The organism is Sphingopyxis sp. LC81 (assembly GCF_000756375.1).
Classification (GTDB): Bacteria; Pseudomonadota; Alphaproteobacteria; order Sphingomonadales; family Sphingomonadaceae; genus Sphingopyxis.
The window spans coordinates 1-45,288 of record NZ_JNFD01000029.1; the positions used below are offsets into that span (position 1 = coordinate 1).

The window sequence follows — 45,288 nt, forward strand, 5'->3', positions numbered from 1 at the left end:
CAGGGTCGGAGACTTGGAGGAAACAACCGCCGGGGCGACGGCGGCGGCGCAGCGGGTGCGACGGGCTGCGGCTTCGGTTCGATCGGCTTGAAGCGGGCGGGCTCGGCGGCGATGATTTCGGGTTTCACCGGTTCGAGCGGCTTCGCGGGCTTCGCCGGTTCGACGACGGTCGGGGGCGCGACGTCTTCGGGCTTCGCGCGTCCGAACAGCCACCACAGCAGCACGACGGCAACGACGAGGCCGACGACCGCGATAATCCAGTTTTCCTGAAGCCAGGCCATGATTGTCTCCCTATGTTGCGGATAGCCTATGCGGCCGTACGGGCTTGGTCGACTTATATTTATTCGTCATTCCCGCTTTCCCGGAAATGACGAGGTGGCGTGCTTGGGTCAGGATCTACTAATTGCATGTTCGAGGCGTCGAAATGGCGAAGATATCGGGTTCGGGTGGCCGCCGCGGGTAGCATCGCTACCCGCAAGGTCGCACGGGCCTGAGATCGAAGCCATTTCGGCGTCCCTTCGGGATTTGACCGATTTTGTCCATTGCTTCGTCGGCAAGTCTGGAAATATCGACATATTCCTGCGCCTTGCCTTCTCGCACTGAACAAAATCGCTTCAAACCTCGAACGTGCAATTAGTAGATACTGACCCTAGTCGGCTTCGCGCGCGACCTCGCGCCAGCCGATATCGCGGCGGCAGAAGCCGGTCTTGAAATCGAGCTTGTCGACGGCGGCATAGGCGCGCGCCTGCGCCGCGGTCACGGTGCGCCCCGTCGCGGTGACGTTGAGCACGCGCCCGCCCGCGGCGACGATCTGGGCACCCTCGCGCGCCGTGCCGGCGTGGAAGACGCGCCCGCCGCCCGCTTCGGCGTCGGCGATGCCGTGGATCGCGCCGCCCTTTTCGGGGGTGGCGGGGTAGCCGTTCGCCGCCATCACGACGGTCAGCGCATAATCGCTGGCGAAAGCGGGCGGCGCCGCATCAGCGAGCGCGCCGGTCGAGGCGGCGTGGAGCAGCGCGGCGAGGTCGCCGGCATAGCGCATCATCAGCACCTGGCATTCGGGATCGCCGAAGCGGGCGTTATATTCGATCAGCTTCGGCCCGGCATCGGTGAGCATGAGGCCCGCGAACAGTACGCCAACATAAGGCGTGCCCTCGGCCGCGAGCGTCGCCACCGTCGGACGGATGATGCGGTCCATCACCTGGGCTTCGAGATCGGGGGTGAGCACGGGGGCGGGGCTGTACGCGCCCATGCCGCCGGTGTTCGGCCCGACGTCGCCGTCGCCGACGCGCTTGTGATCCTGCGCGCTGCCGAACGCGATCACGTCGGTGCCGTCGGAGAGCGCGAAGAAGCTCGCCTCCTCGCCGGTCATAAATTCCTCGATCACCACCTCGGCGCCCGCGCCGCCGAACGCGCCGTCGAACATGTCCTCGATCGCGGCTTCCGCCTCTTGGATTGTTTCGGCGATGATCACGCCCTTGCCGGCGGCGAGGCCGTCGGCCTTGATGACGACGGGGATTGTAAAGCCTTCGAGTACGGCATGCGCTTCCTCGGCGCTGGTGCAGCGGACATAGGCGGCGGTCGGGATACCGGCGCGCGCGCAGAGATCCTTGGTGAAGCCCTTCGACCCTTCGAGCCGCGCCGCGGCGGCGCCGGGGCCGAAGACCGCGACGCCTAGGTCGCGCAGCCGGTCGGCGAGGCCCGCGACGAGCGGGGCTTCGGGGCCGACGACGACGAAATCGATCGCATGCGCCTTTACGAAGGCGATCAGGCCATCGAGATCATCGGCGGTGATGGCGACGCATTCGGCGTGCGCCTCGATCCCCGGATTGCCCGGCGCGGCATAGAGCTTGGCGCAGCTTGGCGATTGTGCCAACTGCCAGCTGAGCGCATGTTCGCGGCCCCCCGATCCGACCAGCAGGATATTCATGTCAGTCCCTTTTCCCGATACGGCGTCCGACGATGGCACCGAAGCGCGGCTGTTAGCCGAGGCGGCGCCCGGCGACAATGCACCGGCGCTGTCGGTCAGCCAGTTATCGGCGGCGATCAAGCGCACCGTCGAGGACGGCTTCGCGCGCGTGCGCGTGCGAGGAGAATTGTCGGGGGCGAAACGCGCGGCGTCGGGGCATTTTTATGCGGCGCTGAAGGACGATAATGCGCTGATCGACATGGTGATGTGGAAGGGGCAGGCGGGGCGGCTCGCGTTCCGGCCCGAGGACGGGATCGAGGTGATCGCGACGGGGAAGCTCACTACCTATCCGGGGCGGTCGAAATATCAGCTCGTCGTCGATACGCTCGAGGTCGCGGGGGAGGGCGCGCTGATGCTGCTCTTCGAGAAATTGAAGGCACGGCTTGGCGCCGAAGGGCTGTTCGACCGGACACGCAAATATGACCGGCTGCCGTATCTGCCGCGCACGATCGGGGTCGTGACTTCGCCGACCGGCGCGGTGATCCGCGATATTCTCCACCGGCTGGCCGATCGCTGCCCGACGCATGTCATCGTCTGGCCGGTGCTGGTGCAGGGCGATGGCGCGGCGGCGCAGGTCGCGAACGCGATCCGCGGATTCGATGCGATCGCGCCCGGAGGACCGGTGCCGCGTCCTGATCTGGTCATCGTCGCGCGCGGCGGCGGGTCGATCGAGGATCTGTGGGCGTTCAACGAGGAAGTCGTCGTGCGCGCGATCGCCGATTGCCGCATCCCGACGATCAGCGCGGTGGGGCACGAAACCGACGTGACGCTCGCCGACTATGCCGCCGACGTGCGCGCGCCGACCCCGACCGCGGCCGCCGAAATGGCGGTTCCGGTGCGCGCCGAGCTCATGTCGCAGCTCGCGACGTGGAACGGCCGGATCATCGGTGCGGCGAACCGGCATCAGGCGCTGGCGGGCGAGCGGCTGACCGCGCTCGCGCGGCACCTGCCGAAGCGCGATGCGCTCTATGCGCCGCAGCGCCAGCGGCTCGACGATGCGGGCGACCGGCTCGACCGCAGCCAGCGCCACCGGCTGGCGGTGATTTCGGAGCGGCTCGCGACGCGCGGCGCCGCGCTGCGTCCCGCGTTGCTCGCGCGGCGCTGGGACCGCGACCGCGCGCTGCTCGAAGGGCTGGGGCGGTTGCTCGACAGCCTCGACCCGCGCGCGCTGCTGTCGCGCGGTTATGCGATGGTGCGCGATGCGGGTGGTGCGATCGTCACGACCGCCGCCAAGGCGCAGGACGCGGGGCACCTCCGGCTGCAATTCGCCGACGGCGACGTTCCGGTGCAGGTCAGTGGGAGTGACGCGCCACCGCCCACGGCGCCTAAACCCGCGCGCAAGGCGCCGCCCGCGGAGCCCAAGCGGGGGCAGGGCGAGCTTTTCTGAGATGGGCGGGGGTGGCCGCGCGGCGCGATGCTGCTATGGTCGCGGCAACAGTTTACCGCCGAATGGATAGAGAATCATGTTGATCGCCAGCCGCAACCGCCTTGCCCGCCTGCAGTACGGACCGAACGGGTTTCGTGTCCTCGCGCCCGGCGACCATGTGCTGTGCGCGGTGAGCGGCGCGCCGATCGGGCTCGACGAGCTGCGCTATTGGTCGGTCGCGCGGCAGGAACCCTATGCCAGTGCCGAGATATCGGTGCAGGCCGAACTGGACGCCGCGCGCAAGGCATGAGGGGCGGGGCCGACGGGCTGCGGCACGGGGCGGCGTTGGCGCTCATGATCGTTGCCGCCGGCTGCGTTCCGGCCGCCGAAACCGAAACCAGGCCCGCGCCGCGGCCCGCCGTGCAGCCCGTCGCCACACCGCCATCTCCGCCCGCGCCGCCGCGCGCGCCGGTGCGCGCAGGCTTCACACTCGCCGGACTTGCCGAACAGGGTGCGGTAATGATCGGGCAGGCGCCCAGCGACACACGTGCGCTCAGCCTCGACGGCAAGGCGATTCCGCTCGCCGGCGACGGCCGCTTCCTGATCGCGTTCGACCGCGATGCCGGGGCAAGCGCGCGGCTGGTCGCGACGCTCGGCGATGGACGCGAGGTCGAGCGCATCATCGCGGTCGCGGCGGGCCGCTGGCGGCTCGAACATATCAACGCGCCCTATCGCGGCAGCGCGGCGAGCGACGCCGATTTCGAGCGCCGCCGCCCCGCCGAACTCGCTGAGATCGCCGCGGCGCGGAACATGCAGGTCGATTCGGATGGCTGGCGGCAGACATTCCGCTGGCCGGTGACGGGGCGCCTGTCGGGATTCTTCGGATCGCAGCGCGTCTATCAGGGCAAGCCGGGTAGCTATCACAGCGGCACCGACGTCGCGGTGCCGGCCGGAACGCCCTTCGTCGCGCCCGCCGACGGGGTCGTCGTGCTCGCCGCGAGCGCACCGTTCACGCTCGAAGGTAATCTGCTGATCGTCGATCATGGCATGGGGCTGTCGAGTGCCTTCCTCCATTGCCAGCGGCTCGACGTGAAGGCCGGCGACCGAGTCGTGCAAGGGCAGCGGCTGGGCACCGTGGGGCGAACCGGGCGCGCGACGGGGCCGCATATGCACTGGGGGCTGAAATGGCGGGGCGCACGGCTCGACCCCGGAAAGCTGGCGGGACCGATCGGCGGCTGAGCCGGGCTGGGTGCCCCGCGAATTCGTAACCAGTGAAACAATATGTCGCGGAATGCCGCGCTGCAGCATATAGTATTTCGCGGATTCCCGCGTTTGTTGCAAATACGTCACAATGGCTCGCGAAACGGCCGATTGCGCCGGGAATTCGCTTTACTCGACATGAACGAAGTTACATCCCGCACGCTATCGGGGCATCTGTGCGCGTCGGCTTTGGCCTGCCGCGGGGGCGTCCGGGTAATTCAATCCACCAGTAGCAAGGGACTGCACTGTGAAGAAAACCCAATATTCCAAGCTGAGACTAGGCGCCGCGCCGCTCGTATTGAGTGTCGCCCTGGTTTCGGCTCCTGCCTTTGCGCAGGACGCCGCCGAAGAGACTGCCACGCAGTCGGAAATCGTCGTCACCGGCTCGCTGATCCGCAACCCGAACCTCGAACAGTCGACCCCGGTCAACGTGACGACCTCGGACACGATCGAACTGAAGCAGTCGAACGTCGCCGAAGAAGTCCTGCGCGAACTGCCCGGCGTCGTCCCGAACATGGGTTCGGCCGTCAACAACGGCAACACCGGCGGCTCGTACGTCGATCTTCGCGGCCTCGGTTCGGTCCGCAACATCGTCCTGTTGAACGGCAACCGCGTCGCTCCGTCGGACGTGAACGGCCGCGTCGACCTTAACAACATCCCGCTGGCCCTGATCGAGCGCGTCGACGCGCTGACCGGCGCCGCCGTGACCACCTATGGTGCCGACGCCATCACCGGCGTTGTCAACTTCATCACCAAGCGCGATTTCGCAGGTCTGGAAGTCACCGCTTCGCAGCAGCTCACCGAACAGGGTGACGGCAACGTCTTCCGCGTCGACGCCACCATTGGCGCGAACTTCGACGACGGCCGCGGTAACGCCGTGCTGAGCATCGGCTATCAGCAGGCTGACCCCGTCTATCAGGGCGCACGTTCCTTCTCGAACAACACGCTCGACAGCTATTCGGACACCTTCCTGGGTTCGGGCACCTCGGTTCCGTCGCGTTTCGCCGGCACCCGCCCGCTCACTGGCGGCGTCCCGAACACAACGCCGGAGTCGATCTTCACCGGCCGTAACCCCGATGGCACACCGATCTATGTCGCCAACCCGGGCGGCGCCGCCAACGGTGGCCTGCGCCAGGTCAACGCCGCTGGCCAGGGCGTCGGCACTTTTGCCACCTACAACTTCAACCCGTTCAACATCTTCCAGACGCCGTTCGAGCGCTATAACATCTATGGCCAGGCGAACTATGAAGTGTCGGACGCGATCGAAGTCTATGCGCGCGGCATGTTCTCGAAGAACAAGGTTTCGACGATCATCGCGCCGTCGGGCTCGTTCGGCGGTACGGTGCCGATCAATCTGAACAACCCGTATCTGCCCGCCGCGCTGCGCAACCAGTTCTGCGCGTTTGACGTGAACCCGCGTCCGGACATCTACACGCCGCGCTTCACTCAGGCTCAGTGCGACGCCGGTGCGGCGGCGACCGGCCCGGGTTCTGCCGGCTACCAGGTGCTTGGCGCTGGCGGCTTTGTCGCATTCGACGTCAACAATGACGGTGTGCTCGCGGCTGGCGAGGGTTACAACCCGAACCCCGGCGTCACGCTGAACCGTCGTACGCCGGAAGTTGGTCCGCGTATCAGCGACTATCAGACGACCTTCTTCGACTATCGCGTCGGCGCCCGTGGCGGTATCACCGACACGATCGACTGGAACATCGAAGGCGCCTATGGCGAATCCGAAAATATCCAGACGATCCAGAACTACACGCTGCAATCGCGCTTCCGCGACGCGTCGCTGGCCAACAACACCACGACCTGTCAGAGCGGCAACGCGGGCTGCGTTCCGGTCAATATCTTTGGCCCCGAAGGCTCCATCACCCCGGCGATGGTCGACTATCTGACGGAAAACAGCACGTCGACCAACCGCACCTCGCTGTCGCAGGTTCGCGCGATCGTCTCGGGCGACGTCGGCTTCGCTTCGCCGATGGCGGTGCAGCCGATCGGCTTCGCGCTGGGCGGCGAATTCCGCCGCTACACCGCGCAGCAGTCTTCGGATCTTCTCGCCAAGACCCCGGGTGAACTCGGCGGCGCTGGCGGTGCGGCTCCCGACATCGACGGCGAGTATCACGTTTATGAAGCTTATGCCGAAATCGTCGCGCCGCTGGTCGAAGACAAGCCCTTCTTCGAAAGCCTGACCCTCGAAGCCGGCATCCGTTATTCGGATTACAGCATCAAGGGCGCCGGTGGTTACAACACCACCACCTGGAAAGCCGGCGGCAGCTGGGAACCGGGTGCGGGCTTCAAAATCCGTGGTAACTACAGCCGCGCTGTCCGCGCTCCGAACATCGGCGAACTGTTCACGCCGACCTCGGTTGGCCTGACCAACCTGGGCGTCGATCCCTGCGCCGGCGCCGCTCCGGTTGGCAACGCCAGCCTGCGCGCGGTCTGTCTTGCTCAGGGCGCTCCGGTGGGTTCGATCGGCTCGATCACCAACCCGACCGCGGCTCAGGCGAACATCACCACCGGTGGTAACCTGAACCTGAAGCCCGAAAAGGCGAACACCTGGACCATCGGTGCCGTGTTCCAGCCGGACTTCCTGCCGCGCTTCAACCTGTCGGTCGATTACTACAACATCAAGATCACCGACGTTTTGGGTGTGCCGCTTCCGGGCGACATCATCGCGGCCTGTTTCGACAACCTCGACGCCACCAGCGCGGCTTGTACGTCGATCCGTCGTAACCCGATCACCGGCGGCCTCGATGGCGATCCGGCGATCACCCCGGGCCTGTTCGGCACCACGAACAACCAGGGCCGTCTGTTCACCGACGGTATCGACCTGTTGATGAACTATAACGCCGATCTGGGCTTCGCCAGCCTCGACTGGTCGTTCGTCGGTAACTGGACGCGCAGCTCGAAGTTCAAGGCGAACGCTGCCGATCCGGATTCGCTGAACCGCGAATGCGTCGGCTTCTACAGCGTGAACTGCTCGTTCACGGGTTCGATCCAGCCCGAGTTCCAGGCCTCGAACCGCTTCACGCTTGGCTTCGACAAGGTCGACCTGTCGCTGCTGTGGCGTTGGCAGGACAGCGTTTCGTTCGAACCTGCTCAGCTGCAGGACGATATCGACGCGGCGATCGCGGCTGGCACCAGCGCGACGACCGGCTGCCCCGATCCGACGGGCACCGATCCGAACGGCTGCGTCGTCGATCCGAAGTTCCGCAAGATCAAGTCGGCACATTATTTCGACTTGACCGGCCGCTTCTCGGTCAGCGAAAACCTGACGGTGACGATGACCGTGCAGAACCTGCTCGACAAGAAGCCGCCGATCGTTGGCAACACGATCGGTTCGACCACCTACAACAGCGGCAATACCTTCCCGTCGTCGTACGACGCGCTGGGCCGCCGTTATGCGGTGTCGGCGAAGCTGAAGTTCTAGTCACTTCACGCTTCGGCAAGAATTGGGGGCGGGCAGCAATGTCCGCCCCTTTTTCTATGGTGCAAGAGGGTCGGGTTGATGGCGGTTTTGGGGTGGGAAGCGGACGCTCAATTTTCGCCGAAGCGATCATTCCTTATCGCCGAGGTTTTGTCCCTCAAAAGTTGATAACGGCGTTCGACGTCAATCATATGCGCCACTTCCAAGGGGCGCTCGCAATCGAACTCTTTGAGGATCGCAACCATAGTGCCAAAGTCGCCGTCGCGACGCGCTTGCGACCATTCGTCAATCCGTTCTGAATCCAGAATGCGGCCCCAAATACCTTCGTCATCTTGAGCGTCGGAATCCCAGTTCGCGTGGATGAGGGGACGCTCCCAATCAGCATCGCGGCGCCACGCGTTTGAGATTCGCCCATCTTTCGTCCAAAACTCAAGCACGCGAATTTCGAGTGATGTCATGCAATAACCCCCGCTGCAGCGCGCGCCCATTTCGGCGCACGCAAATGGCGGGTCACCCACATTGAGGCGGTTTTCGAAAGAGATTACATCCCGAAGGGAAGCGAAGGATGGAGGTTGCGAGCCAATCGCAACGTCATAGCGAGTTCGACATTCCCGGCATTCAGTATGAACCAACGCAATTTCGAACGATCCGACCATAGCTGGATCGAACGCGCCATAGCGAGGCACACCGTTGAACCACCAAGTGGGGCGGCCTGAAATCTGTGCGATTATGTCGTCGTATCGAAAGTGCATTCATTACTGATGCTCTTTCGGGGTTAGTATCCTGTGAATGCTAAACGTCCGCAATCGGTCGTTAGCTGTCGAAAACGGCGGTAAAGGAGATCGACCGCCAACCCGGCGGGATCAGCGCGTCAAAAGCGGTGCGGGCGGCGCGAGCGGGATGCCCGCCTGATCGGCGACGGCTTCAGCCCAGCCGACGACCTGCGCGATCTCTTCGCCATAGGCGGTTTCGGCGGCGGCCAGATCGCGCTGCCGCTCACCCACGGCAAAGGGCATCCCCGATTTGCTGTTGCGGCCGAGCGCGGGATGATCGGCGGTCGCGGTGCTGCCGTCGGCGAGGCCGAAATGACCCATCGCCGCCGCGACGGCCGCGACCGGGTCGCGCGTCAGTATCTCGCTGTCGAGCGACGCGATCCGGTCGGGCGCCCAGTCGAGCAGCGCCGCGAAGGCCTGTTGCTGCGCCAGCCAGCCGACCGCCGCGACCTGCAGGTCCGACTGGCGGAAATAATCGCGCGCTTCGAAACCCAGCTGGACGAAGCCGTCGGCGAGATAGCCCTCGAGCAATTCGCGGCACCAGAGCCGGCACCACATGCCCTTGCGCGCCACCGACAACAGGAAAGCGCGCAGCGGCGCGTGGAGGAGGATCGCGCGCGCCTGTGGCCGCAGCATCAGAGCGCCGCGCGCCAGCGGGTTGAAGATGTTCGACGGTTTGACGACGACCGCCTCGCCCCGGGTGAAGCCGCGGCCGAGCATCGTCAGCGCATCGTCCATCACCCGTGCATGATCGCGCGGGCTCGCGCCGCGGCGGCGCCAGCCGACCATGTCGTTGAGCAAAACCGGCTCGGAGAGGCTGGTCGCGAGGCCGGGCCGGTCGAGCGCCTGCGCGAGCATCGTCGAGGCGCAATAGGCCGAATGGAACAGGAAATGCAGCGGTGCGCGCGCGCCTGCTGCCGCATCGCGGCAGTCCGTCCGTCGCAATATGACGGGTGCGCTTTCCTCGCCCAGATGCAAATCGGTCAGGAAGGGAACATCGGCGCGCGCGGTGCGTGCAACCCGGCGAAAATGAAAGGCATCGTGGCCCGGATCATATCGGTGCGCGAGCCATTCGGCATCATCGACGATGGCGGTCATGGGGGGCGCTGCGGTCATCAATCGACCTTGCCGATTGGTCCCGCCGATGGCAAGCATGGCCATGACCAGCTCACCTCCACCCGCCTCTGCCACCGAGGCCAATCGGCACGGGATCGCCGCGCTGCAGGCCGGCGATGCCGCCGCCGCCGCCAGCCATTTCACCGCCGCAATCGCGGGCGATCCGCATTCGGGCGCCCTGCAACGCAACCTCGCCTCCGCGTGGCGCGCGCTCGGCGACGGGGACCGCGAACTTGCGGCCCTCGATGCCGCGTTGGCGATCGATCGCCGCGACCTGATGGCGTGGATCCGCAAGGGCGAGCGGCACGAGGCGCGGGGCGAAAAGGGCGCCGCGCTGGCGGCGTGGAGCGCGGCGATCGCGCTGGGGGGGCAGATGGGCCCGGTGCCGCCGCCGCTCGAGGCGCTTCTGGCGCACGGGCAGGCCTTCGTCACGGGTGCGACCGACACCATGTACGCCGCCGCGTCGGACGCATTCGGGGCGATACGCGGCGAATTGTCGGAGGCCGAAACGCGGCGCGGCGACGCCTTCATCGCGGGCGCGCTCGGCCGCCGCCGCATCTATCAGAATGAATGCGCGGGCATCTACTACCCCTTCCTGCCCGCCGACGAGTTTTTCGACCGCGATCATTTTGCATGGCTGACCGAAATCGAAACGCAAACGAGCGCGATCCGGGCCGAACTGCAGGCGTTGCTGGCCGATCCAGGGGAAGCGCTGCGGCCTTATGTGCGGATGGAGGCGGGAACGCCCGCATCGATCTGGTCGGATCTCGACAACCGGCTCGACTGGGGCGCGTGTTTCCTGTGGGAATATGGTGAGCCGAACCAGCCGGTGCTCGACCGCTGCCCCGCCACCGCCGCTGCGCTCGCCGCCATCCCCGGCGCGCGCATCCCGGGCCGCGCGCCGAGCGCTTTCTTTTCGATGCTGAAGCCGCGCACGCGAATCCCGCCGCATACTGGTGTCACCAACACGCGCGCGATCGTCCATCTGCCGCTGATCGTGCCGCCGGGGTGCGGTTTTCGCGTCGGCGGCGAAACGCGCATATGGGAAGAGGGCCGGGCCTTCGCATTCGACGATACGATCGAGCATGAGGCGTGGAACGACAGCGACGATCTGCGCGCGGTGCTGATTTTCGACGTGTGGAACCCGCATTTGAGCGCCCGTGAACGCGATCTCCTGGTGCGATATTTCGCCTCGGCCGACGCATCGGGCTATGCCGTTCCGCGTTGATTCGTCGTCCGTCGCCCGGTGTTGGCCGCTGGCCGAAATTCAGCTTTGAGAAAGGCCTGATAGCAAATATGATACCGCGCAGGAGGCTGCGGGTAAGGCTCGCGGTAGGAGGATTTTGATGAACCGGATTTTGCCTGCTTTTGTGGCGGTCGCCTTGTTGGGCGCACCAGCTGCCATTGCCGCCGAAGCCGCGGCTGGCGCCGATCGCGCCCCGCCGTCCAAGGCGCCCTCGGCGATGACGCCGACCGAGATCAAGGCCTATAATGAAGGGCTGCCCCAGACCCATCCCTATTATATCAAATGCCGCAAGATGCTCGAGATTGGTTCGCTCGTGAAGAAGAACCGCACCTGTTACACGAACGAAAAATGGAAAGAAGTGTCGCACAAGGGTAATCTGAACGCCCGCGATACGGCCGAAGCCATGACCAGCAAGGCGGGCAACTCGAACTGATAGCCTGTCTGCCGATCCCGATGGGAGGTATAAGATGCGCAATATAGCAAGTCTGGCGATTCTGATTGCTCTGTCCGGGGCTTCCGCCGCTGCGGCCAATGAGGCCGAGGTGCCGCTGGCCCGAACAGCGTCCGAGATGTCGGGCGCGGAAATCGACGCCTATAACCAAAGCCGCGCGACGACCGACCCCGATTATATCCGGTGTCGCCGGATCGAGCAGGTCGGCTCGCTGGTCAAGAAATTGCGCGTCTGCCACACCAACGCCGAATGGCGGCGGGTCACCGACAAAGGCAATCAGGATGCCCGCGATTCGATGGAAACGCTCGCGCGCGGATGGAGCAACTCGCAGGAACCCGCGGGCAGTATCGTGCCGGCCATCCGGCCCCAATAACGGGTCTGCGCAATGCTGCACATGCTGACCATGCTGGCGTTCGTCGCCGCTTCGGTCACCCCGGCGCCGGCGGCCGATCCCGCTGCCGGCCGCTCGGCTCCGGATCGTCCGCCGTCGATGATGACGAGCAGCGAGATCAAGGCGCATAACCAGGGGCTGGCGGCGACCCACCCCTATTATGTCAAATGCCGCAAGGTCGAGGAAATCGGCTCGCTCGTGAAGAAGGCGCGCGTCTGTCACACGAACGAACAGTGGAAACAGCTGTGGGTGCAGGGCAATCAGGATTCGCGCGATACCATGGACGCCTATTCGAGCAAGGCGGGCGATTGCCGCGCGACGGGCACCTGTTGAGCGGCGGATCGGGATAGGGAAAGGGCGGCATTTCTGCCGCCCTCTTTAGTTTACGCCGAAGTCAGTTTCAGCGCCCCGTCGCCTTCGTCGACCTTGATCGCCTGTCCGTCCCTGACCTCGCCCTTCAGGATCAGGTCGGCGAGCGGGTCCTGCAGATATTTCTGGACCGCGCGCTTCAGCGGCCGCGCGCCATACACCGGATCATAACCGACGCGCCCGAGCCACGCACGCGCGGCATCGGTGAGGTCGAGCGTGACCTTGCGATCGGCGAGCAGTTTCTGGACGCGCGCGACCTGGATGTCGACGATCCCGCCCATATGCTGCTGCGCGAGCCGGTTGAAGAGCACGATCTCGTCGAGCCGGTTCAAAAACTCGGGCCGGAAATGCGCGCGCACGACCTCCATCACCGCGGGCTCGGCCTGTTCGACCGGCGCGTCGTCGGGGAGCGCGGCGATCGCCTGGCTGCCGAGGTTCGAGGTCAGGATGATCAGCGTGTTGGTGAAATCGACCGTGCGCCCCTGCCCGTCGGTGAGGCGCCCGTCGTCGAGCACCTGCAGCAGGATGTTGAACACGTCCGCATGGGCTTTCTCGACCTCGTCGAACAGCACGACCTGATAGGGGCGGCGGCGCACCGCCTCGGTGAGCGTGCCGCCCTCCTCATAGCCGACATAGCCCGGCGGCGCGCCGACGAGCCGCGCGACGCTGTGCTTTTCCATGAATTCGGACATGTCGATGCGGACCATCGCATTGTCGTCGTCGAACAGGAATCGCGCGAGCGCCTTGGTGAGCTCGGTCTTGCCAACGCCCGTGGGGCCGAGGAACAGGAACGAGCCGAGCGGGCGGTTCGGATCCTGCAGCCCGGCGCGCGCACGGCGGACCGCGGTCGAGACGGCGCGCACGGCCTCGTCCTGCCCGATGACACGCCGGGTCAGCGTGGTTTCCATCGACAGCAGTTTCTCGCGCTCGCCTTCCATCATGCGGTCGACGGGGATGCCGGTCCATTTGCTGACCACCGCGGCGATATCGTCAGCGGTGACTTCCTCGCGGAGCATTGCATTGCCCGCGGCGGCTTCGGCGTCCGCGAGCTTTTTTTCGAGCCCGGGGATCGTGCCGTAACTGAGCTCGCCCGCCTTCGCGAGGTCGCCGGCGCGCTGCGCCTGATCGAGCGCCGAACGCGCGGCGTCGAGCTCTTCCTTGATCTTCGCCTCGGCGTGGATCTTGTCCTTTTCGGCCTGCCATTTCTGGGTGAGGCCCGCCGACTGCTGCTCGAGGTTCGCGAGTTCGGCCTGCAGGTTCGCGAGCCGGTCCTTCGATGCGGCGTCGCTTTCCTTGCCGAGCGCCGATTCCTCGATCTTCATCTGGATGATGCGGCGGTCGAGCGTCTCGATTTCCTCGGGCTTCGATTCGACTTCCATGCGGATGCGGCTCGCGGCCTCGTCCATCAGGTCGATCGCCTTGTCGGGCAGGAAGCGGTCGGAAATATAGCGGTTCGACAAGGTCGCCGCGGCAACGATCGCGCCGTCGGTGATGCGCACGCCGTGGTGCAGCTCATATTTTTCCTTGAGCCCGCGCAGGATCGAAATCGAATCCTCGACCGTCGGCTCGCCGACGAACACCGGCTGGAAACGCCGCTGGAGCGCGGGGTCTTTCTCGACATGCTTGCGATATTCGTCGAGCGTCGTCGCGCCGATGCAATGAAGCTCGCCGCGCGCGAGCGCAGGCTTGAGCAGATTCGACGCGTCCATCGCGCCTTCGCCTTTTCCGGCACCGACCAGCGTGTGCATTTCGTCGATGAACAGGATGATCTCGCCCTCGGCGGCCTTCACATCGTCGAGCACGCCCTTGAGCCGCTCCTCGAACTCGCCGCGATATTTGGCGCCCGCGATCAGCGCGCCCATGTCGAGCGAGAGCAGCCGGCGGTCCTTCAAACTGTCAGGCACGTCGCCATTGGTGATGCGGAGCGCCAGCCCTTCGGCGATCGCGGTCTTGCCGACGCCGGGCTCGCCGATCAGCACCGGGTTGTTCTTGGTGCGGCGCGCGAGGATCTGGATCGTGCGGCGAATTTCCTCGTCGCGGCCGATCACCGGATCGAGCTTGCCCTCGCGCGCGACTTCGGTGAGGTCGCGGGCGAATTTCTTGAGCGCTTCATAGCGGTCTTCGGCCGAGGCGGTATCGGCCGAGCGCCCGCCGCGCAGGTCGTTGATCGCGGTGTTGAGCGCCTCGGCCTTCACGCCCGCGTCGGCGAACGCCTTGCCGACCGGGGTGGTCGGCGCGAGCACCATCGCGAGCAGCAGTCGCTCGACGGTGACATAGCCGTCACCCGCCTTGGACGCGACCTGTTCGGCCTGGTCGAGCAGGCGCACGGCGTCATTGTCGAGACCGGGGGTTTGCTGTGCGCCCGATCCCGACACCGCGGGGACCTTGGCGAGCAGCGCGTCGATGCCGGCGACCGCGCGCTTCGCGTCGCCGCCGCTCTTCGCGATCAGGCCCGCGGCCATGCCTTCATTGTCTTCGAGCAGCGCTTTCGCGATATGCTCGGGCGAAATCCGTTGATGGTTCATGCGGATCGCGATCGTCTGCGCCGCCTGCAGGAAGCCCTTGGCGCGGTCGGTAAATTTTTCGAGGTTCATTCTGGATAAGCCCCTTTCTTGGCGAGCAAGATAGTGTTGCTTTTTGGCAACACAAGAGCCCTCATATTGTTCCTGCCAAAACCACGTGTCCCCGCGCAGGCGGGGATCCATCTCCAGCCGGTTCAATCTGGCGCCGACCGGAGATGGGCCCCTGCCTTCGCAGGGGCACGGGCGTTTTATTCCCCGCTACGCGCCAATTGATCGAGCAGGCGGACGCCGAAACCCGTCATCCCCTTGGGAACCAGCGAGCTTGCCTTGTCGGCCTGATTGACCCCGGCGATGTCGAGATGCGCCCACGGCGTCGCCTCGTCGACGAAGAAGCCGATGACATGCGCGCCGAGGCTCGCGCCCGGTCCCTGACTCGGGGCGATGTTGCGGATGTCGGCGATGTCGGATTTGAGCTTTTCGGCGTAATTTTTGTGGAGCGGCATCCGCCACAATAACTCGCCGCTCGCGGTGCCGGCGGCGAGCAGCGCGGCGGCGAGCTTTTCGTCGCGCGCGAACAGCCCGGCATATTGGTCGTCGAGTGCGCCGACGATCGACCCGGTGAGCGTCGCGATATTGACGATCGCGCGCGGCTTGTACGTCTGCGCGATATATTCATTGGCGTCGGCGAGCACGAGGCGGCCCTCGGCGTCGGCGTTGAGCATCTCGATCGTCTTGCCCGACAGGGTGCGCGTGACGTCGCCGGGGCGCTGGGCATTGCCGTCGGGCATATTTTCGGCCAGCGCGGCGACCGCGACGACATGCACCGGCGCGCGCGATTTCGCGAGCGACAGCGCGGCGCCAATGACCGAGGCGGCGCCCGACATGTCGCCTTTCATGTCCCACATGCCTGCGCCGGGTTTCAAGGAAATTCCGCCCGAATCGAAGGTGATGCCCTTGCCGATGAAGGCTGTCGGCGCCGCAGGAGCCCCCGCGCCGCGATAGCGCACCGCGAGCAGCCGCGACCCGCGCGGGCTGCCCTGACCGACGCCGACGAGCGTGCCCATGCCGAGCTTGCGCATCGCCGCCTCGTCGAGCACTTCGATGCTGACACCCGGTGTATTGCCGAACGCCTCGCGGACACGCGCGACGAAGCTCTCGGGATAGATGACGTTCGCGGGTTCGTTGGCGAGATCGCGCGACAGGCGCACGCCGTCGGCGAGCGGCTTCCAGCGGCCGGTGAAGGCGGCCTCGGCGGCGGCGGGGTTTGCGCCCACGAGCGTCACCGCGCCCGTCGGCGGCGCCTTTTTGTCGACGGTCTTGTACCGGTCGAAGCGATATTGGCCGAGCGCGAAGCCATAGGCGACGTCGGCGGCCGACGTGTCGCCGAAGGCGCCGGCAATCGCCACCGGCTGGGCTTCGCTTTTCAGCTCCTGCGCCGCCTTGCCGCCGGCTTCGGCGAGCGCGAGCGACGACGGGGTCGCGCCCGCGCCGACGAGCAGGATGCGCGGATGCGCCCCGATGCCGCGCAAGGACAGCGTCGAACCCGCCTTGCCGTCGAAGCTTGCCGCGGCAATCGCCGCGGTGACGGCTTGGCGTTCGCCGCTGCCAAGCGCGATCCCGTCGAGCGGCGGCAGCGTGGCATCGCTCATCACGACGACGAGCGCGGCGCCCGCCGGGGCGTTGGTCGCAAAGCCGATGGCGCGTTCGGCGCTGTTCGCGGCGGTCGCGGGCGCAACGCCCGACCCGGTAATGGTCTGCGCCAGCGCGGCGGGCGCGAGCGCGAGCGACAGGCAGGCGGAAAGGAGCAGGCTTTTCATGCGCATTTTTCGATAATCCCCGTTGTTCAATGACCTGGGTCTTGCATAGCGGCACACCGCTTGCCCGCAAATCCGGCTCGACGAACGACAGTCGCTTGCCATCGGACGACATGCCCGTCACATAGCCCTGCGGGCGACGCGCCGAAGAGGACCAGAGATGCTGCGACGGATTTTGCTGGGATTCTTGGCTCTGCTGGTGCTCACCGCCGCCTCGCTCGCGCTCTGGGAGCCGCTGACCACCGAAACGCCCGCCGCGCCCGCGTTCAAGCCCACCGACGTTCGCATTGCGCGCGACAAATTCGGCGTGCCGCATATCTTCGGCAAGACCGACGCCGACGTCGCTTACGGGGTTGCCTATGCCCACGCCGAGGATGATTTCTCGACCTTGCAGGAAGTGCTCGCGATGACGCGCGGCCGGGCGGGGGCGATGCTCGGCGAGGATGGCGCCAAGATCGATTATGCCGAGGCGCTGCTCGGCGTCCGTGCGACCACCGCGCGCGACTGGCCGCGGCTGCCCGCCGACGTGAGGGCGCTGTTCACGGCCTATGCCGCGGGGCTCAACCATTATGCGGAGAAGCATCCCGATGAGGTGCGCCTGTCGGGGCTGTTCCCTGCGACCGGCGAGGATGTCGTCGCGGGTTTCGTGCTGCGCTCGCCCTTCTTCTTCGGGCTCGATTCGGTGCTGGGGTCGCTCGTCGAGGACAAGGAGGTCGGGCGCGAAGGTGGCCCCGCGCTCGATCGGGCGGGCAAGCTGGTCCCGCGCGAGCTGACCCCGGTCGGGACCGATCCCGCCGATAGTTTGACGCCGGTCGGCCGTGATCCGGCCGACAATGGATCGAACGGCATCGCGGTCGCGCCCGCGCGCTCGACCGATGGTGCGACGCGGCTCGTGTCGAATTCGCACCAGCCGTGGACCGGCGGCGTCGCCTGGTACGAACTCGTCGTCCATTCGGAGGAAGGCTGGGATTTCGCGGGCGCGAACTTCCCCGGGTCGCCCTATCCCTTCCTCGGCCATAATAAATATCTCGGCTGGACCAACACGGTGAACCGGCCCGATTTGATCGACGTCTACAAGCTGGTGCTCGACGACGGCGGCGAAAATTATCGCTTCGACGGTGCGTGGCGGCCGCTCGAAAAGACGCGCCTCTGGTTGAAGGTGAAGGTCGGCCCGTTCGTGCTGCCCGTCCCGCGCACCATCTGGCGCTCGGTTCACGGGCCGGTGGTGAAGAATGAAAAGGGCGCCTTCGCGATCCGTTATGCGGGCATCGACCAGGCGAATATGGTCACCCAATATTATCGGCTGAACAAGGCGAAGAGCTTCGCCGAATGGCGCGCCGCGATGGCAAGGCAGGGCGTGCCCGCGACCAATTTCATCTACGCCGATGCCAAGGGCAATATCGGGCTTTTCTATAATGCGATGTTCCCCGACCGGCAGCCTGGGTTCAACTGGCGCGGGATATTGCCCGGCGACACGTCGGCGGATCTGTGGACGAAAACGCTGCCGTTCGACCGCGTGCCGGCACTGGTCAACCCGCGCTCGGGCTATGTGATGAACGCGAACAACACGCCGTGGGTGGCGGCGGGGCCGGGCGACGAGCTCGACGCCGCGGCCTTTTCGCCGCTGCTCGGGATCGAGGACGATATGACCAACCGCGCCACGCGGCTGATCGAGCTGTTCGAGGCGTCGGGGCAGATCGACGCGGCGCGGCTGAAGGCGATCAAATATGACACGGCCTATGCGAAGACGGGCTATGCGAAGGCGTGGATGGACCGGCTGCTCGCGCTCGACACAAAGGGCGATCCGGCGCTTCGCGAGGCGCAGAACCTGCTCCGCCGCTGGGACTGGAACCTCGACGGCAAGGGGAAGGGCGACGCGCTGGCGCTGATGGTGCTTCGCCCCGCGAACGGCAGCCATTACCAGCGCCGCGCCGCGCCCGATCCGCGCACGGTGCTGAAAGAGACGGTCGCGCATCTGCAGGAGCATTTCGACGGGCTCGATCCGAAGCTCGGGACCGTCTTGCGACTGCGGCACGGTGAGGGCGCGAACCGCATCGACCTGCCGCTCGACGGCGGCAACGACACGGTGCGCGCCTCGACCCTGTGGGACGCCGAACCCGACGGGCGGCTGAAGGTGCGCCACGGCGACAGCTTCATCATGTTCGTGACATGGGATGCCGAGGGCCGCGTCCGGTCGGAATCGATCCAGCCCTTCGGGTCGGCGACGACGCGGCCGGGCAGCCCGCATTATAACGACCAGGCGCCGCTGTTCGTGGCGCACAAGCTGAAGCCCGTGCTGTTCGATCCGGCGGCGCTGAAGGCGAGCGGCGCGCGCTTCTATCGGCCTTGAAAGCCGGGAAACGCTGTCCTAAACCATTGATACAGTGCCGTCCGGCATCCGGTCGCACGCGGGCATAGAGCCTGCGCCCGAACAAGAGGATTTTCATGCCCCGTTTTCATCGTTTCGCCCTCGCCCTGGCGGTGACCACGTCGCTTGTCGCTGCTGGCCCGGCGCTCGCCAAGGCGAAGGCCGCGAACCCCGCACCGATCGCCGACCTCGTGAAGGCGGTCGATATTCCTTATCAGGCATTCACGCTCGACAACGGCCTGCGCGTGATCGTGCACGAGGACCGCAAGGCGCCCGTCGTGGCGGTGTCGGTGTGGTATCGCGTCGGGTCGAAGCATGAGCCGAAGGGCAAGACGGGCTTTGCGCATCTGTTCGAACATCTGATGTTCAACGGCTCCGAAAATGCGCCCGGCGATTTCTTCGAGCCGCTGCAACAGGTCGGCGCGACCGACAGCAACGGCACGACCAACGTCGACCGCACCAATTATTTTGAAACCGTACCGACGGGCGCGCTCGACCGCGCATTGTTCCTCGAAAGCGACCGCATGGGGCACCTGCTCGGCGCGGTGACGCAGGAAAAGCTCGATAACCAGCGCGGCGTCGTCCAGAACGAAAAGCGCCAGGGCGACAACAATCCCTATGGCTTGCTGCGCTACGAGATTTTCGAGAATCTCTTCCCGACCGGCCACCCCTATCACCACAGCACGATCGGTTCGATGGGCGACCTGAATTCGGCGAGCCTCGGCGACGTGAAGAAGTGGTTCACCGACAATTACGGCCCGAACAATGCGGTGCTGGTGCTCGCGGGCGACGTGAATGTCGCCACTGCGAAAGCCAAGGTGCAGGAATGGTTCGGCGACATCCCCCGCGGCCCCGAAATCGCGGCGCCCAAGACGTCGATCCCGACGCTGCCCGCGCCGCTGGCGAAAGAGGTCAAGGACCTCGTCCCGACGACGCGCATCTATCGCATGTGGGCGATCCCCGGGCTCAACGATCCCGAGGCGGTGCCGTTGCAGATGGCGATGGGCGTGCTCGGCGGCCTGTCGTCGTCGCGGCTCGACAATGCGCTCGTGCGCAAGGATCCGGTCGCGGTGAGCGTTTCGGCGGTCGCGCAGCCGTTCGAGGATGCCGGCATCCTGCTGGTACAGGCCGATGTGAAATCGGGCGTCGACCCCCAACTCGTCGCATCGCGGCTCGACGCCGAAATCGCGAGCTTCCTCGCCAGCGGGCCGACCGCGGACGAGCTGCAGCGGACCGCGGCCAGCTATCTGGCGGGCACGATCTCCGGGCTCGAATCGGTCGGCGGTTTCGGCGGCAAGGCGGTGACGCTGGCCGAGGGAGCGCTCTATTCGAACAATCCGGCCTATTATAAGGTCGAGCTCGAGCGGATGGCGAAGGCGACCCCCGAGCAGGTCAAGGCGGTGGCCAATAAATGGCTGTCGCGCCCGGCCTTCTCGCTGACCTATACCCCCGGCGAGCGCACCGAAGGCGGCGAGAATCGCGGCGGCGCGGTGACGGGCGGCAAGGTGACCGCACCGGTGCAGCCCGACCGTTACTGGAACGAGGCGCTCGGCGATGTCGGCCCCGATACGGGCGGTGTTTTGTCGTTCGCCGACCGCTCGCAGCTGCCCGTGGTCGCCGACCTCAAGGCGCTCGATTTTCCGGCGATCGAACGCACCAAGCTGAAAAACGGCGTCGAGGTCGTTTTCGCGCGGCGCACGACGGTGCCGACGGTCAATGTCGCGGTGAGCTTCGACGCCGGCTATGCCGCCGATCCGCACAGCGCGCTGGGCACCCAGTCCCTGATGCTCAGCCTGATGGACGAGGGCACCACGAGCCTCGATTCGATCGCCTTTGCCGAGGCGAAGGAGCGGCTCGGCGCGCAGATCGACGCGACCGCCAATGCCGACGAAACGGTGTTCAGCCTGTTCGCGCTGAAACCCAACCTCGGCGCCTCGCTCAGCCTGCTCGCCGACTATATCCGCAACCCGGCGTTCGACGCCAAGGAACTCGAGCGCGTTCGTGCGCAGCAGCTCAACCGGCTGAAGGCCGAACTCAATAATCCGAACGCGATCGCGTCGCGCATATTGACGCCGGTGCTGTACGGCGCCGACCATCCCTATGGCATCCCGCCGTCGGGCCTGGGCAATGCGAAATCGGTCGCGGCGGTGACGCGGGACCAGCTTGCGGCCTTCCATACGGCGTGGATTCGTCCCGACAATGCGCGCATCTTCGTGGTCGGCGACACGACGCTCGCCGAAGTGAAGAAACAGCTCGATACGACGCTCGGCCAGTGGCAGGCGCCCGCGACCGCGAAGCCCACTAAGCATTTCGAGATCGCGATCCCGGCGCCGAAACCGCGCATCCTGCTGTTCGACCGGCCGAAGTCGCCGCAGTCGGTGATCCTCGCCGGCAAGGTGCTGGGCGCCAAGGGCGGCGACGAGCTGGAGGTGCTCCGCTCGGCGAACGATATTTTCGGCGGCAATTTCCTGTCGCGCTTCAACACCAATTTGCGCGAGACCAAGGGCTGGTCCTATGGCGTGCGCAGCCGCATTTCGGGCGATCAGGACCGGTTGACCTGGGTCGCCGCGGCGCCGGTGCAGGCCGATCGCACGGGCGATTCGATCAAGGAGCTGCAAAGCGACCTCAAAAGCTTCCTCGGCGACAAGGGCGTGACGAAGGAAGAGCTGGAACGCACGATCAACGGCAGCGTCCGCGAACTGCCCGGCAGCTTCGAAACTTCGGGCGACGTGCTCGGCGGAATCCGGCAGATCGTCAAATTCTCGCGCCCCGACAATTATTACGAGACGCTGCCTGCAACCTATGAAGCGATGACCGCCGCCGAAATCGACGCGGCGGCGCGAAAGGCGCTCAGTGTTGACGGTCTGGTCTATGTCGTCGTCGGCGATGCCGCGGTGGTAAAACCGCAGCTTGACGGATTGGGTCTGCCGGTGGAAACGGTGTCCCTCGATAACTAACATCAGTTTCAGTAAGGAGAGCCCATATGTCCCAAGTCGATGGCAGCTATGATTGCGTAACCAAGTCGCCGATGGGCGACCAGAAGTCGGTTTTCACCGTGAATAGCGACGGCGGCGGCTTCACCGGCCAGAACGCCGGCGCGATGGGTTCGCTCGACGTCGAAAATGGCAAGGTCGACGGCAACAAGCTGACCTGGACCATGAACATGAAGGTGCCGATGCCGATGACGCTCGAATGCGAAGCGACGATCGACGGCGACGCGCTGACCGGCACGATCAAGGCCGGTGCGTTCGGTTCGATGGCGATGACCGGCACCCGCCAGGGCTGAGCCACGTCCCACGAAAAGCGAAGGGCCGTCTCGCCGAGGCGGCCCTTTTGCGTTGCATAGCAATGCCCTTTGCCTTTGTGGGGCATTGGGGGACTATCCAAAGCGGCGGCATGGGCGCATAGGCTGCCGCCATGCACAAGCCGGCCCAATCCCCCCAACGGAGCCTGCCGGGCGACCGTGAGATGGTGGTCATGATGGCGATGGTCATGGCGCTCAATGCGCTCGCCATCGATTCGATGCTGCCCGCGCTGCCCGCGATCGGTCAGGCGCTGGGCGTCACGGTCGCGAATGATCGTCAGCATATCATCTCGATCTATCTGCTCGGCATCGGCTTCGGTTCGCTGCTGTACGGCCCGCTGTCGGACCGGTTCGGGCGCAAGGGCGTGCTCGTCCCCGCGCTGTTCGCCTATCTCGCGCTCGCGATCGGGTGCGGGCTGGCGACGAGTTTCGCGATGCTGCTCGTGCTGCGTTTCGTCCACGGGCTGGTCAGTGCTGCGCTCGGCGTCATCGTCGTCGCGGTGATCCGCGACCTGTTCGCGGGCGATGCGATGGCGAAACGGCTGTCGCTGATCTTCCTCGTCTTCATGATCGTGCCGATCATCGCGCCGACGATCGGCGCCGGGATCGCCGCGGTGGCGGGCTGGCGCGCGATCTTCGTCGTGCTGGCGGTGATGTCGATCGTGATGCTGTTCTGGCTGCGCCGCCTTCCCGAGACGCTCGACCCCGCCGACGTGCGGCCGCTCGATCTCAAGACGATGGTCGCCGGCTGGGCGACGGTCACACGGCATCGCCGCGCGGCGGGCTATATGATCGCGTCGGGGATGATGCAGGGCGCGCTCTATGGCTATCTCAACAGCAGCGAGCAGATCATCGCCGAAGTGTTCGGCGCGCAGGCGATGTTCCCGCTGATCTTCGCGTGCGTCGCGGTCGGCATTGCGATCGCCAATTTCTCCAACGCCGCGATCGTCGAGCGGTTCGGTGCGCGGCGCGTATCGCAGGCGGCGGTCTTCGCCTTCATGGCGACCTCGATCCTGCAGATCGTCGCGGCGCTGAGCGGGGTCGAGACGCTGTGGATGTTCACCGCGTTGATGATGGTCAATGTCGGCCTCGTCGGCTTTATCGGCAGCAACTTCGGGTCGATCGCGATGGAGGATTTCGGCCATATGGCCGGGGTCGCGTCGTCGTATCAGAGCTTTGCCAAGACTTTGCTCGCGGCGACCGTCGGCGCGACGATCGGCCAGCAATATGATGGCACGACGCTGCCGCTCGCCTATGCCTTCCTGATCAGCGCGGTGATCGGCCTCGCGCTCGTCTTCTGGGCCGAGCGCGGCAAGCTGTTCACGCGGCCGGGAACGGCGCCGAAAAGCCCTTATTGACGGCCATGTCGGCTTGAGGTCGATGACCGCCCGCTTAGGGGCGGGGCGCGGACGTTTCCGGCTTCGTCATCCCGGGCTTGACCCGGGACCCGCCTTCCTTCTTTCCAGCATCGCCGAAGACAAGGCAGGCCCCGGATCAAGTCCGGGGTGACGATGAAAGAGGGTCAGCTTCCGGTCGCTTTCGGACGCCTCTCTCCCGTGGGGACGGCCTCGCGACCGCCCCCAATCACCTCACGCGCCGAACGCGCCGTCGATCGTATGCATCGCGCCGGTGACGAAGCCCGCCTCGGGGCCCGCGAGCCAGGCCACCATGCCCGCGACCTCTTCGGGCCGCCCATGGCGCTTGATCGCCATGAAGCTGTGCATCAGCTCGCGCATCGGCCCGTCCTCGGGGTTGGCATCGGTGTCGATCGGACCCGGCTGCACGATGTTGATCGTGATCCCGCGCGGGCCGAAGTCGCGCGCCAGTCCGCGTGCCATGCCCTGCAACGCCGACTTGCTCAGCGCATAGGAGGCCATGCCGGGCACTGGCATGCGGTCGCCGTTGACCGACCCGATCACGATGATGCGGCCGCCTTCGGGCATCTGCCGCGCCGCCTCGACCGACGCATGATAGGGGGCGTTGACGTTGACGCGGATCAGCCGGTCGACCTCGTCGGGATCGAGGTCGAGCGCGTCGCCGAACAGCGCGAAGCCGGCGTTGACGACCAAAATGTCGAGCGGACCGCTCTCGCGCACCCGCGCGATCACCGCGTCGCGGTCGCCGCTGTCGGTCGGCACCGCGGTGGTGGCGGTCTCGGTCGCCAGCTGCTCGGCCTCCCCGCGCGAGCCGTTGTAGGTGAAGACGACCTTGGCGCCGTCGGCGGCGAAGCGGCGCACGATCGCCGCCCCGATCCCGCGGCTGCCACCGAGGACGAGAACGGATTTTCCTTGGAATTCGGACATTGGGAGATTCCTTGCTTATTAATATAGGGAGCACTACATAAAATCGCGAAAGCCATCGTCAAGGTATTTTGTAACAGTGACTACAAATAAACCCCGATCGCGCGGCCGCCCGCGGCGCTTCGATCCCGACGCCGCTGTCGTAACCGCGCAGCAGCTTTTCCACGCGCGCGGCTATGACGCGGTCAGCGTCGCCGACGTCACCGATGCGCTCGGCATCAATCCGCCCAGCTTCTACGCCGCCTTCGGCAGCAAGGCCGGCCTCTATCAACGCGTGCTCGACCATTGGACCGGCACCGCGGCCATCCCGCTCGCCGACATCCTGCGTCCTGACGTGCCTGTCGCCAAGGCTCTTGCGGCGATGCTGGAGGAAGCCGCGCGCCGCTATGCATCCGACCCGGCGGCGGGCGGCTGTCTCGTGCTCGAAGGTACGCGCTGCAACGACGAGGGCGCGCGCGAAGCCGCACGCGCGCTTAACCTCGGCGCCGAGGCGTTTATCCGCGACTATATCGCGGCCCGCCATCCCGAAGCCGCCGATGAAGTGGCCGATTTCGTCAGCACGACGATGTCCGGGCTTTCGGCGAAAGCGCGCGGCGGGCACGACTTGCCCCGCCTCCTTGCCACCGCCCGGCTCGCGGGCAGCGCGCTCGCGAAAACTCTGCCTGCCTGATCCCGCTTGTCGGATGCCCCCTTGCGAAGGCGCGCGGACGCGGCATAGTCCGCCTCCATGCGCAACCTAACCGCTCCGCTCGCCCTCGCCGCCGCCTTGCTCGCCGCCGCGCCCGTCCACGCCAAGCCCGCCGATACCGAGGCGGCGAAAAAGATATTGAAGGACAGCATCGCGATCCCGACCGTCGAGGGCCGCGGACAGGTGCCCAAGCTCGCCGCCTATTATGCCAGCGTGCTGAAAGCCGCGGGCTATGCCGACGCTGACATTGAGATCACGCCGATCGGTGAGACCGCGACCTTCGCCGCAACGCTGCACGGGACGACCAAGCAGAAGCCGATCGTGCTGCTCGGCCATATGGATGTCGTCGAGGCCGATCCCAAGGACTGGACACGCGACCCCTTCGTGCCGGTCGAGGAGAATGGCTATATTTTCGGCCGCGGGTCGGAGGACAATAAGTTCGACGTCTCGATGATGGTCGCGACGATGGCGCAGCTCAAGAAGGACGGCTTCAAGCCGAAGCGTTCGATCATTCTTTTGTTGTCGGGCGACGAGGAAACCTCGATGACCACGACGCGCGCGCTCGCCGCGAAATATAAGGGCGCCGAATTCGCGCTCAACGGCGACGGTGGTGGCGGGACGATCGGCGAGGACGGCAAACCCAAATATTACGGGCTGCAGGCGGGCGAGAAGACCTATGCCGACTTCACGCTCGAAGTGACCAACCCCGGCGGGCACAGCTCGCGTCCCACGGGCAGCAATGCGATCGTCCAGCTGTCGGCGGCGCTCGCCAAGGTCGGCGCCTATCGCTTCACGCCGCAGCAGAATGAGCTGACCAAGGTCGGCATGCCGATCGTCGCCGACCAGGTCGGCGGCGATATCGGCGCGGCGCTGAAGGCCTTCGCGGCGAACCCGGCCGACGCCAAGGCGATCGCCGCGATCCGCGCCGAGCCCGAATATGTCGGCCAGATCGGCACCACCTGCGTCCCGACGCTGGTCAAGGGCGGTCACGCCGAAAATGCGCTTCCCCAAAGGGCGACGGCGAACATCAACTGCCGCATCTTTCCCGGGGTGCCGGTCGAAACGGTGCGCGCCGAGCTCGAAAAGGCCATCGCCGACCCCGCGATCAAGGTGAACACCGATCCCGACGCGAGCGCGAGCGATGCTTCGCCGCTGCGCCCCGACGTCGTGGCGGCGGTGACGAAGGCGGTGCGCGCGCGCGCGCCGGGGCTGCCGATCATCCCGTCGATGAGCGCGGGCGCGACCGACAGCTATCATTTCCGCATTCAGGGCGTCCCGAGCTACGGCGTCGCGGGCCTCTTTTCGAAGGCGAGCGACAGCTACGCGCACGGGCTCAACGAGCGCGTGCCCGTGGACGCGATCACCCCGGCGCTCGCGCATTGGGACAGCCTGCTGCGCGACCTGTCGAAATAGAAGGCGGCGCTACGCCGACAAGCCGAACTCCGGCGCCGCGCGTAACCGCGCGGCGTCGCGCAGTGGCGGTACGCCGAAGGTCCGGCTGTAATCACGGTTGAACTGTGATGGGCTTTCGTACCCGACCTGAAAGCCCGCGCTCGCCGCGTCCATCGCCTCCGACACCATCAGCCGCCGCGCTTCTAGCAGGCGCAGCCGGGTGCGGTACTGCAGTGGGCTGAAGCGCGTAACGCTCTTGAAATGCTCATGGAAGGACGACGGGCTCATCCCCGCCAGCCCCGCCAGATGGTCGACGCTGAACGCGCCGGCATAATGCTCCTTGATCCAGGCCACCGCGCGGCTGATCTGGTGCAGCCGCGTGTCGGCGGTGGCGATATGGCGCAGCATCGCGCCCTGCGATCCGGTCAGCAGCCGGTACAATATCTCGCGTTCGACCAGCGGCGCCAGCGCAGCAATGTCGTCCGGCGTATCGAGCAGCCGCAGCAGGCGGAGCGCGGCGTCGAGCAGGCCCGCGTCGGTATCGCCGACCGCGATCGACGGGGCATGGTCGCTGCGCGGCACGCGCGCATCGTGCGCCAGCAGCAGTTCGCTAAGCACCGCGACGTCGAGGTCCAGCTTCAGGCACAGATAGGGATTCTCGATGCTGGCATCGACGATCATGCCGCTCACCGGCAGGTCGACCGACACCACCAGAAACTGCGCGCTGTCGTAGATGAAGCTGGCGTCGCCCAGCAGCACCCGCTTGCGCCCGCTGACTGCCAGGCAGAGCGACGGTTCGTACACGACCGGCATCGGGTTGCTCGGTTCGGAGCTGCGGACAAGCGAAACGCGTGGCAGCGCGCAGGCGTGAATCCCCTCGGTGGGCCGGTGTCGAAGCAACAGTGACTGCATTTCCTCAAGTGTCGTCATTGCGACGGTCTTGCAGTCTTGCCGTGCCCGGACAAGCGCAAAGCGCGGCGTCCGGAGTATCGTGCAATCATCGCGGAGGTGCGTTCTACCGCTTCCTGTCCGAAACGGTCCAAAACGGGTCAGCGGACGGCACAGGGCCGCCCGGCTTCGATGGAGACGATCATGACCCCCACCACCGACAAAGTCATCCTGATCACCGGCGCGAGCAGCGGCATCGGCGCCGCGACCGCGCGCGAGCTCGCCGCCACCGGCGCGAAACTTATTCTCGGCGCCCGCCGTACCGATCGGCTCGAAGCGCTCGCCGCAGAGATCGCCGCCGCGGGCGGCGCAGCCGAGTTTCGTGCGCTCGACGTCACCAGCCGCGACGACATGCAGGCGTTCGTCGATCACGCGGTCACTCGCTTCGGCCGCGTCGATGTGCTCGTGAACAATGCCGGCATCATGCCGCTGTCGCCGCTCGCCGCGCTCGAAACGCAGAATTGGGATGCGATGATTGACGTCAACATCCGTGGTGTCCTGAACGGCATTGCGGCCGCGCTCCCCCGTTTCATCGCGCAGCGTTCGGGCCATTTCATCAATGTCGCCTCGCTCGGCGCGCATTATGTCGTGCCCACCGGCGCGGTCTATTGCGCCACCAAATTTGCGGTCTGGGCGATCACCGACGGCATCCGGCAGGAGCATCAGGACGTCCGCGCGACGATCATTTCGCCCGGTGTTGTCGAATCCGAACTCGGCCATGACATCACCGATCCCGACAGTGCGGCGGCCATGGCCGAATTTCGCAGCATTGCCATCACGCCCGACGCGATCGCCCGCGCGATCCGTTTCGCGGTCGAACAGCCCGAGGATGTCGACGTCAGCGAGATCATCGTCCGCCCGGTGAAGGGCAGCTTTTGATACCCCGTTGGCGGCGTTGCTAATCGAGCAGCGCCGCCACGGCCTTTTCGACCATCGCCGCCGCCGCTTCGGCCCCGAAGCTGGCGGCGTCGAGCGACAGTTCGAGCCACAGCCCGTCGACCATCGCGGTGAGCATGATCGCCAGCCGATCGGCGTCAGCTGCGCCACACGCGATCAGCAATTCGCAAAGCCGGGCGCGATAGCCCGCGTAACTTGTCGCGTGGATTGCCGCCATGCGCGTGTCGCTGCGCGCGAGTGCCCAAAAGGCGGTCCAGGCGCCGAGCAGTTCGGGATCGGTCACCGGCGGGCGAAAGCTGGCGGTCAGATAGGCGTTGAGCCGCTCACGCGGGTTGGCACCGGCGCCGTCCACCGCGCCCGCGAAAATTGCGTCCATCCGGTCGCTTGTCGCCTCGTAAGTTGCCGCCACCAGATCGTCGATGCCGCCGAAATAATGGCGCAGCAGCCCCGGCGACACCCCCGCCTTCGCGCAGATCGCGCGGACGTTCGTTCCCGCCAGCCCCTGTTCGGCGAGCACCGCCGCGGTCGCCTCGATCAGGTCCGCCCGGCGGGCATCGGCGCTTTCGCGCGTAAAGGCTTGGCGAACGGCGGTCATCTTGTTATACATATGTACAACAAGGAACGAGACATGGCAACTGCACCCCTTCGCGATTCGAATCTCGACCCGCTCGACGGTTGGTCGCTGCCCGCCTGGACGTACAGCGATCCCGATTTCTATGCCGCTGAAATGGAGCGGATATTCCGTCCGAGCTGGCAGGTCGTCTGCCACGACAGCGACATTCCGAACGTCGGCGACTGGCACAGCATCGACTATTGCGGAGAGAGCGTGATTCTGGTGCGCGGCACCGATCGCGATGTGCGCGCCTTCACCAATGTCTGCCGCCATCGCGGCTCGCGGCTTGTCGACGGCGCGGTCGGCTGCGCGAAAAAGCTCGTCTGCCCCTACCATGCCTGGACCTACGAACTCGACGGCCGGCTGACCGGCGTGCCCGATTCGGCGAGCTATCCGACGCTCGACAAGGGCAAGGCGGGGCTCGTCCCCGTCGGGCTCGAACAATGGCGCGGTTTCTGGTTCGTCCGTCTCGAAGACGATGGCGGCCCGTCGGTCGCGAGCATGATGGCGCCCTATGAGGCGCAGGTCGCGCCCTACCGCTTCGAGGAACTCGGCGCGCTCGGCCGCGTCACGCTGCGTCCGCGCGACGTGAACTGGAAAAATGTCGGCGACAATTATTCGGACGGCCTCCACATCCCCGTCGCGCATCCCGGCCTCACGCGCCTGTTCGGCAAAAGCTATGGTGTCGAGGCCGAGGACAATGTCGACCGCATGTGGGGCGATTTGATCGATCGGCCGTCGGTGAACTGGTCCGAGCGCATGTATCAACGCTTGTTGCCGCCGGTGCCGCATCTTCCGCAAGCGAACCAGCGCCACTGGCTCTATTTCAAGCTTTGGCCGAACGTCGCGTTCGACATCTATCCCGACCAGGTCGATTTCATGCAGTGGCTCCCGACCGGGCCGACGACGTGCCTGATCCGCGAGATTTCCTACGTGCTCCCCGACGAGCGCCGCGAAATGAAGGCCGCGCGCTATCTGAACTGGCGCATCAACCGCCAGGTCAACGCCGAGGACACCGAGCTGATCACGCGCGTCCAGCAGGGGATGCAGTCGAAAAGCTTCACCATGGGCCCGCTCAGCGACAAGGAAGTGTGCCTCAAGCATTTCTGCTCGCGGATGCGCGACCTGATCCCCGAGGCGCGGTTGGAGTGCGCGCCCGCGCCGGGCTGGAGCCGATAAATCCCCCTCCCGCTTGCGGGAGGGGCTAGGGGAGGGTCTGTTTCCCTTCCGGTCAATTGTCAGCGGGACAGGCCCTCCCCCGGGGCCCTCCCGCAAGCGGGAGGGGAGAATGAAGAGCGACCTTCCAGTCATCATCGTCGGCGGCGGTCCCGCGGGTATGGTCGCGGGCCTGTTGCTCGCGCGCGCCGGGGTTTCCATCACCATTCTCGAAAAGCACGCCGACTTCCTCCGCGATTTCCGCGGCGACACCGTGCACCCCTCGACGCTCGAGCTGTTCCACGAAATCGGGCTGCTCGAAGAGCTGCTGAAAGAGCCGCACGCCGCGATCGACACGATGATGCTCAACCTGCTCGGCGGGCGCTATACGATCGCGACGATGAAGCATCTGCCCGTCGCGGCGCGCTTCGTCGCGATGATGCCGCAATGGGATCTGCTCGATTTCATTGCCGGGCAGGGCCGAAAATATCCGACCTTCGATCTGCGCATGTCGACCGAGGCGACCGGGCTGACCTATGATGCCGCAAACCGCGTCAGCGGGGTAACGCTCGCGACCGGAGAGGCTTTGCCCGCCCGGCTCGTCATCGCTGCCGACGGGCGCCGTTCGGTGCTCCGCGACGCGGCCGAACTGCCGCTCGAGGACCTCGGCGCGCCGATGGACGTGCTGTGGTTCCGCATTCCCGTTCCCGCAGGAATGGATATGTCCGAAGTTGCGCTCGGCACGATCGACAAGGGCGGCATGGTCGTCGCCATCCCGCGCGGCGATTATTGGCAATGTGCGCAGATCATCGAAAAGGGCGGCTTTGCCCCGATCGAGGCGCGCGGCATCGCGGCGTTTCGCGACCGGATCGTCGATATTGCGCCTGGCCTCGCTGCCGGAATCGATGCGATCCGGAGTTTCGACGACGTCAAACTGCTCTCGGTCGCGCTCGACCGGCTGACGCGCTGGTCGCGTCCCGGCCTGCTCGCGATCGGCGATGCCGCGCACGCGATGTCGCCCGTCGGCGGCGTCGGGATCAACCTTGCGGTGCAGGATGCCGTCGCGGCGGCGAACATCCTCGCCGCGCCGCTCGCGGCTGGCGCCGATCCCGATCCGCTGCTCGCCAGGGTGCAGGAACGCCGCTGGAAACCGACGACGCGGATGCAGGGGCTCCAGCGTTTCGCACACCAGAATATCATCGAACCGATGCTCCGAGGCGAAATCACGCGCGTTCCGTTCGCCGTCCGCCTGCTCAACCATATTCCGCTGCTGCGCCGGATTCCCGGCCGCGTTCTCGGCCTCGGCTTCGGCCGCCAGCATGTCCAATCCCCGCTTGCGAAAGACTTCCAATGACCAAAGCCTATGACGCCCTGATTATCGGCGCCGGCCACAACGGCCTCGTCTGCGCCTTCTATCTCGCCAAGGCGGGGCTGAAGGTGCGCATCGTCGAGGCGCGCGACGTCGTCGGCGGCGCCGCGGTGACCGAGGAGTTCGCACCGGGTTTCCGCAATTCGGTCGCAAGCTACACGGTCAGCCTCCTCCAGCCGAAAGTCATCGCTGACATGAAGCTCGCCGATCATGGTTACCGCGTGATCGAGCGGCCGATCAGCAATTTCCTGCCGCAGGAGGATGGTGGCTATCTGAAGCTCGGCGGCGGGCTTGAGCGCACGCAAAAGGAATTTGCGCGCTTCTCGGCGCATGACGCCGCGCGTCTGCCCGAATATTATGACATGCTCGAGGGGGTGGCCGACGTGCTGCGCGACCTCGCATTGAAATCGCCGCCCAACGTCGGCGACGGCTTCAAGACACTGCTCGACGCGGCGCGGCAGGGTCGTGGTCTCACCAAACTCAGCCTGTCGCAGCAGCGCGACGTGCTCGAACTCTTCACCAAATCGGCGCGCACCTTCCTCGACAGCTGGTTCGAAAGCGAGGCGGTCAAGGCGGCCTTCGGCTTTGACGCGGTCGTCGGAAATTACGCCAGCCCCGATACGCCGGGCAGCGCCTACGTCCTGCTCCACCACGTCTTCGGCGAGGTGAATGGCAAGAAGGGTGCGTGGGGCCACAGCGTCGGCGGCATGGGCGCGATCACGCAGATGATGGCGAAGGTCTGCACCCAGCTCGGCGTCGAGATCAGCCTCGAAAGCCCGGTCGACAAGGTTCTCGTCGACGGCGGCAAGGCGGTCGGCGTCAAGCTGGTCAGCGGCGAGGAAATCGCCGCGGCGCGCGTGATCGCGAACGTTGGGCCCAAGCTGCTCTACGAACGGATGTTCGACGAAGGCGATATCGCGCCCGAGTTCCGGCGCCGGATCAAGGCGTTCAAGGCGGGCAGCGGCACCTTCCGCATGAACGTTGCACTCAGCGAGCTGCCGAAATTCACCTGTCTGCCCGAACCGGGCGAGCATCATCAGTCGGGCATCATCATCGCCCCGACGCTCGACTATATGGACAAAGCTTTCCTCGACGCGAAGCAATATGGCTGGTCGAAGAAGCCGATCGTCGAAATGCTCATCCCCTCGACCGTCGACGACAGCCTTGCGCCGCCGGGCCAGCATGTCGCCAGCCTCTTCTGCCAGCAATTCGCGCCCGAACTTCCGGACGGGCGCGACTGGGATGCCGAGGAGGACAAGGCCGCCGATACGATCATCGATACGGTCGAGGCTTATGCTCCCGGATTCCGCGCCTCGATCGTCGGGCGCCAGATCCTCAGCCCCAAAGGGCTCGAACGCAAATTCGGGCTGGTCGGCGGCGACATCATGCACGGCAATATGAGCCTCGACCAGTTGTGGTCGGCGCGCCCCGTGCTCGGCAACGGCGCCTATCGCGGGCCGGTAAAAGGGCTCTATATGTGCGGTGCGGGGACGCATCCGGGCGGCGGTGTCACCGGCGCGCCGGGGCATAATGCCGCCGCAGTCATCCTACGCGACCGGGGCCTCTTCGCTCCCCGATGGCGTTGAGCCGCGCGTCCACCAGTAAAGCGGCAGCCCCGCCGCCATCAGGATCAGGCTCATCGCGCTGACGTTCAGCCCGGCACCCCAGAGCGTCCAGACCGAATAGGCGAGGCCGATCAGCGCAACCGGTATCGCGACGCGCAGCCGCAGCGCCGCGGCGGCGCAGGAGAGGTAGAGCCACAGCGTTACCGAGGTCGACAGGATCGCCATGAAGGTGAACATCTCGGCGGTCGATTTGTTGCTGTTCAGGACGACGCACGCCGTCGCGAGGGTGCTTGCGATCAGCAGTGCGGCAACGGGCGTGCCGTGACGGTTGGTGCGCGCGAACCACGCGGGAAACAGGCCCTGGCGCGCGAGCGTTGCCGGCAGTTCGGCCTGGATCAGCGTGAAGCCGTTCAAGGCCCCGATCGCGCTGATCGCGGCGAAGGCGGCGATGAACAACGCCGGCCCGTGCCCCCAATAGGTTTCGGCGAACAGGGCGAACGGCGCGTCGGACGTGGCGACCGCGTCCGCGGGCAACATCAGCGCGACCGCCGAACAGACGATCAGATAAAGGATGCCCGTCGCCAGCGTGCCGATGATCGTCGCACGCGGGATGGTGACGACCGGGTCCTTGACCTTGTCGGTCGCGACGCTTGCCGATTCGAAACCGAGCAGCGCCCATAAGGTGAGGATCGCCGATCCGCTGACCGCCGTCAGCGACAGTCCCTCGGCCGGAAAGGGCGTCGTGACGACGGGGGTCTCGCTACCGAACGCGATCGGTATCAGGACGATCACGGTCAGCAGCGGGATCAGCTTGATGAGCAGGGTCACGATCTGGAAGCGCCCCGCCGCCCGCGCACCGCGCCAGTTGATCGCGGTGACGATCCAGATCAGCGCGAGCGTCGAGAGCGCCATATGGTCGCCGAGCGCGGGCGCGAAGAGGCTGAGGAAGCTGACCGCGGCGACCGCGAGCGTGACATTGGCGGTCCACACCGACACCCAATAGGCCCAGCCGATCATGAAACTGGGAATGCGCCCAAAGGCGAGCTGGACGAAGGCGGTCGGCCCGCTCGCCTGCGGAAAGGCGACGGTCAGCCGCGCGAGAACCACCGCGAGCGCGAGCGCCCCGGCGATCGTGATCGCCCACCCCGCGACCCCGTTCCAGCCGAACGGCGCGAGGCTGGCGGGGAGCAGGAACACCCCCGATCCGATCATATTGCCCATGACGAGCGCGACGCACATCGAAAGGCCGAGCTTTTGGGCGGGCCTGACGCCTGCGGTCATCATCTCTGCCATGCGAAGCCGGTTCCCATCCTCTATCCCCGGTCGCGATCGAGCCGGGCGATACCGTCCGATCGGGGTCTGTTCGTCCATCCCCCGCGTGGGGGATAGAGCCGAGGGGACGGCGCGATGGCCTCGCGCCGTCCCCTCAATGGGCCGCTCAGAAGTCCTTGCTCACTTTGACCCCGATCAGGCGCGGGCGGATGACATTGTCGTAAAAGACCCCGCCGCCCGGGGTAAGGCCATCGCCGTCGCCGCACACCGTCTCGCCGCACTGGACCGCGCTGTTGATCACGCCGCGGCTGTCGAACAGGTTGGTCGCATAGATTTCGGCGTCCCAGCCTTTGCCCTTCACGCCAATGCTGAAATCGGCGGTCGTATAGGCTTTGAAATTGCCGACGATGTCATTTTCGAGCGTGCGAAGGTCGGACCGCCTTTTTCCGATATGGTTGACCGCGAACTGGACATGGCCATCCATCCCGCCGATCGGGAATTCATAGCGCGCGACGGCATTGCCCTTGAATTTCGCGGTGACCGGAAGGCGCGATCCCGACGGCGCGAGCAGGCTGTTGCCCGGCGTCGTGCAATCGAAATCGGCATTGGCGATCGCGCAGAAATCGCGGCGGATCGTCGCGTCATTATAGCTCGCACCCATGCCGAGCGAGAAACCGCCCGAGCGGTAACTGACGTCGGCCTCGATCCCGCGGATACGCGCGATGCCCGCGTTGCGGACTTCGCTGAGCCCATTGGCGCCGAGGAAGGAGAGCTGGATATTCTTCCAATCCTGCTGATAGGCCGCGCCGTTGAAACGAACCGGGCCAAAGCTGGTCTTCCACCCGAGCTCGTAATTGTCGAGCGTGTCGGAGCCATAGGGCGGCAAAGAACCACGCCGGTTGATGCCGCCGGGACGGAAGCCGCGCGACCAGGTCGCGTACATCATCACATCGTCGGTGAACTTGTACGTCAGGTTCAGCTTGTGGATGAAGTCGGTCTTCTTCGTCCGTTTGTCGAGGTTGGTGCACGGCGATCCGTCGACGACCGCCGGCCCCTGGCACGCATAGACCGGATTGCTGCTGTAACCCGGGTTGTTATAGCCGAAGAAGCCGACGAGGCTGTTGTCGAATTTGTAAAGGCGACCGCCGCCGGTCAGCGTCAATTTGTCGGTGATATCGAAGCTGAGCTCGCCGAACGCCGCATAGTCGCGGTCGACGCGCTGCTGCTTGGTCAGCCAGATATTGTCGACGGTGCCCGGCACCTGCAGATCGTCGGACAGATTGTCGATGATATAATGCTGCTCGATATTGTGCGACTGGCGCTGATAAAACAGCCCGCCGATGAAGCGGATGCGCGCGTCGGCGGGCGAGGCGACGCGGATTTCGCCGAAGTTCCGGCGATAGCGGTCGATGCCCTGGATATACTGGTTCGGGCTGATCTGGTCGCCGGCATTGTCGTAAAGATAAACCGCCGACCCAAAGAGCGCGTCGTAGAAATAGGCATAGTCCGAATAGTCGCTGTCGGTCAGCGTCTTGCGGCGGAGGTGCCCGCCGGTCACCGTCAGGTCCCAATTGCCGATCTTGCCCTCGATCGTCAGCGCCGCCTGTATCCACTTATCGTCGCTGCGTTCGGGATTATATTGCACCGTCTGCAGGCTGCGCGTCACCGCGGACGAGCGTTCCTGCGCAAAGCTGCCGTTCGCTTTCTGGATCTGTCCCATCAAGGTCGGGCGGATCGTCCAGTCGTCGTCGAGTTCGATGCCGAGCGCGAGGCGCGCGCCATAGGTGTCGACGGTGTTATAATCCTTTTCGACCAGATCGGCGTTGTTCTGCGTGATGTCGTCGCCGGGCAGGTTGATGACCGTGTCATTCTCGCCGTCGCCATCGGTATCGGTGTTCTGGCTGATCGGATAGACGCGCGTCCCTGCGATATTGTCGATATAGCCGGCGTCGTGGCGATACCAGCCGACGAGGCGCAGCGCCGCGCGATCGCTGATCCGGGCGTTGATGAAGCCCTCGGCCACGCCGCCGATGCCGCCGCGCGTCACGCTGTTGAGTTCGAGCCCCACCGAGCCATAGGTGCCGCTGGTGTCGGGCTTGTTGGTCACCAGCTTGATCGTGCCCGCCATCGAACTCGCGCCATAAAGCGTGCCCTGCGGCCCCGCGAGCGCTTCGACGCGCGCGAGGTCATAAGCGTGGATGTCGAGCGCGCCCTGGATGGTCGTGATCGGCATTTCGTCGAGGTAGGTGCCGACGGTCGGCAGCGAGGTCGAATGGTTGGCGTTTTCGCCCGACGCGACGCCGCGGAAATAGACCTGGCTGAACCCCGGCGCGAGCGTCTGGATCGTCACCGACGGCAGGAATTTGACGACGTCCTGGAATTCCTTGACCTGCAGCTCGTCGAGCCGTTCGGTCCCGATCGCGGTGATCGCGAGCGGCACGTCCTGCAGATTTTCTTCGCGCTTCGACGCGGTGACGACGATGTCGCGGTCGTCGTTGGTGTTGCTTTGCTGGGCCAGCGCGGTTCCCGACGTGCACAAGATCGTGCTGCCGAGCAGGAACGCGCCGCTTTTGGTCAATACTGCCGATAGTTTCCGCATGGAATCCCCCTCACATGACAGCCATGTGACGGAGCATGACGCACCGCCGCGCAAGCGCAAGCATTGTTGGCGGGGCGGTGCGGTCGTTGGTCGAAAATGTCGTCCGCTGTTGCTCAAAGGCAACGTTTTGTCGTGCGGGCCCTAACCGAAATCGGCGGGAATGGCGGGATAGGCGCCGAGGACGGGGCCGAGCGCCTGCTTCAGCGGATCGAGCCATTTTTCATAGGGTTGCCATTGCCCGACGCCGTCGCGATTGATCGGTTTGCGCACCTGTTCGCTCGACGCCGTGCGCACCGCGCGCGCGTTGGTGTGGAACGCCATGCAGGCGGCTTCGAAAGGCTGGTTCAGAAAGGCGAGCAGCGCACGCACTTCGGTTTCGGGGTCGTCGAGCAGCGCCTCGTGGATCACGCGGTGGACGTGGCCGGGCTGGACCGCGTCGATATGCGCCATCAGGCGGACATAGTCGCGGTAATAGCCGCCGACGTCGGCGAGCCCGTAGCTGAACGCCTGCCCCTTCGCATAATGCTGGCGAAAGTTCGAAAAACAGCAGTCGAGCGGGTGCCGCCGCGCGTCGACGATCTTCGCATTCGGCAGGATCAGGCGGATGAAGGCGGTGTAGAGCCAGTTGTTCGGCAGCTTGTCGATATAGAAGCGCTTGCCGGTCTTGCGCTGCACCGCGGTGCGCTGGAGGAAGGCCGCGCCGAGGTCTGCGAGCTGCGCGTTCGGCGTCTCGGCCAGCGCCTCGATCCAGCGGCGCCCATCGTCGTGCTTCTCACGGCCGAGGCCGAGCGCGAGCGCGGGGATATCGGGCAGCTCCATCGTGCCCTCGATCGCCGAATGGCTCGCGAGAATCTGTTCGATCAGCGTCGATCCGGCGCGCGGCATGCCGAGGATGAAGATCGGGTCGGGTGCGGGATCGCCCGCGTCGGCGCGCGCGGCGAAGAATTCGGGGGTGCAGGCGGCGATGATCGCATCGACCGCGGCGCTCGTTTCGGCGGCGCGATAGCCGAGCTGGGCGGAGCGGATCGCGTTGCCCGCGGCATAATGGCGAAACGCCGGGTCATGTTCGGCGGCATCGTCATACGCCTTGCCGAGCGCGAAATGCAGGTGCAGCCGGTCGTCGCCGCGCGCGTCGCCGTCGGGTTCGGCCGCAACCAGCGCAGCCTCCATCGCGGCGCGGTCCTCCGCGTCGAAGCGGATCGTCTTGAGGTTCGCGAGGCTCCACCAGATTTCGCCAAGCCCCGGATCGGCGGCCAGCGCGCGGCGATAGGCGGCGATGCTGTCGTCCTGCCGCCCGACGGTCTTGAGCATATGGCCATAGCTCATCCACAATTTGGCGTGATCGGGAAAGCGGCGCGTCAGTTCCTCGTAAAGCGCGAGCGCCTCGTCATAGCCGCCGATGCGGCCGAGCGCGGCGGCGCGGAGGTTCGCATGCGCGGGATTGTCGGGATCGTCGCCGAGGACGGCATCGAGCGTCTCGGCCGCATCGGCGAAGCGGTTCTGCTTGTAATAGACGGTCGCGAGATTGGCGCGCGCGGCGCCGAAACCGGGCGCAAGCTGCAGCGCGCGCGACAGCAGCTTCTCGGCATCGTCATATCGTCCGATACGCCCCGCGACCTCGGCGAGCATGCGGATCGCCGCGACATCGGTCGCATCTTCGCGGAGGCGCTGGCGCAGCGCCCCCTCGGCGTCGGGCAGCCGGTCCTCGGCGAGCGCGAGCGCGGCAGCGACCATCGCTTCGTCATGGATCGTCGCCCCGACCGCCGCGAGCGACGCGGCCTGCGCTTCCGCCTCGCGGTTCAGGGCGCGAAAGGCATGCGCGGCGAGGCGATGCGCCGCCGCCGACGTCGGGATCGCCTCGATGATCGCCTGCGCCTGCGCCAGCGCGGCACCGGGTTCGCCGCCCAGCAGGCGGCGGGCGTTGGCGAGCGCTTCATCGTGCGAGACGGTCGCCATGGTCGCGCCCCTCAGCTTTTCGCCGCGCGGGCTTTCGCGACGGCCTGCTTCAAAGCGTCGTAACCGATCTGACCCTGGAACAGCTGGTTGCCGACGATCCACGTCGGCGTGGCGTTGAGCTGCAACTGGGTCGCGATCGCGAGGTTGCTGTCGAGCTCGCGCTGGAACAGCGCCTCGTTCGCGGTTGCGTCGGCGGTGCCGTCGGTGACGACGCCGACCTTTTCAGCCGCGGCGGCGATCGCGGCCTTGTCGAGCGAAGACGCCGCGAACATCGCGTGGTGGAAGGCGTCATATTTGCCCTGCCGCGCCGCGGCGAGCGCCATGATCGCGGCATCGCGGCTTTGCGGTGCGATGATCGGCAGTTCGCGGAACACGACCTTCAGGCGCTTGTCCTCGCGGATCAGCCGGTCGACGTCGGGCACGCTCGCGCGGCAGAAACCGCACGCATAATCGGTGAACACCACCAGCGTCACATCGCCGTCGGCATTGCCCGCCCAGGCACCGGCATAAGGTTTTTCGAGCGCCGGGCGAATCGTGTCGATCGCCTTGGCGATTTCGCCATTGCGCTGCGCTTCGAGCGCCTCGGGAATGATCTGCGGGTTCGCCTTGATATAATCGGCGACAATGGTCTCAACCTCGCTCTTGCTCATCCCGCCGCCGAAGCGGCCGCCGAGCCAGAAGACGCTGGCGAGGAGCAATATGCCGCCGAGCGCCAAACCCCATGTGCGCGTTGAAACGCCGTCCATTTCCGTCCCCTTCACCTGCGGCAAGCTTTGCGCCGGGATCGCCCCGGTCTTTGCGGCATTTTTCACCGGCGACGCAATCGGCGAACGATCGTCGCCGTCCATCGCGTTCGCCGAATTGGCCGGCGCGGGCTTCGCTACTGCCGGAATTGCGGCGTCGCCCGCAAAGAGCGGCAGGTCGGGTGCGGCAGGCGCGTTCGCCTGCGCGGCGGCGGCTTCCTCGCGCGCGAGCAATTGTTCGAGCCCCGAGGGCGGCGGCGCCAGTTCCTCGCGCGGTGCGGGACGCAGCTTGCTTGCGGCATCGCCGATGCCGTCGCGAAGGCTTTCGCCGCCCGCCTTGGCGATGTCGACAACGCCCGCCTTGGTCTTGCCCGCGACTTCGCCGAGTCCGCGCCCGGCCTCGCTCGACAGCTTCCGGGCCTTGTCGCCGAGCGCCATCTTCTCCCACGCCTCGCCGCTCGCCTTGGCTGCGGCGCGGCCCGCCTGCGCCGATCCGCGCCCCGCCGCGCGTGCGGCGCGCATGGTGAGGGCACCGGTCTTTGCCGCGAGTTCGCGTGAGCGGCGCGGAATTTCCATCGCTTCGACGCGCGCGGGAATGTCGGCGCGGTCGCCGACGCGGATCGTCCAGTCGGCAAAGGCTTCGGCGCCGTCACGGATACGATCCCACAGGTTGGCCGCGCCGGCCTTGATCGCCTCGGGCTTCACCAGCGGATCGCGCGGTTTTTCGGGGGCGCTGTATCGCGTCAGGTCAATGCCGACGGGGGGCTCGTCCTTTGGCTTCGCCAATCCTTCGCCCGGCGCCGGCGCGCCGCCTGTCGGCGTCGGCGCGGGGTCGCGCAGCCAGGGCTGGTAATAATCGTCTTTTCTGTCAGTCACTTATCGCCCTCGAGCATCACGGAAATGCGACGCGTCGCCCCTGTCTTCACCCGAAACTAACGCCGTTTGCGCTCGCGTTCCACCTCGGCGCGAGCCACCAACGAAATATCCTGTGCACGGATCCAGTCGGGCGAGCCTTGGGGCAAACCCTGCATCGCCATTTCGGCATTACGCAGCGCGAGCCCCGACTGTCCACCCTCAAGACTGTAGCGTTCGGCCGAGGCGAGCGCGGCGCGCGCCTGATCGCCTTTGTTCGCATAGACGATACCGAGCTGATACCAGGCGAACGGGTTCTGGTTGTCGAGCGCGACGGCGGTTTTCAGCACCTCTTCGGCCTCGGCATAATTCGCCGGATCCTCGGTCGCGATCAGCGCATGGCCCAGCGTCGCGCTGATCAGCGGCTGCGACCGCGACAGGCTGACCGCCTTGCGCAGCGCGGGGATCGCTTCCTTGGGGCGGCCCGATTCGAGCAGCACCTGGCCCTCGAGTTCGAGGAAATAGGGATCGCTCGGGCTTGTCGCGAGCAGCCCTTCAACCTCGGTCAGCGCCTTTTGCGGATAGGCGCTTTTGTGCCAGGCATAGGCGCGGGCATAGCGCGCCGGAATGCTGCGGTTGCTTTCGGGGAATTTGCGCAGCGTCCGCTCGGGCTCGGCCATATAGCCCGACAGTTTCGCCTTGATGCGCTGGAAGCGCGCCTCGATTTTCGGATCGGCGGGCTTTTGCCATGCCGGATCGATGACATAGACTTCGCGCAGCGCCTGGATGCGATCGCCCGACATCGGGTGGGTGCGGCCGTAAGCCTGATCGTCGTCCTGCTTGACCCCGTAGCGGAATTCGAGGTTCTGCAGTTTCTTGAAAAAGGCGAGGCTGCCGCGGCCGCTGATCCCGGCCGTCGACAGATATTGCGCGCCCGCGGCGTCGGCGGTCGATTCCTGCACGCGCGAAAAGGCAAGGAACTTGCCGAGCGCGGCCTGCTGGCCCGCCATCATCACGCCCATGCCGGCCTCACCCGCGCCCGCCGCGATCGCCGCGGCGCCGAGCAACAGGCTGAGCAGCGAGATGCCCGTCGCGGTCTTGGCGCCTTCGTTGACGCGGATTGCGTGCCCGCCCATGACATGGCCGAGTTCGTGCGCGAGCACGCCCTGCACCTCTTCGGCGCTGTCGGCGGCCTCGATCAGCCCGCTGAACACATAGATGTCCTGGCTGCCGGCGACGAAGGCGTTGATGCTGCGGTCGCCGAGCAGATGCACGCGCACCTGCCCGGGTTTGAGCCCCGCGGCGACGAGCAGCGGGTCCATCATGTCCTGGAACAAAGCTTCGGTTTCGGCGTCGCGCAAGATCGACTGTGCCGCCGCCGGGCGCAGCGCGATGGCGAACATCGCAAGCAATGTCAGCGCGATACGGAAAAGGGAGCGCAGCCTGTGCGCCCCGAACGCGGGCTGCGGCGGGAAAGCGGGCATCCCCGCCTCTCTTGCGCCGCGCGCCTGAACCCCGAGTGAAGCCATGCGGGCTTATTGGGGGTCCGTGCGCGCGGACGCAAGGTCAGCTTGCTATTTCTGCGACAGGTAGCCGCCGATCGGGCGTCACCCGATCGGCTTGGACGATCAGTTGCCGAACGTGCGCTGCCACCAGCCGCGGCGCGGTTCGCCGTCGGGGCCCTCGCCCTCGCCGTCGGCCGCAACCGGTTCGACTTCGCCCGCGGTCGCGGGTTCGGCTGCTGCCTCGGCGGCAACGGCCTTTTTCGCGCGGCTCGCACGCTTCTTCGGTGCGGGCTTGGCGGGTTCGGCTTCTGCTTCAGCCGGAGCTTCGGCGGCGGGTACTTCGACCGCGGGCGCTTCGACGACCGGTGCCTCGGCGGCTTCCGCAGCCTCGGCTTCGGCGGCCGCGGCGGCCTTGGTCTTGCGCGGCGCGCGCTTGCGCTTCGGCTTTTCCTCGGCGACCGGCGCTTCTTCGGCAACCGGTTCGACGGCTTCGACCGTCTCTACCGGTGCGGTTTCCGCTTCGACCACGGCCTCATCGGCGGTCTCCACCGCATCGGCCTTCTTGCGGCCGCGTCCACCGCGGCGGCGGCGCGGCTTGGCTTCGGCTTCCTCGGCGTCCGCCTCGGGAGCGGCCTCGACGGGTTCGGCCGGCGCGGCTTCGCCTTCGTCGGCCTCGGCGCGGTCGCCTTCGCGATCCTCGCCGCCTTCGACACCTTCGGCGATTTCATTGCCCTCGTCGTCGCGGCGGCCGCGGCGGCCACGGCGGCGGCGGCGGCGGCGCTTGCGGCCTTCGCCGTCGGCATCGCCTTCCTCGCGGTCGCGCGCGCCTTCTTCGCGGTCACGCGAACGTGCAGGACGCTCTTCGGCCGCCTCTTCTTCGGCTTCTTCTTCCTCGTCCTCGGGATAATCGTCGTCGTCATCCTCGATCGGCGCGATCGGGGCGAAGCTGCGGCGCGCGATCGGCGGCGGGCCGCTGACCTCGACCGCCATGCGCGCGCCCTCGGTCTCGCCGTCGGGCAGGATTTCGACGGTGACGCCGTAAAGTTCCTCGATTTCGCGCAGTTCGCGGCGCTTTTCGTTCAGGAGGTAGAAGGTCGCTTCCTGGCTCGCGCGCAGGGTGATCTTGTTGCCCTTGCCGCGTGCGGCTTCCTCTTCGATCAGGCGCAGCGCGCTGAGGCCCGCCGACGAGGCGGTGCGGACGAGGCCGGTGCCTTCGCAATGCGGGCACGGACGCGTCGAGGCTTCGAGCACGCCGGTGCGCAGGCGCTGGCGGCTCATCTCCATCAGGCCAAAGCCCGAGATGCGGCCGACCTGGATGCGCGCGCGGTCGTTCTTCAGCGCGTCCTTCATCGCGCGCTCGACCTTACGGACGTTCGAGCCATGATCCATGTCGATGAAGTCGATCACGACCAGTCCGGCCATGTCGCGCAGCCGCAGCTGGCGGGCGATTTCGGCCGCTGCCTCAAGGTTGGTGCTGAGCGCGGTCTGCTCGATATTATGCTCGCGCGTCGACCGGCCCGAGTTGATGTCGATCGACACCAAAGCCTCGGTCGGGTTGATCACCAGATAACCGCCCGATTTCAGCTGGACGACGGGATTGAGCATCCCGGCGAGCTGATCCTCGACACCGTAGCGCTGATAGAGCGAGACCGGATCGGCATATTGCTTCACGCGCCGCGCGTGGCTCGGCATCAGCAGCTTCATGAACTGCTTGGCGGCCTTGTAGCCGTCGTCGCCCTCGACGAGCACTTCCTCGATGTCTTTATGATAGATGTCGCGGATCGCGCGCTTCACCAGGTCGCTGTCCGAATGGATCAGCGCCGGTGCCGAGCTGCCGAGCGTATTTTCGCGAATCTCGTCCCACAGGCGCGCGAGATAGTCGAAGTCGCGCTTGATCTCGACCTTGGTGCGGCTCATCCCCGCGGTGCGGACGATGCAGCCCATCGTCGGCGGCAGCGCGAGCTCGTCGATCATCGCCTTCAATTTGCGGCGATCGGCGCCGTTCGAAATCTTGCGGCTGATCCCGCCACCATGCATCGTGTTCGGCATCAGCACGCAATAGCGGCCGGCGAGCGACAGATAGGTGGTGAGCGCGGCGCCCTTGTTGCCGCGTTCTTCCTTGACGACCTGGACCAGCATCACCTGACGGCGACGGATGACGTCCTGGATCTTGTAGCGGCGGCGCAGCGACATGCGGTTTTCGCCGTCCTCGTCGTCGCCCCGGCGGCTGCGGCCACGGCCGCCCTTGCGGTTGTTGCCGCGTCCGCGCCCACGACCCCGGCGATCGCCGCGGCCTTCCTTGCCTTCTTCCGATCCTTCGGCGCCCTCTTCGGCGTCGCCATTCTCGGCATCGCCATTGTCGTCGCGGTCATCATGGTCGTCATGCTCGTCGCGGTCGTCGTCGCGATCGGCGCGGCTGTCGCCATTGTCGTCCTCGTCGTGATATTCGACGTCGGCGACATCGCCTTCGAGCTCGTCGAGGTCTTCCTCGGCGCGCTGCGCGGCGGCTGCGGCGTGCTCGGCCTCTTCGCGCAGCAGCGCGTCGCGGTCTTCTTTCGGAATCTGGTAATAATCGGGATGGATTTCGCTGAACGCGAGGAAGCCGTGGCGATTGCCGCCATATTCGACGAACGCCGCCTGCAGCGACGGTTCGACGCGGGTAACCTTGGCCAGATAGATATTGCCCTTGAGCTGCTTGTGCTCGGCGGACTCGAAATCAAACTCCTCGATTCGGTTTCCCTTGGTGACGGCGACCCGGGTTTCTTCCCGGTGCCGCGCGTCGATCAACATGCGCGTGGTCATTAGATACACTCCAAGCGCGCCTTAGCGCGCCATCAAAAAATCCCGCGAACCTGCCCGAGGGCGGGCCGCGGCGGATACGGGTGAAAAGAAAAAAGACGTTATTGCCGAAAGGAGCCTGCGTCCGGTCCTGGACGCGCATGCGGTCTTCAAATCCGGCGACGGCCGGGGCGAAAGCGCCCGCGTCGGGATCAGAAGAGGGCATGGCAAGCCTCATGCGGCATCAACCTGTTACGGGAGGAGCGGGCGGGCAGGAGGAGCG

At 66.0% G+C, this 45,288-nt stretch carries 32 protein-coding genes and 1 pseudogene; 18 read left to right on the plus strand and 15 right to left on the minus strand.

All coding sequences use genetic code 11. The features are described 5' to 3' along the window. A pseudogene (locus FG91_RS14535) lies at nucleotides 1–281 on the minus strand (hypothetical protein); the annotation flags it as partial. A gap of 368 nt (nucleotides 282–649) precedes the next feature. Beyond that, complete coding sequence (purD, locus tag FG91_RS14540) at nucleotides 650–1,927, minus strand: phosphoribosylamine--glycine ligase (protein ID WP_037516218.1); 1,278 nt, start codon at nucleotides 1,925–1,927, stop codon at nucleotides 650–652. Here purD and xseA point away from each other — a divergent pair. The 4 genes from xseA (at nucleotide 1,926) to FG91_RS14560 (ending at nucleotide 8,022) form a co-directional block, all read left to right on the plus strand. After that, a complete protein-coding gene (gene xseA / locus FG91_RS14545; protein ID WP_037516221.1) occupies nucleotides 1,926–3,353 on the plus strand; it encodes an exodeoxyribonuclease VII large subunit in 1,428 nt (475 codons plus the stop codon). The two genes, purD and xseA, sit on opposite strands and share 2 nt — an antisense overlap. Nucleotides 3,354–3,429: 76 nt before the next feature. Next, complete coding sequence (locus tag FG91_RS14550) at nucleotides 3,430–3,642, plus strand: DUF2093 domain-containing protein (protein WP_037516223.1); 213 nt, start codon at nucleotides 3,430–3,432, stop codon at nucleotides 3,640–3,642. A gap of 44 nt (nucleotides 3,643–3,686) precedes the next feature. Beyond that, entirely contained in the window at nucleotides 3,687–4,571 is an 885-nt protein-coding gene (locus tag FG91_RS14555) for a M23 family metallopeptidase (RefSeq protein ID WP_235212055.1), read from the plus strand. 268 nt (nucleotides 4,572–4,839) lie between these two features. Then, nucleotides 4,840–8,022, plus strand: coding sequence for a TonB-dependent receptor domain-containing protein (locus tag FG91_RS14560; protein WP_037516226.1), 3,183 nt, complete (start codon nucleotides 4,840–4,842; stop codon nucleotides 8,020–8,022). Between the two features lie 107 nt (nucleotides 8,023–8,129). Here the strand turns inward: FG91_RS14560 and FG91_RS14565 are convergent, their stop codons facing one another. Beyond that, nucleotides 8,130–8,477, minus strand: a complete 348-nt coding sequence (locus FG91_RS14565) for a hypothetical protein (RefSeq protein ID WP_037516228.1) — start codon at nucleotides 8,475–8,477, stop codon at nucleotides 8,130–8,132. Nucleotides 8,478–8,882: 405 nt separating this feature from the next. Next, nucleotides 8,883–9,908: a hypothetical protein gene (locus FG91_RS14570; protein WP_052187631.1), complete on the minus strand. Its 1,026-nt coding sequence runs from the start codon at nucleotides 9,906–9,908 to the stop codon at nucleotides 8,883–8,885. Nucleotides 9,909–9,951: 43 nt separating this feature from the next. On the opposite strand from FG91_RS14570, the gene FG91_RS14575 reads away from it, so the two are divergent. From FG91_RS14575 to FG91_RS14590, 4 genes are all read left to right on the plus strand, one after another. Continuing rightward, nucleotides 9,952–11,136, plus strand: coding sequence for an aspartyl/asparaginyl beta-hydroxylase domain-containing protein (locus tag FG91_RS14575; RefSeq protein ID WP_235212053.1), 1,185 nt, complete (start codon nucleotides 9,952–9,954; stop codon nucleotides 11,134–11,136). A gap of 118 nt (nucleotides 11,137–11,254) precedes the next feature. Next, on the plus strand, nucleotides 11,255–11,587 hold the full coding sequence (locus tag FG91_RS14580) for a hypothetical protein (protein ID WP_037516234.1): 333 nt from the start codon (nucleotides 11,255–11,257) through the stop codon (nucleotides 11,585–11,587). A gap of 34 nt (nucleotides 11,588–11,621) precedes the next feature. Beyond that, on the plus strand, nucleotides 11,622–11,978 hold the full coding sequence (locus FG91_RS14585) for a hypothetical protein (RefSeq protein ID WP_052187632.1): 357 nt from the start codon (nucleotides 11,622–11,624) through the stop codon (nucleotides 11,976–11,978). Nucleotides 11,979–11,990: 12 nt separating this feature from the next. Beyond that, nucleotides 11,991–12,329 (plus strand): hypothetical protein, encoded by a 339-nt coding sequence (locus tag FG91_RS14590; protein WP_052187634.1) that lies wholly within the window; start codon nucleotides 11,991–11,993, stop codon nucleotides 12,327–12,329. 50 nt (nucleotides 12,330–12,379) lie between these two features. Here the strand turns inward: FG91_RS14590 and clpB are convergent, their stop codons facing one another. After that, the gene (gene clpB / locus FG91_RS14595; protein WP_037516236.1) at nucleotides 12,380–14,959 is read right to left on the minus strand and encodes an ATP-dependent chaperone ClpB; all 2,580 of its coding nucleotides are present in this window, start codon (nucleotides 14,957–14,959) and stop codon (nucleotides 12,380–12,382) included. A 176-nt stretch (nucleotides 14,960–15,135) separates the two neighbouring features. After that, nucleotides 15,136–16,704, minus strand: coding sequence for a leucyl aminopeptidase (locus tag FG91_RS14600; protein ID WP_037516278.1), 1,569 nt, complete (start codon nucleotides 16,702–16,704; stop codon nucleotides 15,136–15,138). 157 nt (nucleotides 16,705–16,861) lie between these two features. On the opposite strand from FG91_RS14600, the gene FG91_RS14605 reads away from it, so the two are divergent. The 4 genes from FG91_RS14605 to FG91_RS14620 all read left to right on the plus strand — a co-directional run bounded on the left by FG91_RS14605 (nucleotide 16,862) and on the right by FG91_RS14620 (nucleotide 23,731). Further along, nucleotides 16,862–19,051: an acylase gene (locus FG91_RS14605; RefSeq protein WP_200878465.1), complete on the plus strand. Its 2,190-nt coding sequence runs from the start codon at nucleotides 16,862–16,864 to the stop codon at nucleotides 19,049–19,051. 95 nt (nucleotides 19,052–19,146) lie between these two features. Beyond that, nucleotides 19,147–22,026, plus strand: coding sequence for a M16 family metallopeptidase (locus tag FG91_RS14610; protein ID WP_037516238.1), 2,880 nt, complete (start codon nucleotides 19,147–19,149; stop codon nucleotides 22,024–22,026). A 26-nt stretch (nucleotides 22,027–22,052) separates the two neighbouring features. Continuing rightward, nucleotides 22,053–22,355: a hypothetical protein gene (locus tag FG91_RS14615; RefSeq protein ID WP_037516240.1), complete on the plus strand. Its 303-nt coding sequence runs from the start codon at nucleotides 22,053–22,055 to the stop codon at nucleotides 22,353–22,355. Nucleotides 22,356–22,486: 131 nt separating this feature from the next. Then, nucleotides 22,487–23,731: a multidrug effflux MFS transporter gene (locus tag FG91_RS14620; protein ID WP_037516242.1), complete on the plus strand. Its 1,245-nt coding sequence runs from the start codon at nucleotides 22,487–22,489 to the stop codon at nucleotides 23,729–23,731. 231 nt (nucleotides 23,732–23,962) lie between these two features. Here FG91_RS14620 and bdcA read toward each other — a convergent pair whose 3' ends face one another. Beyond that, nucleotides 23,963–24,676, minus strand: a complete 714-nt coding sequence (bdcA, locus tag FG91_RS14625; RefSeq protein ID WP_037516244.1) for an SDR family oxidoreductase — start codon at nucleotides 24,674–24,676, stop codon at nucleotides 23,963–23,965. Between the two features lie 76 nt (nucleotides 24,677–24,752). Here bdcA and FG91_RS14630 point away from each other — a divergent pair, with 76 nt between their 5' ends. Beyond that, nucleotides 24,753–25,343, plus strand: coding sequence for a TetR/AcrR family transcriptional regulator (locus FG91_RS14630; protein WP_037516246.1), 591 nt, complete (start codon nucleotides 24,753–24,755; stop codon nucleotides 25,341–25,343). A 57-nt stretch (nucleotides 25,344–25,400) separates the two neighbouring features. After that, nucleotides 25,401–26,774, plus strand: a complete 1,374-nt coding sequence (locus FG91_RS14635) for a M20/M25/M40 family metallo-hydrolase (RefSeq protein WP_037516248.1) — start codon at nucleotides 25,401–25,403, stop codon at nucleotides 26,772–26,774. A gap of 9 nt (nucleotides 26,775–26,783) precedes the next feature. On the opposite strand, the gene FG91_RS14640 is transcribed toward FG91_RS14635, so the two are convergent. Further along, nucleotides 26,784–27,683 (minus strand): AraC family transcriptional regulator, encoded by a 900-nt coding sequence (locus FG91_RS14640; RefSeq protein WP_037516251.1) that lies wholly within the window; start codon nucleotides 27,681–27,683, stop codon nucleotides 26,784–26,786. Nucleotides 27,684–27,845: 162 nt separating this feature from the next. Here FG91_RS14640 and FG91_RS14645 point away from each other — a divergent pair, with 162 nt between their 5' ends. Next, on the plus strand, nucleotides 27,846–28,580 hold the full coding sequence (locus tag FG91_RS14645) for an SDR family oxidoreductase (protein WP_037516289.1): 735 nt from the start codon (nucleotides 27,846–27,848) through the stop codon (nucleotides 28,578–28,580). A gap of 19 nt (nucleotides 28,581–28,599) precedes the next feature. On the opposite strand, the gene FG91_RS14650 is transcribed toward FG91_RS14645, so the two are convergent. Further along, on the minus strand, nucleotides 28,600–29,193 hold the full coding sequence (locus FG91_RS14650) for a TetR/AcrR family transcriptional regulator (RefSeq protein ID WP_235212054.1): 594 nt from the start codon (nucleotides 29,191–29,193) through the stop codon (nucleotides 28,600–28,602). Between the two features lie 33 nt (nucleotides 29,194–29,226). On the opposite strand from FG91_RS14650, the gene FG91_RS14655 reads away from it, so the two are divergent. The 3 genes from FG91_RS14655 (at nucleotide 29,227) to FG91_RS14665 (ending at nucleotide 33,321) form a co-directional block, all read left to right on the plus strand. Beyond that, nucleotides 29,227–30,390, plus strand: coding sequence for an aromatic ring-hydroxylating oxygenase subunit alpha (locus tag FG91_RS14655; RefSeq protein ID WP_037516254.1), 1,164 nt, complete (start codon nucleotides 29,227–29,229; stop codon nucleotides 30,388–30,390). A 109-nt stretch (nucleotides 30,391–30,499) separates the two neighbouring features. Then, entirely contained in the window at nucleotides 30,500–31,720 is a 1,221-nt protein-coding gene (locus tag FG91_RS14660; RefSeq protein WP_037516256.1) for an FAD-dependent oxidoreductase, read from the plus strand. Next, the gene (locus tag FG91_RS14665; protein WP_037516258.1) at nucleotides 31,717–33,321 is read left to right on the plus strand and encodes a phytoene desaturase family protein; all 1,605 of its coding nucleotides are present in this window, start codon (nucleotides 31,717–31,719) and stop codon (nucleotides 33,319–33,321) included. The genes FG91_RS14660 and FG91_RS14665 overlap by 4 nt, the downstream gene beginning before the upstream one ends. On the opposite strand, the gene FG91_RS14670 is transcribed toward FG91_RS14665, so the two are convergent. The 6 genes from FG91_RS14670 to FG91_RS14695 all read right to left on the minus strand — a co-directional run bounded on the left by FG91_RS14670 (nucleotide 33,283) and on the right by FG91_RS14695 (nucleotide 45,029). Then, entirely contained in the window at nucleotides 33,283–34,593 is a 1,311-nt protein-coding gene (locus tag FG91_RS14670; protein WP_037516266.1) for an amino acid permease, read from the minus strand. The genes FG91_RS14665 and FG91_RS14670 overlap by 39 nt on opposite strands. 145 nt (nucleotides 34,594–34,738) lie before the next feature. Next, nucleotides 34,739–37,171, minus strand: coding sequence for a TonB-dependent receptor (locus FG91_RS14675; RefSeq protein WP_037516268.1), 2,433 nt, complete (start codon nucleotides 37,169–37,171; stop codon nucleotides 34,739–34,741). Between the two features lie 141 nt (nucleotides 37,172–37,312). Beyond that, complete coding sequence (locus FG91_RS14680) at nucleotides 37,313–39,127, minus strand: tetratricopeptide repeat-containing sulfotransferase family protein (protein WP_037516270.1); 1,815 nt, start codon at nucleotides 39,125–39,127, stop codon at nucleotides 37,313–37,315. Nucleotides 39,128–39,138: 11 nt separating this feature from the next. Beyond that, on the minus strand, nucleotides 39,139–40,746 hold the full coding sequence (locus FG91_RS21075) for a DsbA family protein (protein ID WP_052187636.1): 1,608 nt from the start codon (nucleotides 40,744–40,746) through the stop codon (nucleotides 39,139–39,141). Between the two features lie 56 nt (nucleotides 40,747–40,802). Beyond that, a complete protein-coding gene (locus tag FG91_RS14690; protein WP_052187637.1) occupies nucleotides 40,803–42,206 on the minus strand; it encodes a M48 family metalloprotease in 1,404 nt (467 codons plus the stop codon). A 144-nt stretch (nucleotides 42,207–42,350) separates the two neighbouring features. Beyond that, a complete protein-coding gene (locus tag FG91_RS14695) occupies nucleotides 42,351–45,029 on the minus strand; it encodes an Rne/Rng family ribonuclease (RefSeq protein ID WP_037516295.1) in 2,679 nt (892 codons plus the stop codon). Nucleotides 45,030–45,288: the final 259 nt, after the last annotated feature.

Coding starts and splice junctions, on each gene's coding strand:
- xseA (WP_037516221.1), top strand. CDS start 1,926: ATGTCAGTCCCTTTTCCCGATACGGCGTCCGACGATGGCACCGAAGCG.
- purD (WP_037516218.1), bottom strand. CDS start 1,927: ATGAATATCCTGCTGGTCGGATCGGGGGGCCGCGAACATGCGCTCAGC.
- FG91_RS14550 (WP_037516223.1), top strand. CDS start 3,430: ATGTTGATCGCCAGCCGCAACCGCCTTGCCCGCCTGCAGTACGGACCG.
- FG91_RS14555 (WP_235212055.1), top strand. CDS start 3,687: ATGATCGTTGCCGCCGGCTGCGTTCCGGCCGCCGAAACCGAAACCAGG.
- FG91_RS14565 (WP_037516228.1), bottom strand. CDS start 8,477: ATGACATCACTCGAAATTCGCGTGCTTGAGTTTTGGACGAAAGATGGG.
- FG91_RS14570 (WP_052187631.1), bottom strand. CDS start 9,908: ATGACCGCAGCGCCCCCCATGACCGCCATCGTCGATGATGCCGAATGG.
- FG91_RS14575 (WP_235212053.1), top strand. CDS start 9,952: ATGACCAGCTCACCTCCACCCGCCTCTGCCACCGAGGCCAATCGGCAC.
- FG91_RS14580 (WP_037516234.1), top strand. CDS start 11,255: ATGAACCGGATTTTGCCTGCTTTTGTGGCGGTCGCCTTGTTGGGCGCA.
- FG91_RS14585 (WP_052187632.1), top strand. CDS start 11,622: ATGCGCAATATAGCAAGTCTGGCGATTCTGATTGCTCTGTCCGGGGCT.
- FG91_RS14590 (WP_052187634.1), top strand. CDS start 11,991: ATGCTGCACATGCTGACCATGCTGGCGTTCGTCGCCGCTTCGGTCACC.
- clpB (WP_037516236.1), bottom strand. CDS start 14,959: ATGAACCTCGAAAAATTTACCGACCGCGCCAAGGGCTTCCTGCAGGCG.
- FG91_RS14600 (WP_037516278.1), bottom strand. CDS start 16,704: ATGAAAAGCCTGCTCCTTTCCGCCTGCCTGTCGCTCGCGCTCGCGCCC.
- FG91_RS14605 (WP_200878465.1), top strand. CDS start 16,862: ATGCTGCGACGGATTTTGCTGGGATTCTTGGCTCTGCTGGTGCTCACC.
- FG91_RS14610 (WP_037516238.1), top strand. CDS start 19,147: ATGCCCCGTTTTCATCGTTTCGCCCTCGCCCTGGCGGTGACCACGTCG.
- FG91_RS14615 (WP_037516240.1), top strand. CDS start 22,053: ATGTCCCAAGTCGATGGCAGCTATGATTGCGTAACCAAGTCGCCGATG.
- FG91_RS14620 (WP_037516242.1), top strand. CDS start 22,487: ATGCACAAGCCGGCCCAATCCCCCCAACGGAGCCTGCCGGGCGACCGT.
- bdcA (WP_037516244.1), bottom strand. CDS start 24,676: ATGTCCGAATTCCAAGGAAAATCCGTTCTCGTCCTCGGTGGCAGCCGC.
- FG91_RS14635 (WP_037516248.1), top strand. CDS start 25,401: ATGCGCAACCTAACCGCTCCGCTCGCCCTCGCCGCCGCCTTGCTCGCC.
- FG91_RS14640 (WP_037516251.1), bottom strand. CDS start 27,683: ATGACGACACTTGAGGAAATGCAGTCACTGTTGCTTCGACACCGGCCC.
- FG91_RS14645 (WP_037516289.1), top strand. CDS start 27,846: ATGACCCCCACCACCGACAAAGTCATCCTGATCACCGGCGCGAGCAGC.
- FG91_RS14650 (WP_235212054.1), bottom strand. CDS start 29,193: ATGACCGCCGTTCGCCAAGCCTTTACGCGCGAAAGCGCCGATGCCCGC.
- FG91_RS14655 (WP_037516254.1), top strand. CDS start 29,227: ATGGCAACTGCACCCCTTCGCGATTCGAATCTCGACCCGCTCGACGGT.
- FG91_RS14660 (WP_037516256.1), top strand. CDS start 30,500: ATGAAGAGCGACCTTCCAGTCATCATCGTCGGCGGCGGTCCCGCGGGT.
- FG91_RS14665 (WP_037516258.1), top strand. CDS start 31,717: ATGACCAAAGCCTATGACGCCCTGATTATCGGCGCCGGCCACAACGGC.
- FG91_RS14670 (WP_037516266.1), bottom strand. CDS start 34,593: ATGGCAGAGATGATGACCGCAGGCGTCAGGCCCGCCCAAAAGCTCGGC.
- FG91_RS14675 (WP_037516268.1), bottom strand. CDS start 37,171: ATGCGGAAACTATCGGCAGTATTGACCAAAAGCGGCGCGTTCCTGCTC.
- FG91_RS14680 (WP_037516270.1), bottom strand. CDS start 39,127: ATGGCGACCGTCTCGCACGATGAAGCGCTCGCCAACGCCCGCCGCCTG.
- FG91_RS14690 (WP_052187637.1), bottom strand. CDS start 42,206: ATGCCCGCTTTCCCGCCGCAGCCCGCGTTCGGGGCGCACAGGCTGCGC.
- FG91_RS14695 (WP_037516295.1), bottom strand. CDS start 45,029: ATGACCACGCGCATGTTGATCGACGCGCGGCACCGGGAAGAAACCCGG.